Here is a 57,671-nt window from a genome sequence, read left to right as displayed (position 1 = left end):
CGACCACGCCCGATCGCTCCAGCACGCCGCCGCGCGAGCGCGGCCGCATGATGTGCGGCAGATCGTCGACGCCGCAGGGTGGAAACAGCAAGCCGTCGGCGGGCACGTCGAGGGCACAGGCATTGGCGATCGCGGCCATCTCGATCGCCGATTTGGTGCCGTCGAGGAAGGAGTTGAACATCTGCGGATTCATCCCGGCCGACTGCGCTTCGCTCGAAGTGAGGCCGTAATGCTGCCAGACGCCATCAGGCGTCACGTCGTGATAGGCCGGCAGATATTTTGTGCCCTTGCCGGCAGCGACGACGTGGAATCCTGTCGCGCGCGCCCAATCCACCATCTCCGCCGTCAGCGCCGGCTGATCGCCATAGGCGAGCGAATAGACCACGCCCGCTTTTCGCGCTTCCTCCGCGAGCAGGGGGCCCGCCAGCACGTCGGCCTCGACATTGACCATCACGATATGCTTGCCGGCCGCAATCGCAGCGCGCGCATGCTTGATGCCGACGGCGGGATTGCCGGTCGCTTCCACCACCACGTCCATCGCGCCGCCGGCGATGGCGCGCACACCATCATCGGTGAAGGTGGTCGCGGCGATGCGCTCCGCGTCCCAGCCGACAGTGCGGCAGGCCTCGCGTGCCCGGTCGCGGTCGATGTCGACGATGACAGGCACCTCCAGTCCCGGCGTGTGCGGCACCTGCGACAAAAACATCGAGCCGAATTTCCCGGCGCCGATCAGCGCGACACGAACGGGCTTGCCGGCGCTAGCGCGGGCTTGCAGGAGGCGGAAGAGGTTCATGGGGGATTCCGATAGTTCAGCATTGCTGATGCGGCTTGCGCTCGGTCCACCTCTCCCCGAAGGGGAGAGGTCGGTTTGCGCAGCAAACCGGGTGAGGGGCCGCAGCTCCGACGAGAGGGCCTAACCCCTCACCCGGCGCTCCGCGCCGACCTCTCCCAATGGGAGAGGTGAAGCACGCCCGTGGCGACGACCTTACTCCGCCGCCTGGCGCGGCGCACGGGCAAGCCGCAGCAGGGCGTCGTCGTCCACCGGCTTGATCGGCGCGAAATCGCGATGTGCGATGTACTCCGGCCGCGTCGGCGTGCGGATGTAGTTCGAGACCGCGTTCAGCGTCAGATACACGATCTTGCGTGGATAGGGCGTGATGTTGCCGCTCGAACCATGCACGAGATTGCCGTGGAACATCAGCATGCCGCCGGGCTTGCCCGTGGGCGCCACGATGCCGCCCTGCTTGACGAGCCGTGTCACGGTGTCCTCGTCCAGCGTCCATAGCGGATAGGAGGTGGTGGCGAGGTCATGCGAGGCTTCGAGATCGCCGGCGTTCTGGCTGCGCGGCACCAGCATCAGCGGGCCGTTGATCGGCATGACTTCGTCAAGGAAGATCGCGATGTTCATCGCGCGCGGCTCCGGCATGCCGTCGTCGCGCTTCCAGGTGCCGTAATCCTGGTGCCATTGCCAGACGTCGCCGGTGAAGGCCGATTTCGCGTTGATCTTGAACTGGTGCATGTAGACCGGCTCGCCGAACACCTGCTCGACCGGCTCGATCATGCGCGGATGTGCGCCCAGGATGCCGAAGGCCTCGTTGTAGAGGTGCGCGGCAAAGGCGGTGCGCGGCGCACCGCTCTTCTCGCGCCAGACTTCGGGCCGGTTGGCGTCGTAGATGCCGACCGCCTCGCGCGCGAGCAGATCGACCTCCTCCGGACTGAACAATTCGGGCAGGAACAGCCAGCCCTCGCGGTGGAAGAACTCCAATTGCTCCTGAGACAGTTTCATGGGTCGTCCTCCTTGATTTTGTTTATTTGTTTTCTCTCTCGTCATGCCCGGGCTTGTCCCGGGCATCCACGTTCTTCGGCGTCGAGCAAAGGCATGGATGGCCGGGTCAAGCCCGGCCATGACGGCGCAGGTGCAAATGACTACGCCGCCGCCTCCTCCGTCGCCCTCAATCTTTCCTCGGTCATCCGTCCCGCCATCTGCGCATGCGCCAGCGCCGCGCGTTCGGCGGCGTTCGCATCGCCCGCGAGAATGTGTTTGGCGATATCGGCATGCTCCGCCCAGGCGCTGCCGCGATAGTCGAGCTCCGACAGCACCGTCGCCATCGAGCGGCGCATATGCGGCCATTGCGGCGCCATCGTCTCCTCGATCACGGGATTGCCGGCGAGCTGATAGATCGCGCGGTGAAAATCGACGTCGAGCACGATGAGCTCGGCGAGCGTCGTGTTGCGGTCGATGCGGCGTCCGGCGGCAAGCGCCGCCTCCAGCCGCGCGCGAGCCGCGGCATCAGTGCCTGCGCGCTCGGCGGCAAGCCGGGCGGCCAGCGCATCGATGGCGCCGCGCACCTCGTAGAGCTGGCGGATGCGTGAGGGGTCGAGCTGGGTCACTTCAAAGCCGCGCTTGCCGCTCTCGGCAACAAGGCCCTGCCGGTGCAACAGATGCAGTGCGTGCGACACCGGCTGGCGCGAGACGCCGAGCTTGTCGGCGAGCTCGTTCTGCCGGATCCGCTGGCCGGGTTGAAGGGTGCGGTCGGAGATCGCCTCCAGGATCCGGGCATAGACCTGGTCGATCAGGTTCGGGAGCGGGTCGAGAGGAATCACGCCGGCGGCTCCGAAAGGCGCAAGAGGGAATACGGAATTCCGTATTCGAAGCTACGCTGCGGGATCGACGGCGTCAAGCGGTACCGGAGGATGGTCCGGTCCCTCATTTCGGAGCAGCTAAGCTATTGATATTGCTAGTGCCGTCTACTGTGCATGGGGTTGTTTTTCGAGAAAAATAATGGCCCAGCCGATGCCATCGGGGATGGTGAGGCAGAAGATGGCCGACTTCACCGAAGCTCGCCTGAAGGCGCTCGGCGCCACCACCGAGCGGCGCAAGACACCGTCGGCCTGTTACTACCTAGCGCTCGAGCACCTCCACATCGAGCGTCGCAATTCGCTCGGCATCGGCCGTAGCATCGATCCCGGCGATCCGGCCGTCCCTGAAGCTGACGCGCAGCGCGATGCGCAGCTGGCCGCCGAGAACGACGGCGACGCCCATTTCGCCATCGACCAGCGCGGCCTGTGCCGCCTGAGCGCGGCCCTTGAAGGTCTGCGCGACCGCGTCGGCGCCGCGGATCTCGGGCAGTGAGCCGAGCCGCACCGCGGCCTGGTCGGCGCGGAACACGACGTCGGGATCGAGCACCGCCAGCAGGCCCTCGAAATCGCCCTCGCGCGAAGCTTTGAGGAAGGCATCGACGATTCCGCGCTGGCGCGACAGATCCGTCTCCGGCACCGGCGCACCCTGCACGCGCCGCCGCGCGCGGCTCGCCAGCTGCCGCGACGCATCGACCGAGCGTCCCACGATCGGCGCGATCTCCTCGAAGGGAACGGCGAACATGTCGTGCAGTACGAAGGCAAGCCGTTCCGCCGGCTGCAATGTCTCCAGCACGACCAGCAGCGCCGCACCGACAGAATCGGCCATCTCCGCCTCGCGCTCCCGCGTCTCGTCGACCGGCTCGGGCACGTGCGGACCCATCGGCTCTTCCTTGCGCGACTTCCGTGCGCGCAGCATGTCGAGGCAGATCCGCGCCACCACGGTGGTCAGCCAGCCGCGCAGGTTCGCGACGTCGGACATATCGTAGCGGCTGACCCGCAGCCAGGCCTCCTGCACGGCATCCTCGACCTCAGCGCGGGAGCCCAGCATCCGGTAGGCGACCGCGCGCAGATGCTCCCGGCTGGCCTCGAACTGGCGGGTGAGAAGATTTTCTTCAGTCATCGGTCACGTTCCCTCATCGCGATCCGTCATGCCTATGACGAAGCCGATCCGGTCGATGTGACCGGAACCTTCGAAATTCTCGAACGGAGACGCAAGATGGTGCACGCACGTATGAATCACCCGGTCATGGTCCTGCCGGAGGCCATGAATGTTCTTCAGTCCCTCGGCAATTTGACCAAACAGGGCCTGCCGGAAAAGCTCCTGGAACTGGTCCACCTGCGCGCCAGCCAGATCAATGGCTGCAGCGTCTGCGTCGACATGCATCCGAAGGTCGCGCGCAAGCTCGGCGAGACCGATGAACGCCTGTTCGCCGTGTCCGCCTGGCGCGAGGTGCCCTATTTCACCGAGGCGGAACGCGCCGCCTTGCCGCTGACCGAGGCGGTCACGCGTCTTGCCGATCGCGAGGATCCGGTGCCGGACGCGATCTGGAACGCGGCCGCCAAGCATTTTGACGAGCGCGAGCTCGCCACGCTGATCCTCTCGATCGCAACGATCAACGTCTGGAACCGGCTGAACGCGACGATCAAGATGCCGGTCGGCGTTTGGAAGGTGTGAACACGTGTGAGGGAGGCACTGACCGTGCACTCCCTCGCCCCGCACTCTGGGAGAGGCAAAGAGATCGCCTACTCCCCAAGAACCTGTTCACCACTTCAGCAAACTCCAGCGGCGCCTGTTCGAACATCCAGTGGCCGGCGTTCGGGATCACCGCCGTCTTGGCGCCTGCGATGTGCTCGGCCAGCACGCGCCACATCACCGACAGGCTTCCCGTTGTCGCGCCGCCGCCAATCAGCAGCGTCGGCGCCCTGATCGCCTGCGCATCCGCGAGTGTGTAGGGTTTGCGCTGCTCGTTGATCTGGCCGAGGAAGGTCAGTGCGTTGTCGCGGAGTTGCTGCTTGGCCGCCGCCGGCACGCGCCGCCAGGAGCCGTCGCCTTCGATGCCTTCGTAAAAATTCTGCAGCGCGCCCTCGATGTCGCCGGCGCGGATCATCTCGACCGAGCGGGCGGTGCGCGCGGCGAGCGGCGGATGCGCGGGCGTGCCGGCGGGGACCGGCAGGCTGGCATCGAGATCACCGCCCGGCTCGGCCAGTACCAGTTTGCGCAACAGATCAGGCCGGGCCTGCGCCACGCGGAAGGCGATGTGGCCGCCGCGCGAATGTCCCATCAGATCGACCGGTCCGGGCTGGACCTGCTCGATGAAGGCGATCGTATCAGCGACATGCTGGGCCATCTTGTAGTCGTCGCCGACGGCATCCCAATGCTCGGGAAAGAAGTGCCGCAGGCTGACCGAGATCACCCGATGCGCCTTCGACAGCGGGCCGAGCACCGAATACCAGGTGCGGAAGTCGCCTAGCGTGCCGTGCACACAGACCAGGGGCGGGCCGTCTCCGACTTCGAGATAGGCCATGTCGTAACCGTTGACGCGAAATGTCTGCATGGGTCAGCTCGCCAGAAAATCCAGCACCACTTCGGAGTATTTTTGCGGTGCCTGCTCGAACATCGGATGCGTTGCGTTCGGGATGATCGCCGTCTTCGAATAAGGCACATGCGCCGCGAGCGCGTGCAGCACCTTCGGCAGCAGGCCCTTGGTCCGCGCGCCCAGGATGAACAGCGTCGGCATTTTGATCGACTCCGCGTCCGCCTTCGAGAACGGCGGGCGATTGTCGCGGACCTGGCCGATCAGTGTCATGGCGTTGTCGCGCAGATTCTGCTTCACCATCGCCGGCAGTCGCGGCCAGGTGCCGGGGCCCTCCAGCGTGTCGACGAAGACGGCGAGGCCGCCGTCGACGTCGCCAGCTGCGATCTTCTCTGCGGAAGCCGTAAAGCGCGCCAGCAGCGGCGAGGGGCCGCCGACGAAATCGGGATCGAGGCTTGCATCGAGCTCGCCGCCGGGCTCGGCGAGGATCAGCCGCCGCAACAGGTCGGGGCGCGCTTGCGCCACGCGGAAGCAGATGTGCCCGCCGCGGGAATGGCCCATCAGGTCGACCGGGCCGAGGTCGAGCTTCTCGATGAAGGCGATAACGTCGTCGACATGCTGAGCAATCGAATAGGTGTCACCGAGGCCGTCCCATCGCGCCGGGAAGAAGTGCCTCAAGCTGACAGCGATCACCCGGTGCCGCTGCGTCAGCGGTCCGAGCACGCAACCCCAGATGCGGAAGTCCGAGAGCGAACCGTGCACGCAGACCAGCGGCGGGCCGCCTTTGTCCTCGCCCACGTCGAGATAGGGCATGTCGTATCCGTTGACGTGGAGGCTTTGCATTCTGGGCTCGCGCGAAGGAACAGGAACTCCTGTGCAAGATTCCCGGAAACCGGGTGGATCGCAACTATTTCCAAGCCTAGATTTCGCAGGAGATCAAAGAGGGGGCCTGCGACGAGGAAGCAAGCCAGGAACCAAGCCATGACCGACCAGCATTTTGCCCTGTTCGACACCAGGATCGGCCTCTGCGCCATCGCCTGGGGCCCGCGCGGCATCAACGGCACGCAATTGCCGATGGGCGGCGAGCAGAAGATCCGCACCCGCATCAGCCAGCGCCATGCTGACGCCGTTGAGACCGAGCCGACCGCCGAGGTGCAGCGGGCGATCGATCGCATCGTCAAACTGCTCGCGGGCGAGGCGGATGATCTCACCGACATCCCGCTCGACCTCGACGGTGTGCCCGAGTTCAACCGCGGCGTCTACGACATCGCCCGCACCATCCCGCCGGGCAAGACCATGACCTATGGCGACATCGCCAAGCGGCTCGGCGGCGTCGAGCTGTCGCGCGACGTCGGCCAGGCGCTCGGTCGCAACCCGTGCCCGATCGTCGTGCCCTGCCATCGCGTGCTGGCGGCCGGCAACAAGCCCGGCGGCTTCTCGGCGAATGGCGGCGTGGTGACGAAGCTGAAGATGCTCGAGATCGAAGGCGCGCTGGTGAACCACACGCCGAGCCTGTTTGATTGAGGTTGCGGGACGCGTAGGGTGGGTTAGCCGAAGGCGTAACCCACCTCTTTCGCCTCCGTGGAGACAAACAGTGGTGGGTTACGCTACGCTAACCCACCCTACGAATCTCCCGCTAAATCTTCGCCGCCGTCTTCGCCCAATACTTGTCGCGCAGATGGCGTTTCACCAGCTTGCCCGTGGGCGTGCGCGGCAGCTCGGCCTCGAAATCGATCGAGCGCGGACACTTGATAGCGGAGAGGCGGCCCTTGCAATAGGCGATCAACTCGGCCTCGAGCGCCTTGCCGGCGCGGCTCATGTCGTGCGGCTGCACCACCGCCTTCACCTCTTCGCCCATCTCCTCGTTCGGCACGCCGAACACGGCGACGTCGGCGACGTCAGGATGGGTGATGAGCACGTCCTCGGTCTCCTGCGGGTAGATGTTCACCCCGCCGGAGATGATCATGTAGGACTTGCGATCGGTGAGATAGAGGAAGCCGTCCTTGTCGAGATAACCGACGTCGCCGAGCGTCGACCAGCCCTTTGCATTGTAGGCCTTCTTCGTCTTTTCGGGATCGTTGTGATAGGTGAAGGCCGGCGCGTCGGCGAAATAGACCGTGCCGATCTCGCCCACCGGCTGCTCCTTGTCGTTCTCGTCCAGAATCTTGACCTTGCCGACCACGGCGCGGCCGACACTGCCGCGGTGCGCCAGCCAATCTTTCGAACTGCAGACGGTGACGCCGTTGCCTTCCGAGCCGGCGTAATACTCGATCAGGATCGGTCCCCACCATTCGATCATCTTGGCTTTGACGTCGATGGGGCAGGGCGCGGCGGCGTGGATTGCGCCCTTCAGCGTGGAGACATTGTATTTGGTGCGCACCTCGTCCGGCAGCTTCAGCATGCGCACGAACATGGTCGGCACCAGCTGCGACTGCGTGACATTGTATTTCTCGACGAGCTTCAAAAATTCCTCGGCGTCAAAATGCTCCATGATGATGGAGGTGCCGCCGAGCACGACCGCCATCATGTTGAAGCGCAGCGGGGCCGCGTGATAGAGCGGCGCCGGAGAAAGGTATATTGTGTCGGCGTTCATGCCGCACATGTTGGCGCAGAGCACGCGCAGGAATGCGTTCGGCTCGTCGATCGGCTTGCCCTCGAACGCCTTCTTGACGCCTTTCGGACGGCCCGTGGTGCCGGACGAATACAGCATATCGTAGCCGGCGACCTCGTCCGCGATCGGCGTTGTCGGCTGCGCGCCTGCTTCCTTGTCGTAGGAGCGGAAGCCCGGTAGCGGCTTGTCCATCATGTAGAAGATCGGCTCGCCTGGCGTGCCCTTGATCAAGCCCTTGATCTGGTCGGCGCATTTCGGCGTGGTGATCACGACCTTGGCGCCGCAGTCCTTGACGATGTAGTCGATCTCGTCCTGCTTCAGATAGCGGCTGATCGCGGTGTAATAGAGCCCGCTGCGCTGTGCCGCCCAGCAGATCTCCATGAAGGCGAGCCGGTTCTCCATCAACAGCGCGATGTGGTCGCCGGCCTTGAGGCCAAGCGAGCGGAAGAGCTGCGCGCCCTGGTTCGAGAGCTCGTCGAGCTCGCGATAAGTGATCGCCTTGCCGGTGCCGGCCATCTGATAGGCGATCTTGTCGGGCGTGGTCTTGGCGTAGACGGACGGATGGGTCATGGCGAAGGTCTCGCAACAAAGAAGGTGTCATCCCGGCGAAAGCCGGGATCCATAACCACAGGGCGTGGTTGTTGAAACGAGATGGAGCTCCGGCGTAGCATAACCACGGCGTCCTGTGGTTATGGGTCCCGGATCGGCGCGCGCTAGAGGCGCGCTTGTCCGGGACGACACCATCTATATGGATGAGGCTTACAGCCGCTCCACGATCGTCACGTTGGCCATGCCGCCGCCCTCGCACATGGTCTGGAGGCCGTAGCGCTTGCCGCGCTGGTGCAGGGCGTGGACCAGCGTGGTCATCAGCTTGGTGCCGGAGCCGCCGAGGGGGTGGCCGAGCGCGATCGCGCCGCCGTTGACGTTGAGACGCTCCGGATCAGCGCCGGTGGTCTTGAGCCAGGCGGTCGGCACCGAGGCAAAGGCCTCGTTGACCTCGAACAGATCGATGTCGCCGATCTTCATGCCGGCCTTCTCCAGCGCGCGCTTGGTCGCGTGCAGCGGAGCGTCGAGCATGATGACGGGATCGCCGCCGGTCATGGTCATATGATGGATGCGCGCGAGTGGCTTGACGCCGAGCTGCTTCAGGCCGCGCTCGTTGACCACCATGACGCCGGAGGCGCCGTCGCAGATCTGGCTGGCGCTCGCCGCTGTGAGCTTGCCGTTCTCGGCGATCAGCTTGACGCCCCTGATGCCTTCGATCGTTGCGTCGAAACGGATGCCTTCGTCGATGTGGTGAGTGTCCTTGCTGCCGTCGGCACGGGTGATCTCCAGCGGCACGATCTCCTTCTTGAAGTGACCCGCTTGCGTCGCCGCGATCGCGCGCTGATGGCTGTTGTAGGAGTACTCGTCGAGCTCATCCTTAGAGAGGCCGTACTTCTCGGCCATCATCTCCGCGCCGGTGAACTGGCTGAACATGATGTTCGGATATTTCTTCTCAATGCCCGGGCTCTTGTAATTGCCAAAACCGTTCTTGGCCGGGAGCTGTGACGACAGGCCCATCGGCACCCGCGTCATCGATTCCACGCCGGCAGCGATCACCACGTCCATCGCGCCGGACATCACGGCTTGCGCGGCGAAGTGCAGCGCCTGCTGCGAGGAGCCGCACTGGCGGTCGATCGAGGTGCCCGGCACGCTCTCCGGCAGTTTTGACGCCATCACCGCATTGCGTGCGATGTTGTTGGACTGCTCGCCGACCTGCATCACGCAGCCCATGATCACGTCCTCGACCTCTGCTGGATCGACCTTGGTGCGGTCGACCAGCTCGTCCAGCACTTTTGCGGCCAGATCGGCCGGATGCCAGCCGGCGAGGCGGCCCCCCTTGCGCCCGCCCGCGGTGCGCGCAGCGGCGACGATGTAAGCCTCGGCCATTCGGTTTCTCCCTGAATTCTTGATTGGGTTGGTTGTCGGCAACGGATTTAAGGGGCGCGAGATCATTTAGTCAATCGATCAATTAACTCTTGTGATAGGGCGCTGCTTGGGCTTATCTGCGCGCCTCACGAGGCATGTTCAGGGATCTCTGTGGCTACCAGCGTACCGACCAAGCTCCCCAGCGGGAAGAATTCCACAGCAGAGAAATTGCTGGTGGCCGCGAGCGAGCTGATGATCGAACGCTCCTCGATCGAGATCTCGCTCTCCGACATCGCCCAGAAGTCCGGCGCCAATGCCGCGCTGGTCAAATACCATTTCGGTAACAAGGACGGCCTGCTGCTGGCGCTGCTCGAGCGCAACGCCGCGACCGAGCTGTCGAATCTCGAATATCTGCTGGCGCAGCCGATCACGCCGACCGCGAAGCTGAAGCTGCATATCGGCGGTATCATCCGGGCCTATTACCGGTTCCCGTACATGAACCGGCTGATCCACTATCTCCTGCACGAGACCAAGCCGGAATGCGCAGATGAGGTGTCGAAGTTCTTCGTCGCGCCGCTGCTCGACTTCCACCGCCGCCTGCTGGCCGACGGCGTCAGCCGCGGCGAGTTCCGCGCCACCGATCCGGTGCTATTCTACACCAGCCTGATCGGCGCTTGCGATCACCTGTTCTTCGGCCGGCACGCGATGTCTCGCGCGACCGGCGTCGGCCCGGTCACCGACGAAGTCTGCCGGCAATACATCAAGCACATGGAAACGCTGATTTGCGGCGGCATCCTCACGCAAGCCGAGGAAACTGCCGCGGCCGGATGATCCGGCTGAACCTCCAAGTCCAGAGAAGAAACGCCCAAGGAAAGGTACAAGCGATGCAGTTGAAAGACGTAGCCGTTCTCATCACCGGCGGCGGTTCGGGCCTGGGTGCCGCGACCGCCCGCGCCATGGCCGCCAAGGGCGCCAAGATCGGCGTGATCGACCAGAGCAAGGAAAACGCCGAGAAGGTCGCCGCCGAGGTGAAGGGCATCGCGCTCCATGCCGACGTCACCAGCGAGGAGCAGATCAAGTCGGCGATCGCCAAGGCGGAAGCCGCGCATGGCGTGGCCCGCGTGCTGATGAACTGCGCTGGCATCGGCGGCTCGCAGCGCATCGTCGGCCGCGACGGCGTCTATCCGCTGGAAAAATTCGCGCGCATCATCAACGTCAATTTGATCGGCACGTTCAACTGCCTGCGGCTGTTCGTCGAGCGGCTCGTCACGATCGAGCCGGTCGGTGAGGAGCGCGGCGTCATCGTCAACACCGCGTCGGTCGCCGCTTACGAAGGTCAGATCGGCCAGATCGCCTATTCGGCGTCGAAGGGCGGCGTCGTTGGCCTGACGCTGCCGGCGGCGCGCGACCTCGCCAGCCAGAAAATCCGCGTCAACACCATCGCGCCCGGCTTGTTCTTCACACCGCTGCTGATGGGCCTCAACGAAGAGGCCCGCAAGAGCCTCGGCGCGCAGGTGCCGCATCCCTCGCGTCTCGGCGATGCCGCCGAATACGGCATGCTCGCAGTGCACATCGTCGAGAACCCGATGCTCAACGGCGAGACCATCCGCCTCGACGGCGCCATTCGCATGGCGCCAAGGTAAGCGGCCCTTCTTACCCTCCCCTGGAGGGGGAGGGTCGGCGCGAAGCGCCGGGGTGGTGTGATCTCTCCACTCGGGCACTGTTCGGTGGGGCGAGACTGTCACCCCACCCCGCTCGCGCTCCGCGCGATCGACCCTCCCCCTCCAGGGGAGCGTGACAGTCCAGCTCATGATTGATGTGTGAGGTCCCCATGTCTCAACCGCTGCTGATCGAGCATGACGACGGCGTCGAACGGGTCACGCTCAATCGCCCCGAGCACCTCAACGCGCTCGATCCCGCGCTGATCGATGCTCTCAACGTCTATTTCCAAAGCCTGCAGCGCAACCGCGACACGCGCGTCGTCGTGCTGAAAGGCGCAGGCCGGAATTTTTGCGCGGGCCTCGATCTCAAGGCCGCGATGGCTCGCCGCGCCGGCCAGCAGGAGCCGCCCGGTGTGACCGAGTCTCTCGACTCGCAGCGGCGCATCGCCGACATCGTGATGCTGATGCGGCGTTGCCCGCAGCCAATTCTCGCGCTGGTGCAGGGCGCCGCGGCCGGTGGCGGCTTCGCGCTGGCGCTGGCGTCCGACATCCGCATCGCGACGAAATCGGCGCGGATGAACTGCGCCTTCATCAAGCTTGGTCTTGGCGGCTGCGACATCGGCACCAGCTATTTCCTGCCGCGCCTCGTCGGCGTGTCCGTGGCATCCGAGCTGATCCTCACCGGGCGCTTCATCGGCGCCGAGCGCGCGCTAGCGGTCGGGCTCGTCTCGGAGGTCGTTGATGAGGACAAGCTCGACGACGCGGCCGCGCCTTATGTCGACGCGATGATGACGGCCTCGCCCGTGGGGCTGCGTCTGTCGAAGGAATGTCTCAACATGAGCGTGGATGCCGGATCGCTGGAAGCTGCGATCGCAATGGAGGACCGCAACCAGGTCCTGTGCAGTCGTTCCGAGGAATTTTCGGAAGGCATCAGGGCCTTCCTTGAGAAGCGAAAGCCTGTCTATATCAAGCGCTGAACGAGAATGATCCGCAAAGGACAATAATTCCGGGAGACGCAAAATGAGTGGAAGCGCGGCGGCAGTGATGACGAAGCCCGCCTTTCGCAAGGTCGAGTGGCTCGCGCGCGACATCGACGTCGAGCGCCGCGGCGACGGCACGCTAGTGCTGAAGTCGCGCATTCCGCTGCAGCTCTATGAGAAGCACATCCCGGCATCGCTGGCGAAATGGGCGAAAGAAGCGCCGGAGCGCATCTGGCTCGCGCAGCGCGGCGGGCCCAACCGCGAATGGCGCAAGGTGTCCTATGGCGAGGCCAAGCGCACCGTGGATGCGCTGACGCAAGCGCTGCTGAACCTCGATCTCGAGGGACGGCCCGTCACGATCCTCTCGGGCAATTCGATCGAGCATGCCCTGATGACACAGGCGGCGATGCAGGCGCGCGTCCCGGCGGCTCCCGTGTCGCCGGCCTACTCGCTGATGAGCCATGATCACGTCAAGCTGAAATACCTGTTCGACCTGATCAAGCCGGCCGTCGTGATGGTGCAGGACGGCCCGACCTTCGAGAAGGCGCTCAGGGCGATCGATCTCACCGGCGTCACTGTCGTTCACGTCGCACGCTCCTGCGAGGGCGTCAAGAGCGTCAGCTTTGCCGAGCTTGCGGCGACGCCGGTCACGAGGGATGTCGAGGCGTCGATCGCGAAGATCACGCCGCAGACCATCGGCAAGCTGCTGTTCACCTCCGGCTCGACCGGCATGCCCAAAGCCGTCATAAACACCCAGGAGATGATGTGCGCCAATGCGGCGATGATGATGCAGGTGCGGCCACGTACGCCGGGCGGCCCGCTGCCGACCGTGCTCGACTGGATGCCCTGGAATCACACCATGGGCGGCAATGCGGCATTCCACCCCGTGCTGGTCGAAGGCGGTACGCTCCATATCGATGACGGCCGGCCGATGCCGGGCCAGTTCGAGGAGACGTTGCGCAATTTGCACGAGATCTCGCCGACCTATTACGCCAACGTGCCGGCCGGCTATGCCGCGCTGGCGGCGGCGATGGAGAAGGACGACGCGCTGTGTCGCTCCTTCTTCAAGAATCTCTCGATCATGGCCTATGGCGGCGCGCGGCTGCCGGACGATCTCTACGATCGCATGCAGGCGCTGGCGGTGAAGACGACCGGTGAGCGCATCGTGTTCTACACCGGCTGGGGCTCGACCGAGACCGCGCCGACCTCGACCGGCACCTATTGGGACACCGAGCGAGTCGGCCTGATCGGCCTGCCGTTCCCCGGAGTCGAATTGAAGATGGTGCCGTGCGGCTCGAAATACGAGCTGCGCCTGCGCGGCGTCAATGTCACGCCTGGCTATTTCGGCCAGCCGGAGCTGACGAAGAAGATGTTCGACGAGGAAGGCTTCTACTGCATCGGCGATGCCGGCATTTTCGTCGACGATTCCGATCCGGTGCAGGGCATCATCTTTGCCGGGCGCGTGGTGGAAGACTTCAAGCTCACCACGGGCACGTTCGTGCATGTCGGTTCGCTCCGTACCGATGCGATCGCGGCGACGACGCCCGTCGTGCATGACGCGCTGGTCGCGGGACAGGATCGCGCCTTCATCGGCCTGCTCGCCTGGCCAAACCTGCATGCCTGCCGCCAGCTCGTCGGCAATCCTGACCTGAGCTTTGCGGATGCAGTGAAGCACCCTGAGGTAATCGCCCGCTTCAGGCGCGGGCTGGAGACGCACAACCGGGAGTGCGAAGGCGCCAGCAGCCGCATCATCGCGCGCGCCATGTTGATGGTCGAGCCGCCCTCGATCGACGGCAACGAACTCACCGACAAGGGCTACATCAACCAGCGCGCCGGCTTAGAGCGCCGCGCAGCGCTGGTGCAGCGGCTTTATGCGGACAAGCCGGATCAGGATGTGATCGTGCTGCGATGAGTGCACAACGCTCTCACCTCGTCATTCCCCGGGCTCGCAGCTTCGTTGCGCCCCGGAATGACGGCATCAATGAATGACAACGAATAAAAAGGTAGCCCGCCATGAACTTCGATTTCTCCGACGACCAGAAGCAGCTTCGCGACCAGGCGCGCAAATTCCTCAACGAGAAGTGCTCGCCCAAGGCGGTGCGCATCGTGCTCGACGGCAAGGCGCCCTATGACAAGGAGCTGTGGAAAGGTCTTGCCGAAATGGGATTTCTCGGCGTTGCGATCCCGGAAGAATTCGGCGGTGCGGGTGCCGGCCATCTCGAGCTCTGCGTGATCGCGGAGGAGATGGGGCGGGCCAATGCGCCGGTGCCGTTCTCCTCGACCGTGTATCTTGCCGCCGAAGCGCTGCTGATCGCCGGCAGCGACGCGCAAAAGAAGAAGTGGCTGCCCGCGATTGCTTCGGGCGAAGCGATCGGCACTCTGGCGCTGTTCGAAGGCAAGGGCAATCCGTCACCGAAGAATGTCAAGCTGGCTGCTGCGAATGGCGTGCTCAACGGCGTCAAGAAGCCGGTGGCCGATGGCGCCATCGCCGACTTCGCGGTGGTTGCCGCGCGCACGGGATCGAGTGGGCGTGAGAATGATATCTCGCTGTTCCTGGTCGATCTCAAAGGCGCGGGTGTTGAGGTGAAAAATCTCACCAATCTCGATCCCACCCGCGGGCAGGCCGAGATCACCTTCAAAGACTGCAAGGCCGAGCCGCTGGGTGCTGCCGGCGACGGCTGGAGCATCCTCAGCCAGGTGCTCGACCGCGCCGCGGTGTTGTGCGCCTTCGAGCAGGTCGGCGGCGCCGACCGCGCCCTGGAGATGGGCCGCGACTACGCGCTCGACCGCATCGCCTTCGGCCGTCAGATTGGTTCGTTCCAGGCCATCAAGCACATGCTCGCCGACATGTACGTCTCGGCGACGCTGGCACGCTCCAACAGCTATTACGGTGCTTGGGCGCTCTCGACCAACGCTGCCGAATTGCCGGAAGCGGCGGCGGCCGCGCGGATCAGCGCGACGCAGGCCTTCCAGCACTGTGCCAAGAACAACATCCAGGTTCACGGCGGCATGGGTTTTACCTGGGAGTTCGACTGCCACATGTACTACCGCCGCGCCAGCGCCACGGCGCTCGGGCTCGGCAGCCTCACCTATTGGGAAGACCAGTTGATCGACCGCATGCGGAAGAAGAACGCGGCGTAAGCTAGGGGCAACGTTATGAACTTCGACGACACCCCGCAGGAAGCCGAATTCCGCGCAACCGCCCGCGCCTGGATCGGTGCCAACGCACCCAAGCAATACGAGGACGAGCTGCGCAAATCCTCGCTCGGCCGCACGCAGCTCAAGAACGCGAACACTCTCGAGGTCGCAAAGGCCTGGCAGAAGAAGAAGGCCGATGCGGGCTGGGCCTGCCTGCACTGGCCCAAGGAATATGGCGGCCGCGGCGCCTCGCCGATCGAGCGGGTGATCTGGCAGCAGGAGGAGGGCCCGTTCGGAAAGCTCTCCCACATGTTCATCATCGGCCACGGCATGTGCGGGCCGACCATGATGGCATTCGCGCGCGAGGAGCATAAGCGGACCTATCTGCCGCCGCTTGCCTCCGGCGAGAAGGTGTGGTGCCAGCTGTTTTCGGAGCCGGCCGGTGGCTCGGACGTCGCGGGCCTGCGCACGCGGGCCGGGAAGGACGGTGACGACTGGGTCATCAACGGCCAGAAGATCTGGACCTCGGGCGCGCATTATTCGGACTACGGCATCCTCTTGACCCGCACAGATCCGACCGTGCCCAAGCACAAGGGCCTCACCATGTTCTTCCTGGACATGAAGAGCCCGGGCGTCGAGGTCAGGCCGATCAAGCAGGCGAGCGGTGCCTCCGATTTCAACGAGGTCTATTTCACCAATGTCCGTATCCCCGACCATCAGCGCCTCGGCGAGGTCGGTGACGGCTGGAACGTCTCGCTGACCACGCTGATGAACGAGCGCATGTCGATCGGCGCCGGCGTCTCGACCGGTTTTCCGGAGCTGTTCGAGTATTGCTCCAGCCTGATGCTCGACGATGGACCTGCGATCGAGGATCGCGCGGTGCGCGCGAAGCTCGCGAACTGGGCGGTGAAGGCGAGCGGCCTGCGCTACACCAGCATGCGGGCGATCTCGGCGCTGTCGAAGGGCGAGCGGCCGGGTCCGGAGAATTCCATCGGCAAGCTGGTGGCGGGCTCCATGATCCAGGACGTCGCGACCTACGCGCTGGAGCTGCAAGGCGCGGCTGGCATCGTCAGCGGCCCCGAAGACGCCGAAGTGGCTGGCCGCTTCCAGGCGATGCTGCTGCGCGCACCGGGTACGCGCGTCGAAGGCGGCACCGACGAGATCATGCGCAACATCATCGCCGAGCGGGTGCTGGGCCTGCCCGGCGATATCCGTGTCGACAAGGACGTGCCGTTCAACAAGATCCCGACGAAGGGAAGAGGTTAGAGGTCCGCCATGAATTTCGACGACACCCCGCAAGAAGCCGCATTCCGCGAGACCGCGCGCAAATGGGTCGAGGCTAACGCGCCGAAGGAGCTGCATGCCGAGTTGTCAAAATCCTCGCTCGGCCGCATCCGGCTTGCCAAGCAGGACATCGTCGATGTCGGCAAGGCCTGGCAGAAGAAGAAGTTCGAAGCGGGCTGGGCCTGCCTGCACTGGCCGAAGGAATATGGCGGCCGCGGCGCGAGCCCGATCGAGCGCGTGATCTGGCAGCAGGAGGAGGGCGTCTACGGCAAGCTGACGCAGCCTTTCCAGATCGGCGAGGGCATGTGCGGCCCGACCGTGATGGCCTTTGGCAGCGAAGATGCAAAACGCCGATATCTGCCGAAGCTCGCCTCGGGCGAGGAGATCTGGTGCCAGCTGTTCTCCGAACCGTCGGCCGGCTCCGATGTCGCCGGCCTCCGCACGCGCGCGGAGAAGAAGGGCGACAACTGGATCGTCAACGGCCAGAAGATCTGGACCTCGGGCGCGCATTATTCAGACTACGGGCTTCTGATCGCGCGCACAGATCCAAACGTGCCCAAGCACAAGGGCCTCACCATGTTCTTCCTGGACATGAAGAGCCCGGGCGTCGAGGTGCGTCCGATCAAGCAGGCCAACGGCATGCAGGAGTTCAACGAGGTCTATTTCACCGACGTCGTGATCCCCGACAGCCAGCGCCTCGGCGCCGTCGGCGAGGGCTGGAGCGTGTCGCTGACCACGCTGATGAACGAGCGCATGTCGATCGGCGCGCGGCTCGCAACCGGCGTGCCAGAAATGTTCGAGTTCTGCTCGAATCTGATGCTGGAGGATGGGCTTGCGATCGATGATCCGGCGGTGCGCTCAAAGCTTGCGAGCTGGGCGGTGAAGTCGAGCGGGCTGAAATACACCAGCTACCGCGCGATCTCCGCGCTGTCGAAGGGCGAGCGGCCGGGCCCGGAGAATTCGATCGGCAAGCTGGTGTCGGGCATGATGCTCCAGGACATCGCCACCTACGCCATGGACCTGCAGGGCGCAGCCGGCGTTCTCACCGGCAGCGACGAGGAGACGGTGCAGGGTCAGTTCCAGCAGATGCTGCTGTCCTCGCCTTCGATGCGCATCGCCGGCGGCACCGACGAAATTTTACGCAACATCATCGCCGAGCGGGTACTGGGTCTGCCTGGCGACATCCGCGTCGACAAGGATGTGCCGTATAACAAGATCCCGACCAAGGGACGTTGATCTCACCTCTCGCTGTATCTTGTAGGGTGGGCAAAGCGAAGCGTGCCCACCATATGCAGATGCTCCGGGATAAGTCTGTCGGTGGGCACGGCGCTATGCGCCTTTGCCCACTCTACGAAGCGCGCGAGCTAAACATGGATGCAAAAGTGAGCCAGACACAAGACCGCATCGGCGTGCTCGAAGAGCTCCTCAACGAGCGCTACTCCGTCCGCGCCTTTCTCCCGAAGGAAGTTGACCGTGCCACCATCGAGCATGTGCTGGCCACCGCGCAGCGCACCGCGTCCTGGTGCAACAGCCAGCCCTGGCAGGTCATCATCGCCAGCGGCGCGGCCAAGGAGCGCTTTCGCCAGGCGATCTACAAGGAGGCCTCGGGCGGTCTCGGCGACGACTACGATTTCACCCCGCCGCGAGAATATGTCGGGGTCTATCTCGAGCGCCGGCGCGAGAGCGGCTTTCAGCTCTACAACACGCTCGGCATCGCCCGCGGTGACAAGGCGGCCTATGCCAGGCAGGCGCTGGAGAATTACAATTTCTTCGGCGCGCCGCATGTCGCGATCATTCACACCAATGAGCCGCTCGGCATCTATGGTGCGATCGACTGCGGCGCCTATGTCTCCAATTTCCTGCTTGCCGCGCAGGCGCTCGGGCTCGGCACCATTCCGCAGGCGGCGCTCGCGCGCCATTCCGGCCTGATCCGCCGTCACTTGAACCTGCCGGACGATCGCCGTGTCGTCTGCGGTATCTCGTTCGGCTATGCCGACCACGCGCACAAGGTCAACAGCTACCGCACCTCGCGGGCCAATGTCGCGGACACCGTGACCTTCGTGGACGAGTGATCGGCGCTGCAAGCTTGGCGCGATCACGTTTTCGCACGCGCGCAAAGGCGGCCGCGGAAGCGGCCGCCTTCATGCCGTCTCGATCCTGATGATGCCTGCCGTCAGCCGCCGCTGCCGCCGATCACGGCCCGTACGGTCTCGTCGGGCCCAAAGTCCTCGGCGCCCTCGACATAGAGCAGCGCGGCGAGCTTCGAGCGGGCGCGGTTGACGCGGCTCTTGATCGTGCCGACCGCGCAGCCGCAGATCGAGGCCGCGTCCTCGTAGGAGAAGCCGGAGGCGCCGACCAGGATCAGCGCTTCACGCTGGTCCTGTGGAAGCTTGTCGAGCGCCGTACGAAACTCCTCGAATTCGAGATGCGCGTTTTGCGACGGCTGGGTCTTCAGCGTCTTGGCGTAGTTGCCTTCGGCGTCCTCGACCTCCCGCCGCCGCTTGCGATAGTCGGAGCGGAACAGGTTGCGCAGGATCGTGAACAGCCACGCCGGCAGGTTGGAGCCGGGCTGGAACGAGTCGATGTTGGCCAGCGCGCGGAGCAGCGTTTCCTGCACCAAATCGTCGGCGCGGTCCGCATTGCCGCTGAGCGAGATGGCGAACGCGCGTAAGCTCGGCACCGCCGCCAGGATGTCGTTACGCAGGGAGTCCGTGAGAGGCATTAATCCCTCCCATTGTTGTTGTCGTTGGATCCACCCTCATTTTCCACTTGGTGGGCCGCTCCCGGTGCATCAAGCTTCTTGATCAGTTCAGCGAACCGATCCGGAACCCCTTGCCGCACCACGTCGTCGTACATGGCGCGCAGCTGATGGCCGATCCGGGATTGGATCTCCGGAGTGAGCCCTCCCTTGCCGGGGGTCGTGCTTTTGCTGGCTTGAGACTTGAGATCTTTCATGACCTGTTCCACGTTTCCCCGAGTTAAGTGACTGTAAAATCGAGAATTTTTCTCAACCGGGAGCCGTTCCCTGGATAGGCTCAATGCGAGTTGCGAGAAAAAGTTCCGCCCAATACGGAACTTTTCTCGGGCTGAGGCGTAATCAGCGCAGCAGGGGAACCCGGGCCCCCCGCGTAACGCTGACCTCAGGGTAACCTCAAGTCTGGCCCGACGATGAATGGAGTGGGGATGTCCCGTTCACAGCTTGTTGCTGAACACTTGCCGTTGTTGCGCCGGTACGCACGCGCCCTGACGGGCAGCCAGGCCTCCGGTGACGCCTATGTCGCAGCCATGTTGGAAGCCATGCTTGGCGATCCGTCAGTGCTCGACGAGAGCCATGGGCCGCGCGCCGGCCTGTTCCGGCTGTTCACCCAGATCTGGAATTCCGTCTCCGTCAACGACGATGCCGAGGTGACGACCTTGCCGATGCCGCCGGAGCGGCGGTTGTCGAACATCACGCCTCTGCCGCGGCAGGCCTTCCTGCTGCTCTCGCTCGAGGGCTTTTCGGAAGAGGAAGTCGCCTTCATCCTCGGCACCGACGTGGGCGAGACGCGGCGGCTCGCGGACGCTGCCGGACGCGAGATGGCGGCGGAGATCGCCACCGACGTGCTGATCATCGAGGACGAGACCTTCATTGCCATGGACCTCGAGAGCCTGGTGAAGAATCTCGGCCACAACGTCGTCGGTGTCGCGCGCACCCATGCCGATGCGGTGGCGCTGGCCAAGAACAGGCGGCCCGGCCTGATCCTCGCCGACATCCAGCTCGCCGACGGCTCGTCGGGCCTGGACGCCGTCAACGAGCTGCTCCGCACCTTCGAGGTCCCGGTGGTGTTCATCACCGCGTATCCCGAGCGCTTCCTCACCGGCGAGCGTCCCGAGCCGGCGTTCCTGATCTCAAAACCGTTCCAGCCCGCGATGGTATCGGCGGTCGCGAGTCAGGCGCTGTTCTTCCAGCGCAACTCGCGCAACCGCACACCGAAGGCACCGGCGGCGTAAGGAAGCGCCTGTAGTCTGAACGTTCGCAACGCATTTGATCCGGCGTGCTGCAAGGCGCGCCGGATTTTTTGTGTTCGCTTACGGCGCTTGACGGCATCGCATTCGCCGCTCAAACCTCGTGCATCGACCCAATCGGAGATGTGCTCATGGACCCGCAGCTGCTCGATCGCTTCGCCATCCGCGACCTCGTCGAGAACTGGGCGGTGTGGCGCGATGCCGGCGACTGGGAGCGCTTTGCCACGGTCTGGCACGACGAGGGCTGGATGTCCGCCACCTGGTTTCAGGGATCGGCGCGGGATTTCATGCGCGTCAGCCAGGAGGGCTTCGCCAAGGGGGTGCGCATCCTGCATTTCCTCGGCGGCACCAGCATCGACCTCAGCGGTGAGCGGGCCATCGCACAGACCAAGATGACGATCTCGCAGCGGGCTTTGGTGCACGACGTGCTCTGCGACGTCGTGTGCACCGGCCGCTTCTACGATTTCCTGGAGAAGCGGCAGGGCCGGTGGGGCATCGTTCGCCGCCAGCCGATCTACGAGAAGGACCGGATCGACCCGGTCGATCCCGCCGCGCCGCTTCAGCTCGACCAGAAAGCGCTCGCCGCGCTCCCCGAGGGCTATCGCCATCTCGCCTACATGCAGGAGCTGATCGGCTACAAGGTCAAGCGCGACATGCCGGGCCTGATCGGGCCCGAGGTCGAGAAGCTCTATGGCGAGGGGCGGGACTGGCTGGCGGGGAAGGCGAAGACGAAGACGAAGTGAGCCCCAGATAAAAGTAAGGCGCGACTGGCATCACCTCAGCCCTGATGAAAGTCCGTCATAGTTCGCCCTGGTTCGCCATTGACCGTTAACCTTTGTTTTAGCAGCGCTTTCCGCTACCCCGAGACTTCATGGTACACCGCTCTTCACCTCCTAGCACCGGCTGGAACCGGCGCCAAGAGTGGGAACCAAAGTGGGAACGGATGGCGCGACTGGCATTTAAGCTGAGCGCTCGCAAGGTCGAGACGCTCAAGGAAAAGGGGAGGTATAGCGACGGCGCGGGGCTCTACCTCCGCATAGCCGACGGCGGGCGCCGCTCGTGGGTTTTCCGATATCTCCGTCCGAGCGGCGGGCAAACTGAGCTTGGATTTGGACCGGCCAAAGGAGCGGGCAAGGACGGTCTCACGCTCGCCGACGCGCGATTGAGGGCCGAAGAGGCCCGTGCGTTGCTGCGCCGTGGCATCGATCCTGCTACGGAGCGTAAGGCCGCCGAAACAGCGGGCCAGACCTTCGGCGAATTCGCCGACTCCTACTTGGAATCGATCAGGGCGGGCTTCAAAGGGAAGAACGCGGTGGCCGATTGGAAGCGGGATTTGGAGGTGCGGTGCAAGCCTCTTCGTCCCAAGGCCCTAGCGGACATCGCCACAAACGACGTGCTGGCGGTGTTGTCGCCCATATGGCTCACCATCCCCCGGACGGCACGCGAGACGCGAAGCCGGATTGAGCGGGTGCTGTCGGCCGCGCGGGCAAAAGGGCTCCGGTCGGGCGAGAATCCGGCTCTGTGGCGCGGCAACCTGAAGGAGCTGCTGCCGAAGGCCCCGAAGTCGAAGCGGCACCACAAGGCCGCACCCTACGAGGACGTGCCGGGCATCGTGCGAGAGCTTCGTACGAAGCACAGCGGCGCCGACACTGCCGTGAACCTAGCCGCCGAATACATCATCTTGACCGCAGTGCGGACCGGCGAAGCCCGCTTCATGCGCGCCCGCGAGATCAATTTCGATGACAAGCTTTGGACCATCCCAGCGGAGCGCATGAAGACGGAGGACCATCCGGAGGGTAGGCCGCACGAAGTGCCGTTGTGCGCTCGCGCCATCGCGATCCTGCGCGCGGTGATGCCGAAAGGCTTGGACCCGGATGCCTACGTCTTTGCGGGCCAGTGGTCGAAGGACCACACGAAACCGCTCGGTCACAACGCCGTGCTCCATGCGCTCAAGTCCGTATACCCGGCCATAACGACGCACGGCTGTCGTTCGAGCTTCCGGGATTGGGCAGGGGACGAAACGCACTTCCCTCGAGAGGTTGCGGAGATGGCCCTAGCGCACAAGGTGGGCGACGAAGTGGAGCAAGCCTATCGACGCGGAACGGCTTTGAAGAAGCGACGCGAGCTAATGGAAGCGTGGGACCGCTACGTCGAGAGCGAGGCCAACGTCATACAGCTGCGCGCGCAGCAGTAGTATCTTCATGCCCACCGCTCAGAATCTGAGGGACGGACGTTCGAATCATTCCGGGCGCGCCAGCACTTAGCGGCTTCTGCCGTGCAAAAAAATACTAACGTTTTACGGGATTTGCAAGGAAGCCATTGGGTCAGCAATGTCCCCGGTCTGAGTGGCTCGTACCGGCGGTTCGAATCCCTTTCGCTCCGCCAGCCAGGCAATGTCATTTCGTACTTCGATTTGGAAGCAGGTCGAAAATCCGGCCGTTTTCCTGCATTTCGCTCGCCGGAGAAATCCCGTAGTCGATCAAACTAGGCGCTCGATAGGCCCGGAGAACCGAATTTTCTCCGAATCTTAGTACCTCCCGAATCGGTCTAGTACGGCATTTTCCGCCAAACCAAGCGCTTATTGGGGAAGCGGTTTGGATCCCTCTCGCTCAACCGTCTATGTAGGAGTGGAAGAAGATCACTTCTCAAAAAGCTCGTGATCGCGCCTCGCAGGCTGCGATGGCGAGCTACACAAGCCAACGGCGAGGACCAGGGGGCCAAGTATAGCCGAAAACCGACGCCCGAAGATCCTTCGACCATTGGACTGAAAGGCCCACTAGATGTACCCGGATTCGGTGGCTACAATCGCTGATTGGCGGGGGACTGCCTCGCACTTATTGCCTGTAAAGCATTCGAAGATTGCCGAAATTGGGGTTCGGGCGGGGGATGGATAAGCGAGGGCTGAGCGAGCGCGACATTTGCACGAAATTCATCACGCCGGCCCTGCGCGGCGCCGGCTGGGATGAAATCCTGCAAATCCGCGAGGAAGTTGGTTTCACAAAGGGCCGTATCATCGTCCGCGGTAAGCTAGTCAGTCGCGGCCGGGCTAAGCGCGCAGACTACATCCTATACTACAAGCCCAACATTCCGTTGGCGCTGATTGAAGCCAAGGACAACGCGCATTCGGTCGGCGACGGAATGCAACAGGGCCTCGACTACGCCGCGACGCTGGATATTCCCTTCGTCTTTTCCTCGAACGGCGACGGCTTCGTCTTTCACGACCGCACCGGCGTGAACACCCCGGTCGAGGCGAACCTCGGCCTTGACGCCTTTCCATCGCCCGCCGATCTGTGGGCGCGCTATCGCGCCTGGAAGGGTCTCGACGCGGAAGCCGAAAAGATTGTGCTTCAGGACTATTTCGATGACGGCAGCGGCAAGGCCCCGCGCTATTATCAGGTGAACGCCGTTAATGCCGCGATCGAGGCGATCGCCAAGGGGCGCGACCGCGTCCTGTTGGTCATGGCAACCGGCACCGGCAAGACTTACACGGCATTTCAGATCATCTGGCGGCTGTGGAAGGCGGGCCGCAAGAAGCGCATCCTGTTCCTGGCCGACCGCAACGTGCTGATCGACCAGACGATTGTGAACGACTTTCGCCCCTTCGGGGCGGCAATGGCGAAGCTTTCCACCAATTCGAAGACCATCGAGCGGCAGGACGGAACGACGGTTGATTTGACGCTGGCGCTCGACAGGAGGCGGCGGATCGACACCGCCTTCGAGATCTATCTCGGGCTCTATCAGGCGATTACCGGCCCGGAAGACCGGCAGAAGCTATATCGCGAGTTTTCGCCCAGCTTTTTCGATCTGATCGTCATCGACGAATGCCATCGTGGCAGTGCTGCGGCGGATTCGGCGTGGCGGGAAATTCTCGACCATTTTTCCGGAGCGACGCAGATCGGCCTCACTGCCACGCCGAAGGAAACCGAGTACGTCTCCAACACCGACTACTTCGGCGAGCCAGTCTTCACTTATTCGTTGAAGCAAGGGATTAGCGACGGGTTTCTCGCGCCATACAAGGTGGTCAAGGTTCACATCGACCGCGACGTGGAAGGCTATCGCCCGGAAGTCGGACAGCTCGATCGCGACGGCAACGAGATCGAGGACCGGATTTACAACACAAAGGATTTTGATCGCAGTATCGTGCTCGACGACCGCACGGTGCTGACGGCAAAGAAGATCACAGAGTTCCTCAAGGAAAGCGGCGACCGTTACCAGAAAACAATCGTGTTCTGCGTCGATGAGGAACACGCGGCCCGGATGCGGCAGGCGCTCGTCAACGAGAACCCCGATCTGGTCGCGGAAAACCAGCGCTACGTGATGCGCATCACGGGAAGTGACAAGGAAGGCCAAGATCAGCTCGGCAACTTCATCGACCCAGAATCGAAATATCCCGTGCTGGTAACGACCTCGCGGCTCTTGTCGACGGGCGTCGATGCGCAGACCTGCCGGCTGATCGTGCTCGATCGTGCCGTTGGCTCGATGACCGAGTTCAAGCAGATCGTTGGACGTGGCACCCGCGTTCATGAGGATACGAAGAAGTTTTTCTTCACGCTGATCGATTTTCGCGGCGCGACCGCACATTTTGCAGACCCGGATTTCGACGGCGATCCTGTCCAGATTTACGAGCCGGGCGAAGATGGTCCGATCGCGCCGCCTGACGACACGCCGACGGCCGAGGGCGATGGCGCAGTCCCGCCGACTCCGGGCGAGGACGAAACCATCGTCGATCAGCCGGGCTTGCCGTTGCCGCCCGATGGGGGGCGGCGCAAGATTTATGTCGATGGCGTAGGTGCCCGAATCGTCGCCGAGCGAGTCGAATATCTCGACGAAAACGGCAAGCTCGTCACCGAATCCCTGCGCGATTTCACCAAGGCGGCGCTGAAGAAGCGCTTCGCCAGCCTCGACGATTTCCTCAAGCGCTGGAAGTTGGCCGAGCGCAAGCAGGCGGTCATCGAGGAACTGGAAGCCGAGGGCCTGCCGCTCGATCCCATCGCCGAAGAGCTTGGTAAGGACCTCGATCCGTTCGATCTGATTTGCCATATCGCGTTTGACAAGAAGCCGTTGACGCGGCGCGAGCGGGCCGAGAACGTCAGGAAGCGGGACGTGTTCACCAAATACGGGCCGCAGGCCCGCGCTGTTCTCGATGCGCTGCTCGAAAAGTATCACGACGAAGGCGTGCTCAATCTCGATGACGCCAACGTGCTGAAGGTGACGCCCTTCACCGCGATGGGGAGCGTCGTCCAACTTATCAAAGCGTTCGGCGGCAAGGAGGGCTTTGAGAAGGCCGTCCACGAGATGCAGAACGCGCTCTATCAGGAGACCGCTTGAGAATGCCGATTAGAGAGTTCGACGGGCGTATTTGCATAGTTCGGCTTGAGCTCCATCCGAGGGAAATTCCGGACCTTCTCGTTCGGCACGCCGATAACTATCCCGGCGCACATGAACTTGAATCGGCGGGCCTTGCTTTGATCGAAACAGGGTTTGAGCCAGAAGCATCGGCCGATTTCGTGCAGCGTGTGTGCAAATGGGGCGGCGGCGACAGGCAAATGGGCCGAGTACGCGACAACAATTCGCCGAATGAAGTTTCTTTGGCTTTATCGGAGGGCGTTGCACTCGCTCGTGGTGGCGAGGTGGCGAAGGGTGTTGAGCGTATTCGGCGCTTGCGCAATCTTGGCCAGTCCTTTGCCTCAAAGCAAATGCGGTTTCTGGAGCCGACGCGGGCGGTGATACTGGATAGTGTAATCCGCAGCGGCCTCGGCTATGCCGAAACCGCGACCGGCTATGCGGAATTCTTGAGCGATTGCCAAATGATTTTGGTTGCCGTTCGCGGATCGGGCCGGCTTAGCGAGACGCAAGCCACAGGGTTGCGCGTCTGCGACATCGAGGCGGCGATTTTCGCCAAACTGCAAGGCTATTGAGTCATGATCGTCCGCACTACCGTCAAATCAATTCAAGACATCATGCGCCAGGACGTCGGCGTCGATGGCGATGCGCAGCGCATCAGCCAGCTTACCTGGATGTTCTTCCTCAAGATCATCGACGATCAGGATCAGGAACTCGAACTGACCAAAGACGGTTACCGCTCGCCGATCCCGAAGCAATATCAGTGGCGCAGCTGGGCGGCAGACCCCGAGGGCATCACCGGCGAGCCGCTACTGAATTTCATCAATGAGGAGCTGTTTCCGGCGCTGAAAGAGCTGAAGCTCACCGGCAAGCCGGGCGACCGGCGGCGGGTAGTGCGCGACGTGTTCGAGGACGCCTATAACTACATGAAATCCGGCCAGTTGTTGCGGCAGGTGGTCAACAAGATCGATCAGATCGATTTCAACAATCTCGACGAGCGACGGCATTTCGGCGAGTTCTATGAGCAGCTCCTCAACGACCTCCAATCGGCCGGCAATGCCGGCGAATATTATACACCGCGCGCCGTGACCGCCTTCATGGCCGACCGGATCGATCCGCATCCTGGCGAACTCCTGTTCGATCCCGCCTGCGGCACCGGCGGCTTTCTCACCTGTGCCATCCGCCACATGGAGAAGAACTACGTCAAAACACCCAAGCAGCGCGAAAAGATGCACGGCGCGTTGCGCGCGGTAGAGAAGAAGCAGCTTCCGCACATGCTCTGCGTCACCAACATGCTGCTGCACGGCATCGAAGACCCGAGCTTCGTGCGCCACGACAACACGCTGGCCCGGCCGCTGATTTCATGGGGCAAAGATGAGCGGGTGGATATCGTGCTCACCAATCCGCCATTCGGGGGGCGAGAGGAAGACGGCATCGAGAACAATTTCCCCACCTTCCGCACCAGGGAGACGGCCGATCTGTTCCTCGCTCTGATCGTGCGCCTGCTCAAGGCAGACGGCCGTGCCGCCGTGGTGCTGCCCGATGGCACGCTCTTCGGCGAGGGTGTCAAGACGCGGCTCAAGGAGCATCTGATGGAGGAGTGCAACCTCCACACCATCGTGCGCCTGCCCAATTCGGTATTTAAGCCCTATGCTTCAATCGGCACCAATCTGCTGTTCTTCGAGAAGGGCACTCCGACCAAGGATATCTGGTTCTGGGAACACCGCGTGCCCGATGGCCAGAAAGCCTATTCGATGACGAAGCCGATCCGGCTGGAGCATTTCCAGGACTGCGTCGCCTGGTGGGGCGGGAACGAGCGGAAGGGGCGTGAGGAAAATCCTCAGGCGTGGCGCGTCACCGCCGAGGAGGTTAGGGCACGCGGCTACAATCTCGACATTAAGAACCCCCATACTATAGCGGACGATCACGGCGATCCCGAAGCGCTATTGGCTGAACTTGCTGCCTCCGAAGCCCAGACGGATTCCTTGCGCGATCAGTTGAAGGCGGTCCTCGCTGAGGCGCTCGCGCGATGAACGCAGAACGTCTTCTGATGCACTACGCGAAGATTGCCGACGCGACTGAGGCGACTGGCCGCCTACGCCGCTTCATTCTCGATCTCGCCGTGCGCGGCAAACTCGTGCCGCAAGACTCAAGGGACGAGCCGTCGTCGGAATTGCTGAAGCTAGTCGCGAAGCAGAATCTGGACCATGCCGATCTGCCGTACGGATGGCGTCTGGCCAAGATCGGGTCGATCCTAGAGTTTCAGTACGGGAAAGGCTTAAAGGCCAGCGAACGATTGGACGAAGGCCCCGTGCCTGTGTACGGTTCAAACGGGATAGTCGGGTTCACGGAGGAGCCACTAACCGTGCGCCCTTCGATCATCGTAGGTCGCAAGGGATCGGCGGGTGCCTTGAACCTCTGCGATGGCCCGTCGTGGACAACAGACGTTGCTTACTTCGTCGAGGCTCCGTCGTTTTTCAATCTTCAGTTTCTGCTGAACGCTCTTACGGCGCTCGATTTGGACAAGCTAGGAAAGGGCGTGAAGCCCGGATTGAGCCGTTCCGAGGCATACGATCAGATCATCGCCATCCCGCCCCTCGCTGAGCAGCATCGCATCGTCGCCAAGCTCGATGAGTTGATGGGTCTGTGCGACCGGCTGGAGGCGGCGCGGGGAAGCCGGGAAGCGGTGCGCGACCGGCTGACGGCGGCGAGCCTCGCCCGCCTCCAGGCGCCCGATCCCGACACCTTCCAGACTGACGCTCGCTTCGCGCTCAACGCACTGCCGGCGCTTGCGGCGCGCCCCGACCAGATCAAGGCCCTGCGCCAAACCATCCTCAATCTTGCCGTTCGTGGCAAACTGGTCCCGCAGGACCCGAAGGACGAACCGGCCTCGGAGTTGCTGAAGCGGATCGCGGCAGGAAAGGAGGAGAAGAAGCGAAAAACGGGGGATGCCCGGATCAAGATGGAGCCCGACCCGGTGCCGGATGAATTGACGATGCCGCTTCCTTGCGGATGGGCGGTTCAGTCCTTCGAGAATCTTTTTTTGTTCATCGACTATCGCGGAAACACGCCGCCCAAGACAGACGGGGGCATCCCGCTGATCACTGCGAAGAACATTCGCATGGGTTACCTAAACCGCGAGCCACGCGAATACATATCGAAGGCGACGTTCAAATTATGGATGACGCGCGGTTTCCCCGAGATTGGCGACTTGTTTTTCACGACCGAGGCGCCGCTCGCAAACATTTGCCTCAACGATATCGAGGAGCCATTTGCGCTAGCACAACGGGCTATTTGCTTTCAGCCCTACGCGAAGATCGATACCAAGTTCTTGATGTTTGCTTTGATGAGCGACGTGATGCAATTGCTCATCGACAAGCACGCGACTGGGATGACAGCAAAGGGCATCAAAGCGGCAAACTTGAAACCGCTTCCGATCCCGATTCCACCACTCGCCGAGCAACGTCGCATCGTTGAGAAGGTCGAGGCGCTGATGGCCCTATGCGATCGGCTGGAGGCGAACCTCGTCGCCACTGCCTCCCTCCGCCGGCGCCTGCTCGAAGCGCTTTTAGCTGAAGCCTTGGCGCCGGCCGAGGATCGCGAATTGGAGGCAGCGGAATGAGCGTCACCGCTACGTTCCTGCATTCGCGCCCGCAGCGCGAGATCGCCTCAATCATTCGTAACCGATTGGCCGGATGCCGGACCGCCGAGATCGTATCCGGATTTGCTACACCGGACGGTGTGGATGCGCTGCGCGCCAAGAGCGTTTCGAGCAAGATAAAGCGCCTTGTGCTTGGCGCCGGTACATTTAAGGCATTCGAGGCTCTGGATGGCCTGATTAGCTCCGGACTGCAGACCGGAGCAGCACGAGTTCATCTCGGTCACACACGCGCGACAGGGGGCCGCAAGCATCCATTCGCTCGCTATCGCCCGATGCTTCACAGCAAGATCTACTTCTTTGAGATGCCGGACGGTACGGCAACGGCCTTCGTCGGCTCGCACAACCTAACGGGTTTCGCTCTTCGAGGCCTTAATGGCGAGGCGGGTGTGCTGCTTGAAGGAGCATCCTCGGACCCGGTCTTTGACGAGGTCCGAGGACACGTAGCTGAGAGTTTTCGGCAAGCCGTTCCGTATGACCCGTCACTCAAGGCGGCGTATGCCCAGTGGCTTCGCGACTATCTTGAGCAGCTCGGCATTGATGCCACGGACATGCCGCGCGACGACGAAGGCACCCGCACCGTAATTTTGTTCGCTGAAGCACCCCAGGGAAGAATGCCGTCTCCAGGAGATCGTATATATTTTGAACTCGATATGCGGATCACCGAAGTCAACTCCATAAACACGGAAGTGCATTTGCATCTGTTCGCGACTGTGCCGGCTACACCTGCCGAAGCTTTATCGCGATCTGTTGTCTCTGACACAGCTTTACTCGGCAAGGTCGAAGCGATTGATTCTGCGGCGGGTTCGGCGGAAGTGAAGGCAGATTGGTTCATCGAAGACCCAGCAAAACCTCAATTGAAGCCCGCCGTGCAGCCATTTCGACCCACGCTGAGCCCGGGCAAGCAGCAGGTCCGCGCGCTTGTTTCGAAGAGTCTTGAGCTGGGTTTCGACTATCTTTTCGACGCAGGGAAGGGAGATTGGAACCCTACCCTCGGCGATGAGAAGATTCGCGATGAGGAAACTGATGTGGTGTGGGCCGCGGTAGCTGGACTGCGCGAGTCAGGTCCCGCCGAAGGCCATCTTTTGCTTTCTGATCTAAGGGAAACGTCGCCAGAATCCGGCTCGTTCGTCCTGTTCTCGCGAAGGCGCCGTCGACTCGGCGTACGCAAGAATATTTAGCACGGGAATCACGCGCCTATGGCATAATGTTGAGCAGCAAAATGAGCTCGGACGCGCGCCTATGGATCACGACTTCGCAGGTCGTCACTTCTTTACCCGTAGGCTTGGCCGCGATGTTCCATAACATCTCATACGCGACGGTTGCAGCGACCGACCACTGTCGCCCATGAAGCGACTAGGAATCGAAATCGTGGCTATGCAGTCTGCCTGCAGTAGGCGTCTTTTCCCGATTTGCTTTCAGCGAATGACCAGAGCAGCCGATCCGATCGAGCATCTCATTCGTCTCGGCAAGGTTTAAGGTCGTGACGGTTGGGCCCGGCGCAAATGCTCGGACCCGGTCAGAAAAAGTCAGGACAGGCTTGGCAACGCCACCGATTGACTGGCCAAAAGGTCATCTTCATCGGAATCATGATCGTCGACCAGATCGCCTTCGCTTAGCTCATTTAGTTGCAACAGCTGCTCGACCTGAGAATCTGCGGCTTCTTCGACGCCGCGTAGCCGTCTATCTATCGCTCTCTTGCGGCGCGCTACAAGCTCGATCTGATTCGACGCTTCGGTCAGTTTCTTTTGTACCTTATCGAGGACAGTTCCGTATTTTGAGAACTCTGTTTTAACAGCGCTTAGCAACTCCCACACTTCGCTAGAGCGCTTCTGGATTGCTAATGTTCGAAATCCCATCCTGAGACTGTTCAGGGTTGCAAGGAGAACCGTTGGTCCCGCAACGACGATTCTGCAGCTTCGTTGAAGCTCGTCGACCAAACCGTGCCGTCTAATTACCTCTGCGTACAATCCTTCAGTCGGAAGGTAGAGTATCGCGAAGTCGGTTGTGTGGGGCGGGCAGATGTACTTCTTGCCGACTGAGGCGCCTTCAAGCCTTATGCGCTGCTCGATGCCCTTTAGAGCGTTCTCGATGCCGACCGAATCACCTCGTTCCGAAGCCTCGACAAGTCGTTCATAATCTTCGGAAGGAAATTTTGCGTCTATCGGAAGCCACACTGGCCCATCAGAGCCAGCTCCTGGGAGCTTGATCGCAAAGTCGACCCGCTCGCCGCTTCCCGGTCTAACCTCGACGCCACGCTCAAATTGCTCCGGAGCCATGATCTGCTCTAGCAGATTACCGAGCGAGACTTCAGCCCAGGTCCCCCTGTTCTTTACGTTCGTAAGAACTCGTTTCAGATCGCCAACGCCTGTCGCGAGTGTTTGCATTTCGCCGACGCTCTTGAAGACCTGCTCCAGTTGGTCGCTGACGATCTTAAAGCTGGTGCTGAGCCGCTGCTCAAGAGAATTCTGTAGCTTCTCGTCGACCGTTAGGCGCATCTCTTCGAGCTTGGCGGAGTTTTCTTCTCTAAGGCTCGTCAGCTTCGCTTCGACGACCTGTCGTAGTGTTTCACTCTGCTCGGTGCTTCGGCGCGTTAGATTGTGGATCTCATTGGCAATTCCCTCCAGTCGCTCTCGTTGAGTTTCGGCTCCCGTCGCCAGATTTTTTCCCAAGACCTCGCCCAGCGTCTTGAGCTGAACGGTCACTTCGTCCCTCAGGGCTTTACCGCTCTCTTGACCTTCATTTCGCATTTCAAGTAGCCGGCGTTCATTAGCTTCGCCCAAGGACCGAACCTGCTGCACAACGTTATCGAGTTTTTCGGTCTGAGCGGTCCCCAGGTTGGAAAGCGAAGTGCTAAGAGTCTCAGCAAACGCGCCCATTTGCTTGGTTACTTCATAGCGCAGGGCTTTGCCGCTCTCTTGCCCTTCGGTCCGCATTTCGACCAACCGTCGCTCGTTAGCTTCAGCCAAGGAGCGAACTTGCTGCACGACCCCATCGAGCTTTTCTGTTTGAGCAGCCCCTAAGCCCGAAAGCGAATTGCCAATGGTATCTGCAAACGTGCTCACCTGCTTAGTCACTTCCTCCCGCAATGCCTGAGAGGTCTGACTAATGGTGGCCAGGCCGTTGCTGATGCCTCTTGTGGTCTCCTCTCGCAGCATTCGCCCACGTTGCTCTGCCTCCCCTCGGCTTCTGGACATCTCTGACGAGATGGTACCTCTGACTCGCTCATATGAATCCGAAGCCGCGTGAACAAGGGGGTCGAGTTGCGGCGAGATGTTCAGAGGGCGAAAGGCAGCCCACGAAGCCATGGCGGCTGCAATCGCGCTAAAAAAAAGTGCAAAGAGTATCGGATCAAAGTTCACAATGTGCCCCCCACGCCGCTAGCTGTGCTTCGGCGAATAAGTTTTCTCAGCTCCCATGGTTGGTATGCTGCACACGTATGCGTTGTGTCCAGAGGTTTTTGGTAACGTCAGACGAGAGAGTGGGTTGCCTCTCTCCGGCGCTCCGTGCGGGTGGCTCTGTGCGGGGGGCGCCAGTGCTACGGTGCGTCGGACTAGCGCATTAAAGGGCACCACTTAACCGTGCTGCAAGAAGCTATCTGTACTACTGGGTTTGCCTTGGAATTGGGGGTTGGTCGCGAAGCCGGTATTTGCAAGGGCAACGCCGCTACGGATTGTGGTTTAGAAGGCTAACTCTCGGGAAGAGGCGGCGCGTCTGAGAGTTTCCGTTGTGGCTGAGGGCCGATGTTTTTCATAACGTCTGATCAGCGATTCGCTATCGCGTACGGGAGCAAGCCCGCCCGTGCCGAGCGGCCCCGGCAAGCACCCGTGCTTTCACGGATCGACTTTCGTCGTGGATGCGCAAGAAATTTCTGGACACAACGCGCGGCTGGCACATAAAGATTGAACAACCAAGCATAACCCGCGGAACAAACTGCGGGATTTTGGGGGCTATCGTGAATTTCAGTCCGGGGCTTTTCACTTCATTGCTCGAGGCCGCTCGAACAGGCCGTCGTCCGCTCAGTGTCGCGCCGCAGGATCATCCTGCTAGCGGTGAGATGTCGGGCTATTAGAGGCTTGTTCCATGGGAAAATCGCCCAGCTCTGACGGGCTAGATGCGCTCGTCCGCACGAGAATCGAGAATCTTCGTCCAAAGCTGCTTGATCTGAGCCGCCGTAATCCACTCATTTCAACAAAACTAGGGCCGCGCTCGAATTCTCATTTGAGGGCTGTAGACGAGCTCCCTGACGTCCTGTTCTTCAAGCTGTGCAATGGGGATCAGCTACAGTTCGTACCTCTCCCGCCCATCGACGAGGATCCTCGTGACGAGCAGACCGCTACTTTCAGGGACGCGCTAATCAATGCGCGGCTAACAGACGACGCCTATGTCGCCGCCATGGAAGCCGTGGATCGAGACGGCGATGACTATCTCGATAAAACTCGCGCCGCGGAGCGCGACCTCAGAGATCGGCTGCGGCAGCAACTCGGAATGGCCCCGCGTGTACAAAAGTCTGAGGTGAACCTCAGTCAGCATGCCAAGAACAACGGAATACTCCCCTCTTACGATCTGCCGCCGATCGATGCCGAGCATGCCGACGGGCGGCATACTGACGATAAGATTCAGATGCTGTTGCTCCCGTCCGATCTGGAGCGCAAGCTGAACGCCATCATCTCTAAGAGCCGGACCTGGCTGCAGGAAACCGGTACGAATGTGCTTCAAGTCGCGTTCGGGTTCTTGGAATGGGCGGAAGTCGAGCGGAACGAAAGTTCGTTCGCGCCCCTCATCCTCTTACAGGTAGAAGTGAAGCGCACGCGGACGCCGCAGGGAGCCAAATTCTTCCTTGCTGGCACCGGAGATGAGCCCGAGCTGAATGCCGTACTCGCCGAGAAGCTGAGGCTCGATTTTTCCGTCGAAATGCCAAAGTTCGAGGGCGCCTCAGTCGAGACTTATCTGGCCGACGTGGGAAAAGTTCTCCCTAAAGGAAAAAAGTGGCGGGTTAGGCGCCAGGTGGCCATTGGTGTCTTTCCCTCTGCTCGAATGGCAATGTATCACGATCTCGATCCCAGTCAGTCGGACTTTCCACAAAGCGAGATAGTGCAGTCACTTCTTGCCGGCTCAGAATCCGCTGGTGCTTCTCCCTTTGCGGAAGAATATGGGATTGATGAGCCGGAAATCGAGGCCAAAGTACCGTGCCTAGTCATGGATGCTGACTCATCGCAGTTCAGCGTTCTGGTCGATATCGCCGATGGCAGAAATCTTGCCGTCGAGGGGCCGCCTGGCACGGGCAAGTCACAGACCATCGTGAATGTAATCGCAGCAGCTCTTGCAGAGAACAAGAAGATTCTATTTGTGGCAGAGAAGCTTGCAGCTCTGAATGTGGTCAAAGCTCGGCTCGAGGCAGTCGGCCTAGGTGAGTTCTTGTTGCCGCTTCAGGCTGAAAAGTCGACGCGCGAACAGGTGATCGAGTCGGTAAGAGCCCGACTCGATATGGAGAAGACGCCGGCCGTTCGGGATTATGATAGCAAGATCGAAGAATACCGTCGTATCCGGCAAGAGCTTGCAGAGTACATTGAACTTCTGACGACCGAGTTTGATCGATCAGGATTGACCGTACACGCTATTCTCGGAAAGAGCATTGCAACCAGCGATCGCTTGTCGGGAATTCCGAGCGAGACGCTCGAGCTCTGTAAGCTCCGGCCAGAGATGCAAACAGCGACTGGACTGACCAGGTTCGCTCAGCTCGGCCGGCAGATCGAAAAGGCTCATGCTGAAACCCTTAATGCAGGGCCGAGTTGGAAGGACACGCGGCTCATTCACCCGGAGCGGTTCACTGTCGAAGAAGCATGCGCGATCGCGAAACGAGCTTCGGGCGAAGCGCTGGAGCTCGCAGCAGCTCTTAAAGCGCTCGAGCCCTGGGCTCTTGAAAAGGAGGCTCGGCCTGACTTAGAGACTCTTCGTAAGTCGCTTTCCGCATGCCTGGAGCACTTGCGACAACATCCGACGGAGCTCGTTCGAAACGTACTTGCTGAAGGTCGAGCAAAGCTGCTCGCTTCATTTCTCCAACAATGCGCTGATCTAAGCGCATCGGCAGATCGAATAGCCTCTGAGCTTTCGGAGGTGCCAGACACGGCAGTATTGGAAAAGATCCGGCAGCTTGAGGAGATTTGTGAGCGCGAGTCGCTCGCTGAAATTGGCGAAGAGGCCCTGACCGAGGCGTTACAAGCTAGCGTGGAGTCGGCTAAGAGGGCGCGTGAGATCTCGACCAAATTGGCGCCGCTTGTGGCCGCTTACGAAGCTGCCAAGGACTGGGCCCTAGATGATATCGGCAGGGCGCACGCTCTATGTCGGGATGTTGGCCGTGAAGCACTCTCCATACGCAATGGCAAGCTTTCAGAATCTAATGCTCACTATCATTTGCGCAGGTTGTGCGAGGAGGGGCGGCAGCTAAAGGAGCAGCGGGCGAGATTGTCGGAGCGCATGTCGCTCTCCGTGGAAATTCCAACCGAGCGGCTCATTGCTTGCGCGACGAGCCTCCGAACTGCGGGCCCATTCGGATTTCTCTCGTCCAAGTATCGCGAGGCCAAACGAATATACATGGCGATTTCGCGCTCGCCTAAATATTCTAAGATAGATGCGTTCCAAAATCTCGACGAACTTGTTGCATTTCGGCGTAAGTCCGACGACTTCGTCAGACAATCCGAAGCTACAGGCCTATTTGGGCTTTACTATCGTGGCCTCGACACCGACTTTGAGCCGTTCGGTCGCGCAGCGCAGTTCTTCGAGGTGCTTTCTGCAGAGTTTGGCGGCCACGAGCAAACCTCGTTGCGCAAATTCTTGCGCGACGGCGCGTTGAATCAGTTGGAACTGTTACCGGCAATTCCAAAGACCGGGATTTCGATCAGCTTCGCTTCTCTGGACGAGCGGATTGCTGCCGCAGAACAAGAGGCAGCACGCCTTAGAAGGGTCATCGCTGAACTTGGGCCCATCGCCAAAGTCGTAACAAATCAGCGGATCGGGGTCGTCGAGATCCGGAATTTGAAGGAGCGATTGGAAGCGTTGCTTTCGGGGCGAGAAAGACTCGACGACCATCAGCCAATACGGGAACTCTTGCGTGAGAGATTTGATGGACACAGGACGCAACGAAAGCACTTGGAAGCGCTGAGCGCCTGGGCCAAATCGGTCGCGAATCACGCCGAGTGTCTTTCGAACATTCTTGATCGAGGGGAGCCCGCAGCGGCGTCGAATGCGATTGGTGTTGCACTATCTGCAGATGATCAACTCACGGCTACTCTAGCGAAGTTAGCCGACGTCGCGAAAATCGAAGTCCACGCACTTACGCGTGGCCGCAGTCTATCGGAACTGGCCTCTGTATTCGAGCAGGCGTCCTTGGACGGAAACGGCCTGTTCGCCTTTGCGGCCTTTGCAACCGCTCTTACAGATGCCGGTCCCGAAGGCTTAATGCCTCTTATTCAAGAAAAGCTAAGGCAAGGCTCATTGAACGGGCTTGGTCTTCAGGCCGAAGCGCTTGCGATGCGTCAATTGGCTAAAGCTGTATTTGTGCAGCTAGGCCGCAAGCTTGCCCGCTACCGAGGCGCAAAGCTGGAAGAGCTGAGAGTCGCTCTCGCCGAGAAGGATCGGGAGATTATTCGTCTGTCGCGCGCGCAGCTTCGCGCCAAAGTAAAAGCGACCGCTCGCCCGCCTATGGGAAATGGGGTGGGCAGAAAGTCCACATGGACAGATATGGCCCTGATCGAAAATGAGATCAGCAAGAAGAAAAGATTTATACCGGTCCGTGATTTGACGCAGCGCGCAGGTGAGGCGCTGATCGAGCTTAAGCCTTGCTGGATGATGTCACCGCTCGCGGTTGCCCAGTACGTGCCCAAAGGAAGCGTTCAATTTGACCTTTGCATCATCGACGAGGCATCTCAAATGCCTCCCGAATCTGCGATTGGGGCCCTGTTGCGTTGTTCCCAAGCGCTCGTGGTTGGAGATACCAACCAGCTTCCGCCGAGCAACTTTTTCAGGTCGGTGATAGAAGACGAAGAGGTAGACGAGGACGAAGCGGTTCTAAACGAGTCGGTCCTGGAAATGGCGAATGGCGCCTTCCGTCCAGCTCGTCGTTTGCGTTGGCATTATCGTTCTCGCCATTCGGGTCTCATCAAGTTCTCAAACAGGTTGGTCTATGATGATGCCCTGATCGTGTTCCCGTCTCCAACAGAGACGAACGCGCGCATGGGGGTCGAGTTTAGGGCTGTGAAAGGCCGCTATAAAGCCGGCACAAATCCCGTTGAAGCGAAGGTGATGATTGACGCTATTGTCGAGTTTATGCTGACGGACCCCGATAGGTCTCTCGGCATCGTTACTCTAAATCAGAAGCAGCGCGATCTCATCATTGAAGAGTTCGAGTATGCTATCGCGAACAACCGCTCGGTTCAGAAGTATCTTGACACTTGGAGTGACAGGAACGATGGCCTCGAAGAATTCTTCATCAAGAATCTTGAGAACGTACAGGGTGATGAGCGCGACGTTATATTTATTGGAACGGTTTACGGAGCGGAGGAGCCGGGTGCTCGCGTAATGCAGCGCTTCGGTCCAATCAATGGGCTTGCTGGAAAGCGGCGTTTGAATGTTCTATTCACCCGGGCCAAGCAAAAGATCGTTACCTTCTCGTCTATGACAGCTACCGATATCGAGGCGGAGGAGAACAGCAATCCTGGCGCGCACATGCTCAAGCGTTGGCTGGAGTATTCCGCAAGCGGTGTTCTCGACGCTGGAGATATCACTGAACGCGAGGCAGATTCGGACTTCGAGATCTTCGTCGCTGATCAGATTCGGGCGATGGGCTGCACGCCAGTAGCGCAGGTGGGGGTGGCTGGCTATTTCGTCGATATTGGCGTCCGCCATCCAGATTGGCCGCATGGATTCGTTCTTGGGGTAGAGTGTGATGGGGCAACCTATCATTCGGCCAAGTCCGCGCGTGACCGCGACCGGCTAAGGCAGGAAATTCTGGAGGGGCTTGGTTGGAAGCTTCACCGAATTTGGTCGACCGACTGGTTCAATAATCCTCGACAGGAAGCGGAAAAGCTCCGCGCGACAATAGCTAGTCAGCTTGCTGCCCTGAAGCTTCGGGAGAAGGAGTTTAGTACAAAAGCCGGCGAAGAGGAAGTTGGGCAGCCTGTTAGACAACCGGGCGGCGCAATCGTTGTGCCTAGTTTGAGGGAGGTGCCGAGCCCTAGCAGTGAACGTAGGATTGAGATCGGTGACACCGTGAGATTTCGTTATTTGACCGATGACAAGAAGGTCATCAACGTAACAATTAGCCAGGGACAGTCCGACACGTCTCAAGGGATTGTGCATCATCTCACGCCGGTCGCTTCTGCGCTGTTGGGTGCGGAGGAAGGTGATGAGATTGAGGTACTTGTTGGAAGTTATATTCGGCCAGCGGTAGTTGAGAGGGTTTCGAAGGGAAGTGCGCAGAGCGATGCTGCGAATTAGAGATGTCAATGCAGACGCAAACGTTTCCGCGGCGCGCTGGGTGGACGTATCAGCGGCTCCTTACCTGGACTGGGTCGCTGACTGACTTCTTCCATAAAATCTGATATCCGAATCTCTTCAGATGCTGGCGAACAGCCCTCCGGTGTGTCGCCCCGCTTCGATGTCGGCGCTGAGTTGGGGAGCGCTGGGCTTTCCACTTGTGAACCCATTGTGGATCTCGCCTGTGGCTAACCTCGCGGCGTTCCAGGTAGCCGGAAAAACTTGAGCAATGAGATCGGGTGGCGATCAGCGCTTGTCTGCCGTTTGAACGTTGGCCTTCTTCTCGAGTTCATCGATTCTGTCGAGTGCGTTGCTAAGGAGCTCGCCCAACACCAGCAGCGTTTGAGTAGAGCTGCTGCGACATACGGGTGTCGCAGCATGTATCACTCGCTTTATTTCCTCTCGCATTGCCATGGCCGTTCTCGCAGTGCCTTTCGTGATCGGAGCTAAGATAGACGCGACTTCGTCGGCTCTGCGCTAGTCGAAGTCACTTGCGGCGATCCTGCTCAATCCGGTTGGCGGCCACGAGTTTTCCCTCGATGTACTGCTTTAGATCACCGACCTCTTTCTCAAGGGCCTCTCGCGGGATGTTTTGGTTCTTGGCCCCCTCAACGAGGCGGGCAACCAATACGTCCACGCTTTGTGAAGCGCCTGGCGCCCCATATTGCTCCGCAGGGTGAACGCTGTTCTCGACCCAAAAATCAATGTACTCGCGTGTCGTCGTTAGCATGTGAAGTTTCTGCCAGTATCGAATTGAGCTTCGCGTGGAGAGTGACTAGTGGAGAGTAACTATATGCAGAGCTGGGGGCAACGGGGCGCCCGCACAGCGGCGCCAGGCTTAGCTATCGGACGTGTTCCAGTTGTGCCTGTATCTCCCGCTTCACCGGCTATCCTGGTTCCATCCTCAGCGGCCTCGTTCTATTTTCGCAGTGAGTGCTCGGTTTGCGGCGCGACCATGGAAATCGTGGAACACCGCTTGGGTGCCCACCTGTAGATTGATTGCTGGCCCCTTCCGCCTTCCGCGATCCTAGTTATTGCAACTCTTAGCAATTCCGCGGATTAGCCATCGATGGCAGAGTCGTTTGACAGTTCATTCACTATCGTGAGGTGACCTCGGACGACGCTCTTCAGCCAAGCAGATGTGGCTCGCCTTAGCCAAGCCTAATCCGGCGTGGACGCTAGTCCTTGCTGCCGTTTTCGAAGGCTGGACTGCGGAAGTCGTGCCAGCGGTCCTCACTGAAAAGCAGCAGAGGATGTTCGAGGAACTCGACCTCGAACCCGGCGATGTTTACAAGATCGCTCCAGAGTAAGGCATCCTCGGTGGGGCGGGGCGACTCTGCTATTACTCCAGGCCGAACATGGACAAACGGGGTTCCCTTTTCGGCCGCCTTCCTACATAGTTCGGCATGGCAAAAATAAAAGTGAGCTTCAAACCAGTTCGTAAATCCGAGGGCGACTGGGCTATCATCGCCGAGTGCCCGGGCGCAGAAGCGCGAGAGATTACGGGCTTCACGAGCAAAGTCGATATTGACGATTGGATGAATGGAGAGCGTCGAATCGCTTGGCTCCGATCACAGGGTTACGCGAAGTGACTCGATGACCCTTCAGGCGTGCGTCCGGCGCTTCTGGCGTGGCTGAAGGTCTGGACTCACTTGTACTATTCCAGCTCCCTCAACCAAAAGCGCCATTCTCGCGGGCGGCCGAGACTCTCTTGCGGCAAGCAGGGTGCTGAACGCTTGTGACTCGTCGACAATTCCTCGCGGCCCGTAGCCAAACGTGTCGGACCTACAAAGAAGTGTCAAACCCGCTTTCAAGTCGGCAGCAGCCTTGAAGTGGGCCATCAGTTATGGGGCGAGTTAGCCATGATCGATGAGTGCAAGGATATCCTACGCAAACGGCGGGACCTCGACCAGCGTTCCGATCAATCGCAACAATGCTTGCTGTTCGGGGCCCTTCCCGTCACGCAAGAACTCGCCCAGCTCGACGTGAGATAGCCGGCCACCAGAGGGCGCATTGGGCTGGTGGATGATGAAAGCGTAACCGTTTGTGGGCTCGCGTGCGATGAACCATGCGTCGCCATTTGGGCTCCGATAGAGCTCCCGCCGGTCTGACATGTTTCCTCCTTGCTGCCTCCGGACAGTGTAGGGGCCCGAACGGGCGCTCGCGATCACTGAAAATACGAAAGCTGATCTTCCGTAACAACGCGCTCGATATTCTTGGATTTGCACCTGATACGATACCTAACTCGTCCATCAGACTCGATGGGCATGTGCTGTACGATCGTGTAAATCATCTGCGGTTCAGTTGCGGCACGTCCTTGCGGGCCTTGAGCTTGGTGGCGAACGTCCTCATTCAGCTTGTAGGCATATGGCATTATTCTTCCTCATCGCTCACAACTCTATCTGAGTGTCCAGGGCGGAATCTCTAGTCCTCAAGAATGGATTTTGTAGCCTCGAATATCTGTTCCGCTGTGCCCTTGATCGTGCCCTTCGCCCAGGCTTGAAACACGGTGACGTAGGCGTTCTTGTAAGCCGCTTCGTCTGCAGAAAAGTAGACCTCGTCCGTGGCAGTATCCAAGACAAGCGCTCCCGTATCGATGCAAATTTCCTCGATTAGTGCCAGGCGTTCTTCTTGCTCGGCCAGATGACGTTTTACGATGCTCATTGAATCTCCTGCTTGGTACCAAGGATACCACGTTCCGCATGCACCCGCGCCTAGGGAACATGCCGGCGTGGTCGGCCAGAGCGTTGAACCATCTTACCGCGGTAGCCTGTCCGCGGTTACGTCAACGATAGCAACCGAGTTGCCGAATGACTCTGCCATGAACGCCAATTCCTGCTACAGGCTGCGGCGTTCGATTTGCGAGGTGAAGTCATCCTTCAGATGAGGAATGTCGAACGGGGCCGGCAATCAACCTGTAGATGGGCACCCAGGCGGTGTTCCACGATTCCATGGTAGCGCCGCAAACCGAGCACTCGAAGCTGGCGATCTGCCGACTAGGGGCCATCGCCTCGGTTCGGCTATAGACGGCGCCGCACCGACAAGATCGGTGATCAGAATCGAGCATACCGATTTATGCGCCTGAAAGACAAAACAAGCCACTGCGAAATCAATTCGCGCGATCGAAGCGAAGCCACGCCTGTTGAATCTCTTTGCCGGATTAAATCAAAAAACCCCGCTCCCGATGGCTCGGGCGCGGGGCAGGACCACAAGCTCTGCCAGTACATCCGTGGCTGGAGCGACAGGTCTGTCGTGCAACTAACTAAGCAGCACGAAGGTTTTCGGCGGCGGACTTGCCGGTACGACGGTCTGCCACGACGTCATAAGACAGAGTCTGACCTTCGCTCAGAGTCCCCATGCCGGCGCGTTCGACAGCGCTGATGTGAACGAAGACGTCGTTGCTCCCGTTTAACGGCTGGATAAAGCCGAACCCCTTTTGGGTGTTAAACCACTTCACTGTACCCGTATTCATCAGGTTTCCTTTCGTATACGCGCAGGACCCGGCGCGCGGAGCTGCGGCCAGGTTTCCAATTAGTCGATGTTGGAGAATGTCTGAAACGTGCGCGCCGCAGGATCTGAGGCGAAAGCGGAACAGTTGTTCGGCCAGTATCGATGGTTGAGACCATACACCAGCAGTTGAGAGAGTCAAGAATTACGAGAACCCGCCCGTTGCTTAACACGTGTCGGACGAGGGGCCGCTCCGGGTGGATGACTCAAACTTGGAACGGTCCAGGTCGCGCCACAGACCGGTATTTCAATCTCCCGACTGGAGAGTCGTTCCTGTCAGACGCGCAAACGGAAGCCCTTCGGCCCCTATTCTATGCGCCGGCCGAGGCGGGCGCGCTTAGCCTTGTTGGCGGCCTTGAGCTTGTCTCCTATGGGGCCGCAAACGTCCCGTCCTCGCGGGTTAGTTTGAGTCCAAGATGCCCTGCTCTTTCGCTGCGGCGACAAGGACGCTGGTAAGCTCGGCCTCGTCCTAAGAGGCTCCGGGAGTCCGGAACTGCTCTGCTGGGCAAACACTGTTTTCAACCCAAGTGTCGATGAACTCGCGCGCGCCTTGGTCAGCCTGCTGTCGGGCACAAGTTGAGGTTCACGTTGATATATTTCTGAAGCCAGGAACGCCGGTCTATGGGGAATGTTGCCTTAATGGCGGCGGAAGCTTCGCGAGGAGCACACAGCCACCACCGCGGCAGGAGCGGCGTAACGCCCGCCCTGATCGCGATTTTCCCTATCCCCCAATTGTAAGTGAATACTATGAACAGGTACAAGCCGACCTATTTCCGCAATTCGTTGGATTTGAGAGACAAAGTGCAGGTCAAGATTCTGCGGAAGCGGCTCAAGCTATCGGATGAGCAGTTTACCAGCATCGTTCGCAAGTCTGGCACGGCAATCGCGGCCATCACCAAGGAAGCCTCGACTTTGAAGTAGGGAATAGCCGGCCCCCGAGCATAAAAAATGAGCGCTTGCTTCGTAGATCAGCGAGGCCATTGATTTGGTTGTCGGCGCATTTCCGAGGCCGGGTCCTTGAGTCCACGAGCAAGCAAGACCGCTCCCCTGAGCGCGAGCAGATCCGATAGATATCGCCGACAATCGATAACCTACCCGGCTGCCGTTGATTCTTGCCGATTTCTAAAAGCCGAAATCGCCATATGGACCAGGTGTAGTTTGCCTTTAACTGGGGGCGAAATGGCGAACGGGTACGCGTCGGCAAGACCCAGTGAACGGTTGAGACGGTTGATCGTCAGTGCGAGCGGGCTCCACAACTCCAAAAGTGCACCAAAATCGCTTTCGAGATAGGGATCGTTTAGCGTGTGGTGAGCGCGCGCGTCCAAGGACAGCGGAAGTCCTGCCAAGGAATCCAGGGTCGAAACGATATGTAAGAAGTGGGCGAAGGTTTCTGCCCAGTCTTCCCAGGGATGAGATGTCGCATACATGCTGATGTGACTTGTCGGGTCGTCAGACCGATCTTGACGGGCGTAATAGGCGGCAAGCGCGGCCTGATAATTCTCGGTCTCGTCGCCGAACACCAGCCGAAACGGCGATTGGAATCCTCCTTCGTGTATCAGGGCATTCCAGTAGAAGTGCCCTATTTCGTGTCGAAAATGACCAAGAAGGGTGCGATAGGGTTCGCGAAAGGAAACGCGCCTGATCTCGCGTTGCACATCGTCGGCCTCCGCAAGGTTGACGGTTATCAGGCCGGATTCGTGCCCAGTCAGGACCGGCCCGTGCTCGTCGGACAGAATCTCGAATGCCAGCTGAAATCCACCCGCGGACGCGATGGGCAAGCGGAGCCGTCGCAGGTCGTAGACCAATCTGCGCTTGGCTTCCTCCACGCGCGCCCAAAGCGACACGTTATGGGAATTTTGCGTGGTAGGAATGACATGGGTCAGGGAGCAGGACAGACAGTAGGGAGCTGTCGCAACAGCGCACCAGTTGCAACCGATGATAATCCGGTTGGCGCATTCCAGGGCGGCTTCCACGCCAACCATTGCCATGTTCTCAGGATCAAACATTAAGGGCTGCTTACACCCATTGCATTCGGAGGCCTCGAAAGCGGATAGCTGCCCACAATGAGGACATTTGAAATCTCTCATGATCGCGCACGGCCATTGAGGGCGCCGATCAACGCTCGTTGCTTCTTTAATGCGCGCTTCCTCAGGATGTCGGCGTCGGCTTCGCTCACAGTGCGACGGGCGCCCTGGTAGGACGCCTTCTCGGACACAGGCTGGGCCAGCCAGTCTTGCGCCGGCTGAACGGACATGGGTTTGAATCCGGATCGCATCTTCATCTTCAAAAACGCCTTCAGCTAGAGATGGGTTCCCGTTGGCGATTATTGCCAAACGCGGTCGAGCACGCGGCTGGCGATCGGGGCGGCGATGTCATACTGTTCGCGCTTGAGCGCTCGCGGTATTCATCGGTGACGATGCGCACACAGGTCGTTTTGCTGCGTTCTCAATCGTCTCTTGGAGCAGATCTATGAAACTCCGCGTTGGCTTCGAGATGATCTACGACTTTCCGCAACCGACACCTCTGATTGCAGTTGTCGGTACCCACTTCACGCGGGCATCCGACATCGTCGTGCCCGATCATCTTGTCAGCGAGCCTTCAGTACCGATTACGCCATATCGCGACGGATTCGGAAATTGGTGTAGCCGTCTTGTTGCGCCCGCCGGCCGCATGCGCCTCACAGCGGACGGCACAGTGCGAGACAGCGGTCTGCCCGACGTGATCGCATCATCTGCGCAGCAACATGCGGTGGAAGATCTTCCTCCGGACACAATCGTGTATTTGCTCGGCAGCCGGTATGTCGAGACGGACCGACTTACCGACGCGGCGTGGAAGTTGTTCGAGAAGACCGCGCCCGGTTGGGCCCGGGTCGAGGGCATCTGCGACTTCGTCCATAACCACATCGCTTTTGGCTACGAACACGCCCGCCCCACCAAGACTGCCTGGGAAGTGTTTAGCGAAGGCAAAGGCGTCTGCCGGGACTATGCGCATCTGGCTATTGCGTTCTGCCGCTGCGTGAACATTCCCGCGCGCTACTGCACGGGCTATCTCAGTGACATCGGCATGGCGCCTCCATATGCCGCCGGCGATTTTGCCGGATGGTTCGAAGCCTATCTCGGCGGGCGCGGGTACACATTCGATCCCCGCAACAACGTTCCCCGGATCGGTCGCGTGCTAATCGCACAGGGCCGCGATGCCGCCGACGTTCCAATCACCCAGACATTCGGACCCAACACGTTACTCAGCTTCAAGGTTTGGACCGACGAACTCGTCTGTTGAGCGCCGCAGCGGCGAGGTGCGCAATGCAACGGCCACCTCAACCGCGAAACAGAATCCCTCACGGTCCAAACGCCGCAACAAGGAGAGGTCTGTTACTTGGATTTATTGGCTTCGAAGATCAGTGCCGCCTGAAACAAGCGGCCCGCCTCCGTTCTGACCTCCACTGCAACGTCCGGGCGGCCGTCCTGACCCGCCCAATCGCATGCCAATCCTGCTAACGTGTGAGCCGCCTCCATCTCGGCCTCTCGCTGCGAGGAGAACTCTATTCCATCGTCATCAGGGTAGAGCTCCTGATCGTCTCTGATATCGACGAAATATCTGATCATCATGAGCGCCCCGTTTAGAGAATGTCGGCGCCAGCGCGAGAGGACCTGAACGCATATCCGAGTCTTCGCAGGTCAACGTCGTCCTTGGCTCTCAGCTACGTGATTGGGACCCGGCATGGCCGTCCCTGCAATCATCGTCTGTGGGCTTCCGCTTCCCAGTTGAGCCGAGAGAGTGCAAACGGCCGACGTTCGCCTCAGATCTCGTCCGACAGCCGAGCGAAATCGTCGAATAGCGCGGCCACCAGTGCGCGATGAAGCGTATCCTCGCCAGGCAGACTTGCAGCATAGAGGTTGAGCAGATGGCGGGCCTTCACAGCCGCCTCCGGCCAGGACGCGGCAGGGACCGTCATCATGCGGTTTTCGAGATCAGCCTCGCGCTCACGCACCTCGCGGAGATTGGCCTCGATGTCAGCCAAGGCGCGGCGCAGGTGGGTGGCCTTCTGCGCGGCCATGCCGCGGCGCTTGTCGACATCGACCGGCAGGTCAGTCATGGACGTTACTCGCGTCCGCAGCTTGTGCGTTCGCAAGATCGATCGAGCCGATAGACAACATCTCCATCGTTCCGCAGCCGGTTTCAGCGGGAACGGTGATCATTGTAGCAATACGGCGATAGGCGGAGAAGGTCAGTCCCTCGATCGTCTCCTCATCCGTGACGACTTCATAAGCGCCGGCTGGCAAAACGTGCTCGATGCCGCGGATGCGGAACGGATGTTTGAAGGTGACGGTTTCTCGCCGCGAGCGGATGGTCATGCAGCTGCCTTTCGCAAGTGAAGCCCCAACCGATGCCGGCGCTCGCGACCATGCGCCGCTCGCGCGGCAATAGCCAGCACTATTGTGACCCGCCCGCAAACGAAGATGTCACAGCGGAGCCGGCATCACCGCGGTACATAGCGCTCGCTATTGGTTCAGAATGGGCGTAGAGTCGCTTGATCACCGCACTTCTCAACGGCTCCCACCGGTGACTGAGGGTCACGTGTGCTCCCGCCGAAGGCTTCGCAGGAGCGTTCGATGTCCCGTGGTCGTATCTCCGAATGGATCGTGCCGCCGGTGATTATTCCCTTGTTTCTTCTACTTCTTGTGTGCGCGGCCGCCATCTTCAATGGCTAGGGCAACACGCGTGCCGTATCTGGTCAGTGGGACCAACGAATACGGCAGCTCGAACCTCGGCCGCGGCACGGCGAAGGTCGCATTGCGGCTTGCGCGAAAATTGCTGCGCGAAGGCTACATGGACGTCAGTCTGCACTCCCGTGGGCGAGTGTTGCAGCCCAACGAACTCGACGAACTCGAACCACCACAGGAGAGCGACATGGCGAAGGGCCAGCAACGCGGCAATCGCGAAGCCAAAAAGCCGAAGAAGGAAAAGGCGAAGGTGATCGCGGCGGCGCCGAGCCGGAAAGATGCCGCTTGGCAGCCGGATTTCGGTCCCGCAAAGAAGAAGTAGCAGGGACCTGACACCCAGCAAGTGGAATCGGAAGGGCTGGTGTGGCCCCCAGGTAGCCGCTTTCGAACATGGGCCCGGCAAAAGCCGATCGAGCAGACATCAAATAGAAGGGCGTTCAGCATGACAATGGCTCGAACAGGTATGTGTACGGCCGCGCTTTTCCTCGCATCAGTGTTCGGTGCAGCACCAGCGGCTTTCGCGGCGGAGCCGAACTGCCGTTCAATCGAAAGTACCAGCGCACGCCTCTCCTGTTACGACGCAGCCTTTCCTCCAAAAGCGAGGAAGCCCTCCGCAAGCAGTACCGACTCATCGTCTGTCGGAAAGGACCCCTTCCTCGCGGAAGAAGCCCGCACCGCAGCGAAGCTAAAAAATATTTGCCGCGGTTGCTGAGTTTCACGTTGTACTTCAAATAGCTCCAATTCAGAGAGCCAGCAAAATGACGAAGAGGATGCTAAACGTCGCGTCGGCCGCCAGCGGAAGCGTGCTCTCCACCTCGCTGGCACTGCGATAGATGAAAGAGCTGACGCCTCCGCGAGCTCCAAGGTGCAATCGACGAGAAAGCAGCGTCTGCTCGAAGGCCCCGCGGAATTTCGAGCGGACCGCGTTGATCGTTCTGACAAGAGGTCCAGAGGCGAGGAGTAATTGAGGCGACTGCGAAACCCTGGGCCAGTTTGCAGATCCTGTGCGAGGAAATAAAACAAAGCGCTGGCTATGTCGCAGATAAAGGCGCACGATCCCGCCGCCACCGAGCGGCCCGTAGCATCTATCGGTGGTGTGGACGCGAATAGCGCTCCCGCTCAACCCGACCGCGGAGCACCACATGTCGGCCCAACCTATCCTGAAACAATCATCAACCTTCGAGTACCGTCTCGCACAAGAGGCGATTAATTTGCGCCAACAGGCCAGCGGGATGCCCCCTGGCATCCGCCGCACGGAACTCTTGCGAAAGGCTAGGCAAATCGATGTCGCAGGGGAGGTTAACAAGTGGCTGACCTCGCCGGGTCTACAACCACCAATCTAGGCTTTTTCGGCAAAGCGGTGAACCTCGGCACGGCGCTGGACACTCATTCTCATCGGGATTTACTCTCACCCTCCCGGGGCTGGTAAGCCGCCGCCTGCGCTTTATTTAAGCGGGCGGCGTTTTTTGTGGTGTCGTAGTTTAGTCCTTCCAAAAAGCCAATTGAGACCTGTACGGCAGGCTACCTGCAAAGCCCCTGATAGGAACGACTCTCCGCTATCGAAATTTGGAAGTTGGTCTGTGGCGATACCGGCCTAAGGTCCCGCCATCCACCCGGGACGGCCCATTGTCTGACGCGCGTTTGGCGATGGGCCGGTTCTCGCAACGCCGCTAGTCGTAGCCGGCTCAGCCGCTTAGTTCGAGGAGTGGGCCGGTAGCGGGATCAATTTGCTATGGCAGAGTCATTCGGCAATTCGTTTACGCTCGTTGAAGTGACCTCGGACGACGGGGCTGTGCCAACGAAGCAGATGTGGCTCGCCTTCGCCAAGCCAAGTCAGGCGCTGACGCTAGTTCTTGCGGCCGTTCCCGAAGGCTGGACGGCGGACATCGTACCGGCGGCTCTCAATGAAAAGCAGCAAAGGCTAATTGACGAACTCAACCTAAGACCCGGTGAGATATACAAGCTCGCCCCAGAGTGAGCCGCCTTCCAGGCGGCCGCTCTAAGCTGCCTTCTGGCGGGATGGCTGCACCGCGGGGGTGTCGCATGCGGTCCAGAGCTTTATTGTGTAGGAACGTACTACCCTTTCGTGTATTACAAAGACACGTGCCTTGGGTGGTTGAGTGCCACCCACCTTCCTGAACATCGGTTCTGCGTCAGCAATCTGGCGTTTCGCCGCACTATGCGGCCTTTCAGCGACTTAGGTTCGTCGCTCCGAGGTTTTTCAACCCGGCCTCAAGTCGATGGTCTTGGACTTCGCCATCGCACGGTCCACCATGCATCCCACCGAAATGCTGATCCGCAGATTGCGGGTCGACACCCATCTTTCCGACGATGACGCCAAAGCCGTTCATTCCCTCAAGGTGGAGACCAGAGTCGTTCCTGCGGACACCTATCTTGTCTCGGAAGGGGATCATCCCAGCCATTGCTGTCTGATCATCAAGGGCTTCGCATGCCGCTCCAAGGTCGCTAACAATGGAAAACGGCAGATCCTTTCCTTTCATGTTCCAGGCGACATCCCGGATCTTCAGAGCCTGTTTTTGAAAACGATGGATCATGACCTCGCAACAATGTCTCCAGCAACGGTGGGCTTCATCGCTCATTCGGCGCTGGAGCACCTGGTCCGAACCCACCCCTCGATCGCCTGCGCGCTGTGGCGGGAAACGCTGGTAGACGCTGCTATCTTTCGCGAATGGATCGTCAACATGGGGGTGCGACCGGCCGCCGCACGTATGGCGCACCTTCTTGCCGAGTTGCGGCAGCGGATGGCCGCAGTCGGACTGACGAACGGAGAAGAGTTCGAGTTTCCGGTGACGCAATCCGAGCTAGGGGAAGCGCTCGGATTAAGCACGGTGCACGTCAACAGAGTGTTGCAGGCGTTCCGTGCAGAGCGGGTTCTCGACTTGCAAAAGAACTTTGTGACGATCGAGGATTATGAGAAAGTTGTCCAAGCGTCGGGCGTTGACGAGAGCTATCTATACTTGACTAGGAACGTTCCTTCCTCCTGAGAGCCTCGGTTTGGAATGCGCTTCTATTTTTCTCAACCCGGGGACCCTCCTGATGAAGAGGGGGTCGAGTCTGACGCGGCTGTCAAAGAGGCCGCGCTGACTGCGCTTTTGCTCGCCCGTGACCAGCAGGATCTGACGGATCCACTCACTCTGACGGTCTCGTCCGACGATGGGACGATTGGCACCGTGACCGTGAAGGTTTCCATCGCCCGATCGCCTACACGGTGAGTCTGCTGTTGGCCCCATTTGCTGACGTCTTCTCTGGATGCTGACAGGTCCGCTAAGCGGATCAAAACAGACGTCGTCCTTTGCCCGAGTTCTTCCATAACAACGCATACGCGAACTGAGCGAGTGACCTGGAGCTGCTGACAATTGTCTGAGGTCGGGTCAGCTATCCGAGCAAGCGCTGACCTGTCTCGCCCCCACCGGATACGTCCGTGTCTGGCCGATTCTGTTGAAAGTCCTATGTGGCGCGCATGCCTATTTTCTAAAGGCTACCGGTGCGGTCGAAGCTGTTAGGTACAGGGGACCACGTCGATCTACGCTGGATCGCTGTGCGATCTTCCTAGCTTTGCCGTGAAGGCTTTTCTTTCCGGAGTTCGCCCCGAGCTGATTTCAGCGAGATTTTTGCGCTGGTACGATTTTCGACTGTTTCAACAGTATCGGCCCGAAGCCGAACCATCGCAACAAACACGGGATGTCCGATATGCGGCGCGTCAAACTACTAGAAACATTGACTCACGTTAAACCGCTGCGGCGGCGACAATGCTTGCGACTTCATCACGCTTCTCGGCGGCTGCGGCGGCGGCATGGCCGCTAGCGGCGCGGTCCTCGCGCATGTCTATTCGATCAGGATCAGACCGGGAGGGAGTGACTCGTCGTACAGACTGGCCCGGTCGGATCGTCCGATCGGAACGAACCCTTTGATTTTTGCGGTTTGCAGCGCAGGGACGCCGGATTTCTCCAGCTTGCTGGCAATCATGCCGCGCAAAGGCATGGGTAGGTCCAGGCTCCGATCGTCGACGACGCGCGCGGCCCGGAGGAACAGAGTCTGCAGGTCGAGCAACTCGGGCGTAGTCCAATCGAAGCCCTGGAAAGCCTGATACGAGTGCTCGACGAGATCGGGCGAGACAACAGTCTCTGGCCCTGCGTAGAGCGGAGTTCGGTTGAGCAGGAGCCCGAGTGCCGCAAGATAAGGAGCGCAGTGTCGCTTTGCCCGTGCAAGCGTCACCGCGGTATCGCAGAAGCAACGCACCAGTTCCGCCTTGGTGTCGTGGTGGATCAGTTCCAAGGATCCAGCCAAGCGCACGAGCTCGTCGGGCGCCTTGCCGCTGCGGATCTTGTCGATCTCTCCGGCCATAAGCCTGGTCTGGCGTTCGCGCGTGAGCCCGCCCGCCACCCGGCGCCAGAGGATGTATTCCTGGCTCTTGATGCGCCGACCGGGGAAGCACGGGCCATCATCGTGCACCCGCCACAGGGCATCGATACGAAGATCGTCCCGGACAACGCCGAAGCCCGGGCGCAGTAAGAAACCAGCCACGATGAGCCATGCCTCTTCGTGGTCGGCTGAACGTCGTCTGTCGTCCCGCCGCTCCTCGAGCGCTGGCCAAAGGGCGCGCAGCAGGGGCCCATTCCATTCACTTCTGGCAGACGCGAGGATGCGCTCCATACCCTTGAGGATTGTGGCAGCAGTAATCTTGTTCTTCTTGCTGTTATTGGCAGGCTGGGTGAACACGATCCCGATTTGCCTGCGTGCCGTTTCCAGCGCATCCGCTGAAGCGTTCGGTTCAATCGGAGCGTTTTCCTGCCGTGCCCGCCCCGCACCGGGCGCGCCCGCGACGCCGTCGACGTGCTCGCGCATGTTGAATTCCAGCGGCCAGGACTGCTGGACGGCGGGATCGGCGCTGACGCACGATATTTGGAGCAGCCCCAGTGCGTTCATCTGCGCCGTCAGACGGACGGGCAACATCCCGCCCGCTTCCGATCCCGATAGCTCAGCCGTCCTGACGATGGTCTGGAGCGGGGGCAACGGGTGAAATTCGCCTTCCGACCAGGAAACGATGTCTCCGGTCCGGCTGACGCTCTTCCGGGTTGAGGAATAAGCCTGGAAGCGCACCAGCTGATCGGTGCGGAGCTTAAGCCCAAGATCAGTGATCTCAAAAAGCTGCGACGGCGCTGCACCCTGAGGAAGAACGCATACGAGGGGCGGACGCACAGCCTGGCGATCCGTTGTCTGTATTCCCTCCACTTCGAGAAAGATCGCAGCGGCGGCCCCAGCGGCGATGCGAGCCGAACGGTGGTGGAGAAGGGCACCAAATAGCGCGGCTCCGCGCGCCACCGCCAGATCCGGCTCCTCGTTCTCCAGAACCGGCGGTACGAAGCCGTCCTGCCAGCCTCCGATTTGCTCGCGGAGTCTTTGGCGCAGGAGCGGTGGTCGAACGGATCCGCCGTTGAACAGGACGGCATCAATGCGCGGGCGATCGTTGAGGAATTCGGCAAGGTGTCGGGTTATCGCGCTGTCGGAAGGATAAGGAAGTCCCCATTCCCTCAGTGCCGCGTGCGTCCGGTACGGCCGCGCCGCCGCGTCGCAGAAGGGAAAAAATCCGTCCAGCAACAGGCTCTCGATTTCCGCGCGCATCACCGTCGCCGCCTGCGAGCCGCCGACCATCCCCGACCCGCGACCGGCCAGTGCTACAACGAACCGCTCATCCGGCGGCCCCGTAGCGGCAAGCGCGCGCTCTTTCAGATGACGGCAGGCGGCGACGAGCTGATCCCATTGCGGCCCGGAAAGCCGGTCGCCCGCCCCGGCAAGCCGCGGCTCCAGGAAGTGGGCGACGGCAAGGTCGATATTGTCGCCGCCGAGCAGCGTATGCTCGCTCACCGCGACACGCCTGATGTCAGGGTCCGGCGTTTGCTCGTTCAGGCGAACTTCAAAAATGCTGAAATCCGAGGTGCCGCCGCCGATATCGATGACCAACACGTGTCGCAGCCCGGCATCGCCGGTGTCTGGCCGCTGCCATAATTCGTGCGCTGGGTCGTGGCTTTCCAGCCAGCAATAGAACGCAGCCTGTGGCTCTTCGAGCAGTTGCACATCGCCAGGGAAGCCTGCTTCCTCGGCGGCGGTAATCGTCAGCCGCTGCGCCGCCGCATCGAAGGAAGCCGGGACGGTGACCGTGATGTCTTGATCATCGAACGCAAACCCGGCCTGGGCAAACCGGCTGTTCCAGATCCCCCGCAGATAGTTCAGAATCAGTGCCGAGGCGCGTACCGGTGAGATTTTCTGCTCACGTGCCAGAACGGTTGATCCCCATGGTAGAAAGGGTGCCGACCGGTCGGCGGCGTGATGGCAAAGCCACGACTTCGCGGAATGGACGACCCGTCCGGGCGCTTCGCTTGCCTTCATGCGTGCAAAAAGGCCAACGATCCATTGCCCGTCTCCGACCACCTCACCGCGCAAGTGTGCTGCGACCGCTTCCTCTGGCAGGTACAGGAAAGAAGGTAGCGTTGGCTTCTCGGTCAGACTCGCCACGCCCTCCCATTGCGGGACGAGAAGGACCTCTGGCGTCCCCTCGCCGACCAGTGGCGCGAATGCGAGTGCAGAGTTGGTGGTGCCGAGATCAATACCAATGGCGAAGCGGGCGCGGTCTTTCGTCAAGAACTACCTCCAGAGGCGGTCCGTCCCTATTCCGTGCGGACCTGGAACTCAACCTTCCATCGGCGATCGGAGTTCGTGTGCCTCATCCAAAGCTCAAGGATCCCAAGTTCGGTGACGACGGGGCTGACGAGGACCGGCAACACCGCCTGCCCCGCCGGGACGTCCTGTGCTGGGATCGCGACTTCGAGCAGGCCAGCGTCATCAAGCTCACGCTCGGCGTCGGGGAGTATCTGTCCCGGCGTATCGCCGCTTCGTACCGAGGAGGAGAAAAACCGAAACTCCGCCGTGCGACCGGTGACAAGGCCGAACTCGCGTCCCTCGATCAGCAGTTCCGTGCCTTCCTGCATCCCCTGCGGGACGACACACAATGCCTTCAACGGCGGCTTGTAGCCCGGAATGGCGGGCATCGACGTTTCCAGGCCGATGTAATAGGAGCGCGCCGCGCCAGCCTTGATGCGCATGCCCTTGCCAGTGGCGCGGAGACGACCGTAGATCGCGCCGCCGCGTGCGACGGCGAGGTCTGGTTCGAAACCCTCTAATTCGCGGACTGGCCGGCCGCCATTCCAGGACGCCAGCAGACCAAGCACTCGGTTACGGATTGGCGCTGCCTTGAAAACGCCCCCATTGAACAAGACCGCGGTCGGCATCAGCACCTGCGTGCCAGCCGATGCTCCCACCAGAGCGGCAAGCTTTTCGCTTGCCTTCACGTTCTGCAGGCTCTGAGCGAGAAACCGGGCGATATGCTTGCTGACGACCGGATCGGAAGCATACGGCAGACCGAATTCCTGCAGCCCTGCCCCACGGCTCTCGCGCGGCAGGTCGTCAAGGCTGGTTCTGGCGAAAAAACCGTCGACAACAATTTGCTCTAGCGTCTCCCGATCGAGAGCCGTTGAGACAGTCTTGGCAAGCAGGCTGGAGCCGCGCGAGGGGACCGCGATTGGCGCCTGCGCCAACCCGCCATCATCAAATAGGACGATCTTGGCTCTGGAGGCGGCGTGCACGAGCGCCAGGAATTGCCAGGAGTCCAGCCGTTTGCCCTCGGCCTCAAGCTTGGCGTTCAGCGCATATGCGAGCGCCAAATCCATATTGTCGCCACCTAGCAGAATGTGCTCGCCGACGCTGACACGCTCAAGTTCGAGCCGGCCTTCAACATCTGTGACCGCGATCAAGCTGAAATCGGCTGTCCCGCCACCGACATCGCAGACCAGCACGATATCGCCATCAGCAATCAGGTTTCGCCACTCTCTGCTCGTCTGCGCCATCCAAGCGTAGAATGCAGCCTGCGGCTCCTCCAGCAATGTGACGTCCTCAAGCCCCGCAGCCTTGGCAGCCTCGGCGGTGAGGCTTCTTGCGACCTCATCGAATGAGGCGGGAACGGTTACAACGATCTCGCCTTCCGAGAGGTCCCAATCCCGCCCCTGCGCCCGTTCGGTTTGCAGGAACGCTTCCCTAAGATGTTGGAGGTAAAGGCGTGAGCATTCGAATGGCGAGAGCCTCTCTTCCGCGATGTCGGATCGCCAGGGCAGGATCGGCTGCTTCGGATCGATATGTGGGTTGGACAGCCAGGATTTGGCGGAGGTCGCGACGCGGTCAGGCACGAGCGCCCCCCGCTCACGCGCGAACTGGCCAATGATCGTGCGCTCCCCGGCATCGTTCCAGGGCAGAGGAAACGAACTCTCCGGGAACTCCTCGGAGTGCGGAATATAAGCGGCGGATGGCAGTGTCGGCATCTCGCCGATCTGATTTGGTCCTAGGGTCTGCGCGATTTCGATAATCCTGGTCTCACCACTCTCGAGATCGGCGATCGCGATGGCGCTGTTGCTGGTGCCGAGGTCGATAGCAAGACTGAAACGAGCGCTCATGAGTGGCTTGACCTAGTTGTCGTGCTTTCAATTCGCGTTAAATAGCCGCGTTGATAGAAAGCACCGGTTGTACGTGATCCGACTCGGGCGTCCGGCAGCCGGCTGATGTGAGCCCGCTTATCTCAGTTCCACCTCCGCCGGAGCGATTGCTGGAAGTCGATCGGTCGAACTCCACAAAACGCGCGGTAGATTCACCGCATCCGTTTTCCAGCCGTGGTGGACAAGCACTCCCGAGAACGGCGCCGGGCCGCTGATCTTGCCCAGCAGCCGGTACTCATCCGGCGAATAGCCAGCGGCGACCTGCACCGTCGATCCCTCGCTCTCTGCGCGCACGGGGGAGATTCGGAAGTGCTCCAGCAGGGCGGTCTTGCATCCGGCATGGACCACGCGCGCGGCTGCCCCAACCTGTGCGTCATCATGCGCGTTGATGTCGTCCATCAGGAAGTCGACCAGCCGGCCCCTTGCCTGCAGCATCGCCAAAAAGCTAACGATCTCGGCGTCTGCCCGGTTTGTGCGAGTCGTAACAGGCATCGGTCGGGCCGCCTCAGCGCCAGCACTTCGGCTATCCCGTGACGGGCCGCGCCAGACCATGACCGCTATCAGCGCGACAAGGCTCAGCGCCACCGCCCCACCCGATAGATACATTTGGAATGCGCTCGCTGCCGACAGCAATTCCAGAGCGTTCACCACGACCAGGAGCAGGACCACTATAATGGCGATCGCTTTCATCGCATGCATGTTTAGCCGCAGCTCCCTTTTGACCCTCATCAGCGTTGATTGACGCATGTCCCTCAAGGCGTATGCGGCACGCCGCCTGGAACAGGTTAGGCCCGATCTCGCCGCGTCAGCAGAGCGGGCAAACCTAGCCCGCTGTAAAGCGCGGGCGCGGACCCGGTTAGGTTTCCACAACCATCGAGAGGTAAGCAAATCACACTTTGCTGCGGTGCACGAGTCGGGAATTGGCCCTGCGTTGACGTGCCTTCACCCTCCGCCGATGCCGATTTTGGTGGCAAAGCGAACACCGCCTTACCGAGCGTCGGGTAAGGGCCTTTTTATGATGGGGTGGACGCCCCGCCCGACGGCATCGATGTGCCAAAGTGGAGGTGTTGAGCACCACTTAAGGGAGGCGTCCGTGTCAGAAGTTATCACAATCGGTCTGGATATCGCCAAGCACGTTTTTCACGTTCACGGAGCGGATGGGCGGGGTCGAGCGATGTTCAGCAAGCGGATCAGCCGAGGAAAGCTGCTGGATTTCTTCGCGGCGCAGCCGAGTTGCACGGTAGCGCTGGAAGCATGTGGTGGAGCACATCACTGGGCTCGTCAGCTGACCCAGCTTGGCCATGAAGTTCGGCTGATCCCGCCCGCCTATGTAAAACCATTCGTGAAGCGGCAAAAGAACGATGCGATCGATGCCGAAGCGATATGCGAAGCGGCGCAGCGGCCGAGCATGCGGTTCGTGGCCGTGAAGAGCGAACAGCAACAGGCGGCGGGCCTGGTGTTTCGGACCCGTGATCTGTTAGTGCGGCAGCGAACCCAGCTCATCAACGCGATCCGGGGGCACCTCACTGAATATGGTTGGATTGCACCCAAGGGGCCGTCGCATGTGGCGACGCTTGCTG

The 57,671-nt window shown here is 60.7% G+C and carries 48 protein-coding genes (1 of these 48 running past the window's edge); 25 read left to right on the top strand and 23 right to left on the bottom strand.

Features of this window, described 5'->3' with window-relative positions:
* The 4 genes from BLV07_RS25420 to BLV07_RS25405 form a co-directional block, all read right to left on the bottom strand.
* On the bottom strand, positions 1-793 hold the 5' portion of the coding sequence (locus BLV07_RS25420; protein ID WP_091891169.1) for an NAD(P)H-dependent oxidoreductase. The gene continues 521 nt to the left of window position 1, outside the view; the window shows 793 of its 1,314 coding nt (coding positions 1-793); the start codon lies at positions 791-793; the stop codon falls past the left edge of the window.
* 192 nt (positions 794-985) lie between these two features.
* Positions 986-1,786, bottom strand: a complete 801-nt coding sequence (locus BLV07_RS25415; RefSeq protein WP_091891167.1) for a phytanoyl-CoA dioxygenase family protein — start codon at positions 1,784-1,786, stop codon at positions 986-988.
* A gap of 140 nt (positions 1,787-1,926) precedes the next feature.
* Positions 1,927-2,604, bottom strand: a complete 678-nt coding sequence (locus BLV07_RS25410) for a GntR family transcriptional regulator (protein WP_091891164.1) — start codon at positions 2,602-2,604, stop codon at positions 1,927-1,929.
* 298 nt (positions 2,605-2,902) lie between these two features.
* Entirely contained in the window at positions 2,903-3,760 is an 858-nt protein-coding gene (locus BLV07_RS25405) for a sigma-70 family RNA polymerase sigma factor (RefSeq protein ID WP_091891162.1), read from the bottom strand.
* Between the two features lie 99 nt (positions 3,761-3,859).
* On the opposite strand from BLV07_RS25405, the gene BLV07_RS25400 reads away from it, so the two are divergent.
* Positions 3,860-4,315, top strand: a complete 456-nt coding sequence (locus tag BLV07_RS25400) for a carboxymuconolactone decarboxylase family protein (RefSeq protein WP_091891382.1) — start codon at positions 3,860-3,862, stop codon at positions 4,313-4,315.
* On the opposite strand, the gene BLV07_RS25395 is transcribed toward BLV07_RS25400, so the two are convergent.
* The gene (locus BLV07_RS25395; protein ID WP_244551208.1) at positions 4,284-5,195 is read right to left on the bottom strand and encodes an alpha/beta fold hydrolase; all 912 of its coding nucleotides are present in this window, start codon (positions 5,193-5,195) and stop codon (positions 4,284-4,286) included. The genes BLV07_RS25400 and BLV07_RS25395 overlap by 32 nt on opposite strands.
* 3 nt (positions 5,196-5,198) lie before the next feature.
* Complete coding sequence (locus BLV07_RS25390; RefSeq protein WP_091891159.1) at positions 5,199-6,017, bottom strand: alpha/beta fold hydrolase; 819 nt, start codon at positions 6,015-6,017, stop codon at positions 5,199-5,201.
* A 138-nt stretch (positions 6,018-6,155) separates the two neighbouring features.
* Between BLV07_RS25390 and BLV07_RS25385 the strand changes: the two genes are divergently transcribed.
* Positions 6,156-6,698, top strand: coding sequence for a methylated-DNA--[protein]-cysteine S-methyltransferase (locus BLV07_RS25385; RefSeq protein ID WP_091891156.1), 543 nt, complete (start codon positions 6,156-6,158; stop codon positions 6,696-6,698).
* Positions 6,699-6,810: 112 nt separating this feature from the next.
* Here BLV07_RS25385 and BLV07_RS25380 read toward each other — a convergent pair whose 3' ends face one another.
* On the bottom strand, positions 6,811-8,355 hold the full coding sequence (locus BLV07_RS25380; RefSeq protein ID WP_091891153.1) for an acyl-CoA synthetase: 1,545 nt from the start codon (positions 8,353-8,355) through the stop codon (positions 6,811-6,813).
* 189 nt (positions 8,356-8,544) lie between these two features.
* Positions 8,545-9,717 carry an acetyl-CoA C-acetyltransferase gene (locus BLV07_RS25375; protein ID WP_091891150.1) on the bottom strand — a complete coding sequence of 391 codons (1,173 nt, stop codon included), beginning with the start codon at positions 9,715-9,717 and terminating at the stop codon, positions 8,545-8,547.
* A 150-nt stretch (positions 9,718-9,867) separates the two neighbouring features.
* Between BLV07_RS25375 and BLV07_RS25370 the strand changes: the two genes are divergently transcribed.
* The 8 genes from BLV07_RS25370 to BLV07_RS25335 all read left to right on the top strand — a co-directional run bounded on the left by BLV07_RS25370 (position 9,868) and on the right by BLV07_RS25335 (position 18,831).
* Entirely contained in the window at positions 9,868-10,527 is a 660-nt protein-coding gene (locus BLV07_RS25370; protein WP_176945743.1) for a TetR family transcriptional regulator, read from the top strand.
* A 53-nt stretch (positions 10,528-10,580) separates the two neighbouring features.
* Complete coding sequence (locus BLV07_RS25365) at positions 10,581-11,339, top strand: SDR family NAD(P)-dependent oxidoreductase (protein WP_091891145.1); 759 nt, start codon at positions 10,581-10,583, stop codon at positions 11,337-11,339.
* A gap of 188 nt (positions 11,340-11,527) precedes the next feature.
* Positions 11,528-12,334, top strand: a complete 807-nt coding sequence (locus BLV07_RS25360; protein ID WP_091891142.1) for an enoyl-CoA hydratase/isomerase family protein — start codon at positions 11,528-11,530, stop codon at positions 12,332-12,334.
* A gap of 43 nt (positions 12,335-12,377) precedes the next feature.
* Entirely contained in the window at positions 12,378-14,249 is a 1,872-nt protein-coding gene (locus BLV07_RS25355) for an AMP-binding protein (RefSeq protein ID WP_091891139.1), read from the top strand.
* A 101-nt stretch (positions 14,250-14,350) separates the two neighbouring features.
* A complete protein-coding gene (locus tag BLV07_RS25350; protein WP_091891136.1) occupies positions 14,351-15,478 on the top strand; it encodes an acyl-CoA dehydrogenase family protein in 1,128 nt (375 codons plus the stop codon).
* 15 nt (positions 15,479-15,493) lie between these two features.
* Entirely contained in the window at positions 15,494-16,741 is a 1,248-nt protein-coding gene (locus tag BLV07_RS25345; RefSeq protein ID WP_091891133.1) for an acyl-CoA dehydrogenase, read from the top strand.
* 9 nt (positions 16,742-16,750) lie between these two features.
* Complete coding sequence (locus BLV07_RS25340; protein WP_091891130.1) at positions 16,751-17,995, top strand: acyl-CoA dehydrogenase; 1,245 nt, start codon at positions 16,751-16,753, stop codon at positions 17,993-17,995.
* Positions 17,996-18,129: 134 nt separating this feature from the next.
* Positions 18,130-18,831 (top strand): nitroreductase, encoded by a 702-nt coding sequence (locus BLV07_RS25335; protein ID WP_091891127.1) that lies wholly within the window; start codon positions 18,130-18,132, stop codon positions 18,829-18,831.
* A 101-nt stretch (positions 18,832-18,932) separates the two neighbouring features.
* Here the strand turns inward: BLV07_RS25335 and BLV07_RS25330 are convergent, their stop codons facing one another.
* Complete coding sequence (locus tag BLV07_RS25330; protein ID WP_008543571.1) at positions 18,933-19,481, bottom strand: sigma-70 family RNA polymerase sigma factor; 549 nt, start codon at positions 19,479-19,481, stop codon at positions 18,933-18,935.
* Entirely contained in the window at positions 19,481-19,714 is a 234-nt protein-coding gene (locus BLV07_RS25325; protein ID WP_164934705.1) for a NepR family anti-sigma factor, read from the bottom strand. Before BLV07_RS25325 ends, BLV07_RS25330 begins: the two co-directional genes overlap by 1 nt.
* 228 nt (positions 19,715-19,942) lie before the next feature.
* On the opposite strand from BLV07_RS25325, the gene BLV07_RS25320 reads away from it, so the two are divergent.
* The 8 genes from BLV07_RS25320 to BLV07_RS25285 all read left to right on the top strand — a co-directional run bounded on the left by BLV07_RS25320 (position 19,943) and on the right by BLV07_RS25285 (position 30,946).
* On the top strand, positions 19,943-20,749 hold the full coding sequence (locus tag BLV07_RS25320; protein WP_164934704.1) for a response regulator: 807 nt from the start codon (positions 19,943-19,945) through the stop codon (positions 20,747-20,749).
* Positions 20,750-20,895: 146 nt separating this feature from the next.
* Positions 20,896-21,507, top strand: coding sequence for a nuclear transport factor 2 family protein (locus tag BLV07_RS25315; RefSeq protein ID WP_091891378.1), 612 nt, complete (start codon positions 20,896-20,898; stop codon positions 21,505-21,507).
* Positions 21,508-21,707: 200 nt separating this feature from the next.
* A complete protein-coding gene (locus BLV07_RS25310; protein ID WP_091891118.1) occupies positions 21,708-22,958 on the top strand; it encodes a tyrosine-type recombinase/integrase in 1,251 nt (416 codons plus the stop codon).
* Between the two features lie 692 nt (positions 22,959-23,650).
* Positions 23,651-26,092, top strand: a complete 2,442-nt coding sequence (hsdR, locus tag BLV07_RS25305; protein ID WP_091891115.1) for an EcoAI/FtnUII family type I restriction enzme subunit R — start codon at positions 23,651-23,653, stop codon at positions 26,090-26,092.
* 2 nt (positions 26,093-26,094) lie between these two features.
* Positions 26,095-26,682: an 8-oxoguanine DNA glycosylase OGG fold protein gene (locus BLV07_RS25300; protein ID WP_091891112.1), complete on the top strand. Its 588-nt coding sequence runs from the start codon at positions 26,095-26,097 to the stop codon at positions 26,680-26,682.
* 3 nt (positions 26,683-26,685) lie between these two features.
* A complete protein-coding gene (locus BLV07_RS25295; RefSeq protein ID WP_091891109.1) occupies positions 26,686-28,140 on the top strand; it encodes a type I restriction-modification system subunit M in 1,455 nt (484 codons plus the stop codon).
* Positions 28,137-29,729 (top strand): restriction endonuclease subunit S, encoded by a 1,593-nt coding sequence (locus BLV07_RS25290; RefSeq protein ID WP_091891106.1) that lies wholly within the window; start codon positions 28,137-28,139, stop codon positions 29,727-29,729. The genes BLV07_RS25295 and BLV07_RS25290 overlap by 4 nt, the downstream gene beginning before the upstream one ends.
* Positions 29,726-30,946, top strand: coding sequence for a phospholipase D family protein (locus BLV07_RS25285; protein WP_091891103.1), 1,221 nt, complete (start codon positions 29,726-29,728; stop codon positions 30,944-30,946). The genes BLV07_RS25290 and BLV07_RS25285 overlap by 4 nt, the downstream gene beginning before the upstream one ends.
* Before the next feature lie 348 nt (positions 30,947-31,294).
* On the opposite strand, the gene BLV07_RS25280 is transcribed toward BLV07_RS25285, so the two are convergent.
* Positions 31,295-33,127 (bottom strand): DNA recombination protein RmuC, encoded by a 1,833-nt coding sequence (locus BLV07_RS25280; protein WP_210187821.1) that lies wholly within the window; start codon positions 33,125-33,127, stop codon positions 31,295-31,297.
* A 721-nt stretch (positions 33,128-33,848) separates the two neighbouring features.
* Between BLV07_RS25280 and BLV07_RS25275 the strand changes: the two genes are divergently transcribed.
* The gene (locus BLV07_RS25275; protein WP_091891100.1) at positions 33,849-39,260 is read left to right on the top strand and encodes a PDDEXK-like endonuclease domain-containing protein; all 5,412 of its coding nucleotides are present in this window, start codon (positions 33,849-33,851) and stop codon (positions 39,258-39,260) included.
* A gap of 526 nt (positions 39,261-39,786) precedes the next feature.
* Here BLV07_RS25275 and BLV07_RS25270 read toward each other — a convergent pair.
* The 4 genes from BLV07_RS25270 to BLV07_RS25240 all read right to left on the bottom strand — a co-directional run bounded on the left by BLV07_RS25270 (position 39,787) and on the right by BLV07_RS25240 (position 42,771).
* A complete protein-coding gene (locus BLV07_RS25270) occupies positions 39,787-40,029 on the bottom strand; it encodes a hypothetical protein (RefSeq protein WP_091891097.1) in 243 nt (80 codons plus the stop codon).
* A gap of 1,156 nt (positions 40,030-41,185) precedes the next feature.
* Positions 41,186-41,413, bottom strand: coding sequence for a hypothetical protein (locus BLV07_RS25255; RefSeq protein ID WP_091891373.1), 228 nt, complete (start codon positions 41,411-41,413; stop codon positions 41,186-41,188).
* Positions 41,414-41,723: 310 nt separating this feature from the next.
* Complete coding sequence (locus BLV07_RS25245; RefSeq protein ID WP_091891088.1) at positions 41,724-41,963, bottom strand: hypothetical protein; 240 nt, start codon at positions 41,961-41,963, stop codon at positions 41,724-41,726.
* Between the two features lie 598 nt (positions 41,964-42,561).
* Positions 42,562-42,771, bottom strand: coding sequence for a cold-shock protein (locus tag BLV07_RS25240; RefSeq protein WP_091891086.1), 210 nt, complete (start codon positions 42,769-42,771; stop codon positions 42,562-42,564).
* 782 nt (positions 42,772-43,553) lie between these two features.
* Between BLV07_RS25240 and BLV07_RS25235 the strand changes: the two genes are divergently transcribed.
* The gene (locus BLV07_RS25235) at positions 43,554-43,727 is read left to right on the top strand and encodes a DUF3606 domain-containing protein (protein ID WP_091891083.1); all 174 of its coding nucleotides are present in this window, start codon (positions 43,554-43,556) and stop codon (positions 43,725-43,727) included.
* A gap of 170 nt (positions 43,728-43,897) precedes the next feature.
* On the opposite strand, the gene BLV07_RS25230 is transcribed toward BLV07_RS25235, so the two are convergent.
* Positions 43,898-44,893: a zinc-binding metallopeptidase family protein gene (locus tag BLV07_RS25230; protein WP_091891080.1), complete on the bottom strand. Its 996-nt coding sequence runs from the start codon at positions 44,891-44,893 to the stop codon at positions 43,898-43,900.
* On the bottom strand, positions 44,890-45,093 hold the full coding sequence (locus BLV07_RS47730; RefSeq protein ID WP_210187820.1) for a hypothetical protein: 204 nt from the start codon (positions 45,091-45,093) through the stop codon (positions 44,890-44,892). Before BLV07_RS47730 ends, BLV07_RS25230 begins: the two co-directional genes overlap by 4 nt.
* 182 nt (positions 45,094-45,275) lie before the next feature.
* Here BLV07_RS47730 and BLV07_RS25225 point away from each other — a divergent pair, with 182 nt between their 5' ends.
* Positions 45,276-46,085, top strand: coding sequence for a transglutaminase-like domain-containing protein (locus BLV07_RS25225; RefSeq protein WP_091891077.1), 810 nt, complete (start codon positions 45,276-45,278; stop codon positions 46,083-46,085).
* 92 nt (positions 46,086-46,177) lie between these two features.
* Here the strand turns inward: BLV07_RS25225 and BLV07_RS25220 are convergent, their stop codons facing one another.
* From BLV07_RS25220 to BLV07_RS25210, 3 genes are all read right to left on the bottom strand, one after another.
* Complete coding sequence (locus tag BLV07_RS25220) at positions 46,178-46,414, bottom strand: DUF6894 family protein (protein ID WP_091891074.1); 237 nt, start codon at positions 46,412-46,414, stop codon at positions 46,178-46,180.
* A gap of 191 nt (positions 46,415-46,605) precedes the next feature.
* Positions 46,606-46,902: a hypothetical protein gene (locus tag BLV07_RS25215; protein WP_091891071.1), complete on the bottom strand. Its 297-nt coding sequence runs from the start codon at positions 46,900-46,902 to the stop codon at positions 46,606-46,608.
* Positions 46,895-47,161, bottom strand: a complete 267-nt coding sequence (locus tag BLV07_RS25210) for a hypothetical protein (RefSeq protein WP_091891068.1) — start codon at positions 47,159-47,161, stop codon at positions 46,895-46,897. The genes BLV07_RS25215 and BLV07_RS25210 overlap by 8 nt, the downstream gene beginning before the upstream one ends.
* Positions 47,162-47,528: 367 nt before the next feature.
* On the opposite strand from BLV07_RS25210, the gene BLV07_RS25205 reads away from it, so the two are divergent.
* The 3 genes from BLV07_RS25205 to BLV07_RS25180 all read left to right on the top strand — a co-directional run bounded on the left by BLV07_RS25205 (position 47,529) and on the right by BLV07_RS25180 (position 50,535).
* Positions 47,529-47,852, top strand: a complete 324-nt coding sequence (locus BLV07_RS25205; RefSeq protein ID WP_091891065.1) for a hypothetical protein — start codon at positions 47,529-47,531, stop codon at positions 47,850-47,852.
* 1,410 nt (positions 47,853-49,262) lie between these two features.
* A complete protein-coding gene (locus tag BLV07_RS25185; RefSeq protein WP_091891056.1) occupies positions 49,263-49,508 on the top strand; it encodes a hypothetical protein in 246 nt (81 codons plus the stop codon).
* 262 nt (positions 49,509-49,770) lie between these two features.
* Positions 49,771-50,535: a Crp/Fnr family transcriptional regulator gene (locus BLV07_RS25180; protein ID WP_091891053.1), complete on the top strand. Its 765-nt coding sequence runs from the start codon at positions 49,771-49,773 to the stop codon at positions 50,533-50,535.
* An 841-nt stretch (positions 50,536-51,376) separates the two neighbouring features.
* On the opposite strand, the gene BLV07_RS25170 is transcribed toward BLV07_RS25180, so the two are convergent.
* The 3 genes from BLV07_RS25170 to BLV07_RS25160 form a co-directional block, all read right to left on the bottom strand.
* On the bottom strand, positions 51,377-54,190 hold the full coding sequence (locus tag BLV07_RS25170) for a hsp70 family protein (protein WP_091891047.1): 2,814 nt from the start codon (positions 54,188-54,190) through the stop codon (positions 51,377-51,379).
* A gap of 26 nt (positions 54,191-54,216) precedes the next feature.
* Entirely contained in the window at positions 54,217-56,052 is a 1,836-nt protein-coding gene (locus tag BLV07_RS25165) for an Hsp70 family protein (RefSeq protein WP_091891044.1), read from the bottom strand.
* 117 nt (positions 56,053-56,169) lie between these two features.
* Positions 56,170-56,838 carry a DUF2760 domain-containing protein gene (locus BLV07_RS25160; RefSeq protein WP_210187819.1) on the bottom strand — a complete coding sequence of 223 codons (669 nt, stop codon included), beginning with the start codon at positions 56,836-56,838 and terminating at the stop codon, positions 56,170-56,172.
* Positions 56,839-57,184: 346 nt separating this feature from the next.
* On the opposite strand from BLV07_RS25160, the gene BLV07_RS25155 reads away from it, so the two are divergent.
* A partial coding sequence (locus tag BLV07_RS25155) for an IS110 family RNA-guided transposase (RefSeq protein ID WP_143035467.1) occupies positions 57,185-57,671 on the top strand: 487 nt, incomplete at its 3' end.

This window comes from Bradyrhizobium sp. Rc2d (assembly GCF_900099855.1).
In the GTDB taxonomy this organism is placed as follows: Bacteria; Pseudomonadota; Alphaproteobacteria; order Rhizobiales; family Xanthobacteraceae; genus Bradyrhizobium.
This window is presented reverse-complemented; position numbering and strand designations above follow the sequence as displayed.

Bases quoted from the DNA above. Each gene is read 5' to 3' on its own strand.
- BLV07_RS25415 (WP_091891167.1), bottom strand. From the start codon at position 1,786: ATGAAACTGTCTCAGGAGCAATTGGAGTTCTTCCACCGCGAGGGCTGG.
- BLV07_RS25405 (WP_091891162.1), bottom strand. From the start codon at position 3,760: ATGACTGAAGAAAATCTTCTCACCCGCCAGTTCGAGGCCAGCCGGGAG.
- BLV07_RS25395 (WP_244551208.1), bottom strand. From the start codon at position 5,195: ATGCAGACATTTCGCGTCAACGGTTACGACATGGCCTATCTCGAAGTC.
- BLV07_RS25390 (WP_091891159.1), bottom strand. From the start codon at position 6,017: ATGCAAAGCCTCCACGTCAACGGATACGACATGCCCTATCTCGACGTG.
- BLV07_RS25385 (WP_091891156.1), top strand. From the start codon at position 6,156: ATGACCGACCAGCATTTTGCCCTGTTCGACACCAGGATCGGCCTCTGC.
- BLV07_RS25380 (WP_091891153.1), bottom strand. From the start codon at position 8,355: ATGACCCATCCGTCCGTCTACGCCAAGACCACGCCCGACAAGATCGCC.
- BLV07_RS25375 (WP_091891150.1), bottom strand. From the start codon at position 9,717: ATGGCCGAGGCTTACATCGTCGCCGCTGCGCGCACCGCGGGCGGGCGC.
- BLV07_RS25365 (WP_091891145.1), top strand. From the start codon at position 10,581: ATGCAGTTGAAAGACGTAGCCGTTCTCATCACCGGCGGCGGTTCGGGC.
- BLV07_RS25360 (WP_091891142.1), top strand. From the start codon at position 11,528: ATGTCTCAACCGCTGCTGATCGAGCATGACGACGGCGTCGAACGGGTC.
- BLV07_RS25355 (WP_091891139.1), top strand. From the start codon at position 12,378: ATGAGTGGAAGCGCGGCGGCAGTGATGACGAAGCCCGCCTTTCGCAAG.
- BLV07_RS25350 (WP_091891136.1), top strand. From the start codon at position 14,351: ATGAACTTCGATTTCTCCGACGACCAGAAGCAGCTTCGCGACCAGGCG.
- BLV07_RS25345 (WP_091891133.1), top strand. From the start codon at position 15,494: ATGAACTTCGACGACACCCCGCAGGAAGCCGAATTCCGCGCAACCGCC.
- BLV07_RS25340 (WP_091891130.1), top strand. From the start codon at position 16,751: ATGAATTTCGACGACACCCCGCAAGAAGCCGCATTCCGCGAGACCGCG.
- BLV07_RS25335 (WP_091891127.1), top strand. From the start codon at position 18,130: ATGGATGCAAAAGTGAGCCAGACACAAGACCGCATCGGCGTGCTCGAA.
- BLV07_RS25330 (WP_008543571.1), bottom strand. From the start codon at position 19,481: ATGCCTCTCACGGACTCCCTGCGTAACGACATCCTGGCGGCGGTGCCG.
- BLV07_RS25325 (WP_164934705.1), bottom strand. From the start codon at position 19,714: ATGAAAGATCTCAAGTCTCAAGCCAGCAAAAGCACGACCCCCGGCAAG.
- BLV07_RS25320 (WP_164934704.1), top strand. From the start codon at position 19,943: ATGTCCCGTTCACAGCTTGTTGCTGAACACTTGCCGTTGTTGCGCCGG.
- BLV07_RS25315 (WP_091891378.1), top strand. From the start codon at position 20,896: ATGGACCCGCAGCTGCTCGATCGCTTCGCCATCCGCGACCTCGTCGAG.
- BLV07_RS25310 (WP_091891118.1), top strand. From the start codon at position 21,708: ATGGCGCGACTGGCATTTAAGCTGAGCGCTCGCAAGGTCGAGACGCTC.
- hsdR (WP_091891115.1), top strand. From the start codon at position 23,651: ATGGATAAGCGAGGGCTGAGCGAGCGCGACATTTGCACGAAATTCATC.
- BLV07_RS25300 (WP_091891112.1), top strand. From the start codon at position 26,095: ATGCCGATTAGAGAGTTCGACGGGCGTATTTGCATAGTTCGGCTTGAG.
- BLV07_RS25295 (WP_091891109.1), top strand. From the start codon at position 26,686: ATGATCGTCCGCACTACCGTCAAATCAATTCAAGACATCATGCGCCAG.
- BLV07_RS25290 (WP_091891106.1), top strand. From the start codon at position 28,137: ATGAACGCAGAACGTCTTCTGATGCACTACGCGAAGATTGCCGACGCG.
- BLV07_RS25285 (WP_091891103.1), top strand. From the start codon at position 29,726: ATGAGCGTCACCGCTACGTTCCTGCATTCGCGCCCGCAGCGCGAGATC.
- BLV07_RS25275 (WP_091891100.1), top strand. From the start codon at position 33,849: ATGGGAAAATCGCCCAGCTCTGACGGGCTAGATGCGCTCGTCCGCACG.
- BLV07_RS25270 (WP_091891097.1), bottom strand. From the start codon at position 40,029: ATGCTAACGACGACACGCGAGTACATTGATTTTTGGGTCGAGAACAGC.
- BLV07_RS25255 (WP_091891373.1), bottom strand. From the start codon at position 41,413: ATGTCAGACCGGCGGGAGCTCTATCGGAGCCCAAATGGCGACGCATGG.
- BLV07_RS25245 (WP_091891088.1), bottom strand. From the start codon at position 41,963: ATGAGCATCGTAAAACGTCATCTGGCCGAGCAAGAAGAACGCCTGGCA.
- BLV07_RS25240 (WP_091891086.1), bottom strand. From the start codon at position 42,771: ATGAATACGGGTACAGTGAAGTGGTTTAACACCCAAAAGGGGTTCGGC.
- BLV07_RS25235 (WP_091891083.1), top strand. From the start codon at position 43,554: ATGAACAGGTACAAGCCGACCTATTTCCGCAATTCGTTGGATTTGAGA.
- BLV07_RS25230 (WP_091891080.1), bottom strand. From the start codon at position 44,893: ATGAGAGATTTCAAATGTCCTCATTGTGGGCAGCTATCCGCTTTCGAG.
- BLV07_RS25225 (WP_091891077.1), top strand. From the start codon at position 45,276: ATGAAACTCCGCGTTGGCTTCGAGATGATCTACGACTTTCCGCAACCG.
- BLV07_RS25220 (WP_091891074.1), bottom strand. From the start codon at position 46,414: ATGATGATCAGATATTTCGTCGATATCAGAGACGATCAGGAGCTCTAC.
- BLV07_RS25215 (WP_091891071.1), bottom strand. From the start codon at position 46,902: ATGACTGACCTGCCGGTCGATGTCGACAAGCGCCGCGGCATGGCCGCG.
- BLV07_RS25210 (WP_091891068.1), bottom strand. From the start codon at position 47,161: ATGACCATCCGCTCGCGGCGAGAAACCGTCACCTTCAAACATCCGTTC.
- BLV07_RS25185 (WP_091891056.1), top strand. From the start codon at position 49,263: ATGGCAGAGTCATTCGGCAATTCGTTTACGCTCGTTGAAGTGACCTCG.
- BLV07_RS25180 (WP_091891053.1), top strand. From the start codon at position 49,771: ATGGTCTTGGACTTCGCCATCGCACGGTCCACCATGCATCCCACCGAA.
- BLV07_RS25165 (WP_091891044.1), bottom strand. From the start codon at position 56,052: ATGAGCGCTCGTTTCAGTCTTGCTATCGACCTCGGCACCAGCAACAGC.
- BLV07_RS25160 (WP_210187819.1), bottom strand. From the start codon at position 56,838: ATGCGTCAATCAACGCTGATGAGGGTCAAAAGGGAGCTGCGGCTAAAC.